The sequence below is a fragment of the Pseudoxanthomonas sp. LjRoot127 genome, assembly GCF_964253495.1.
In the GTDB taxonomy this organism is placed as follows: Bacteria; Pseudomonadota; Gammaproteobacteria; order Xanthomonadales; family Xanthomonadaceae; genus Pseudoxanthomonas_A.
Genome location: NZ_CAXUQR020000001.1, coordinates 3426390 through 3483924 on the forward strand (window position 1 = coordinate 3426390; position 57535 = coordinate 3483924).

The window sequence follows — 57535 nt, forward strand, 5'->3', positions numbered from 1 at the left end:
ATCGACATCGACATCAACCCGGCCGACCTGAAGACCGACGTGTACCGCTCGTCCGGCGCAGGTGGCCAGCACGTAAACAAGACCGAATCGGCCGTGCGCATCACTCACGTGCCGACCGGGATAGTCGTGGCCTGCCAGACCGGCCGCAGCCAGCACCAGAACCGCGACAACGCGATGAAGATGCTGGCCGCCAAGCTGTACGAACTCGAGATCCAGAAGCGCAACGCCGAGCGCGATGCGGTGGAGGCGACCAAGTCCGACATCGGCTGGGGCAGCCAGATCCGCAACTACGTGCTGGACCAGAGCCGCATCAAGGACCTGCGCACCGGCGTGGAACGCTCGGATACCCAGAAGGTGCTGGATGGCGACCTGGACGAGTTCGTCGAGGCCAGCCTGAAATCCGGCCTGGAAGCAGGGTCGAAACGCATCGACGCTTGATCCGCGAGCGCACCCGCCTTTTGCAGGAGCGGCCCATGGCCGCGATGCTTTGAACGATAATCCTGCAAGAGCATCGCGGCCATGTGCCGCTCCTACATCGCCTTCTTCGATTTCCTACACCATGACCGATCAGACCCCAGCCACGCAGCCCGCCGTCGACGAGAACAGCCTCATCGCCGAGCGCCGCGCCAAACTGACGGCGCTGCGCGGGCAGGGCATCGCGTTTCCCAACGACTTCCGCCGCAGCGACTATGCGGGCGACCTGCAGACGCAGTACGAGGATGCCGAACTGTGGACCGGCGAGGCGCTGGAAGGCAGTGGTCGGCGCGTGAAGCTGGCCGGGCGCCTGATGGCCAAGCGCGTGATGGGCAAGGCCAGCTTCGTGCAGATCCAGGACGAGTCGGGGCGCATCCAGCTGTTCCTGCAGGCCAACACGCTGGGTGAGACGTACGATGCCTTCAAGGGCTGGGACGTCGGCGACATCGTCGGTGTGGAAGGTGGGCTGACCCGCACCCGGACCGGCGAACTGTCGGTGAAAGCCGACGCCTTCCGCCTGCTGACGAAATCGCTGCGCCCCCTGCCGGACAAGTGGCATGGCCTGTCCGACGTGGAGCAGCGCTACCGCCAGCGCTACGTGGACCTGATCGTCACGCCGGAAGCGCGCGACGTGTTCATCAAGCGCTCGCGGATCATCCGCGCGATCCGCGAATGGCTGGATACGCGGCGTTTCCTGGAAGTCGAAACGCCGATGATGCATTACATCCCCGGCGGCGCCGCGGCCAAGCCGTTCACCACGCACCACAACGCGCTGGACCTGGACCTTTATCTGCGCGTAGCGCCGGAGCTGTACCTGAAGCGCCTGGTCGTCGGCGGGCTGGAGCGCGTCTACGAGATCAACCGCAATTTCCGCAACGAGGGTGTAAGCACGCGGCACAACCCCGAGTTCACGATGCTCGAGTTGTACGAGGCGTACGCCACTTATACCGAGATCATGGACCTGACCGAGGGCGTCATCCGCGATGTGGCGCACGAGGTGCTGGGTACCGGCCAGGTGGCCTGGGACGGCCAGGACATCGACCTGGAGCCGGCATTCCGCCGCTGGCGCATGGACGAAGCCGTCCGCCACCACAATCCCGAGATCACGGCGGCGGACTGCACCGATCGCGACGCGCTGGCGCGCCACTGCGAACGGCTGAAGATCCACGTCAAGCCGTCGTATGGCTGGGGCAAGCTGTTGCTGGAGATCTTCGAGAAGACCGTGGAGCACACGCTCGTCCAGCCGACCTTCATCACTGACCATCCGGTCGAGGTTTCGCCGCTGGCTCGCGCCAACGACGACCAGCCGGGCTACACCGACCGCTTCGAACTGTTCATCAACGGCAAGGAAATCGCCAACGGCTTCTCCGAATTGAACGACCCGGAAGACCAGGCGGCCCGGTTCATGGCCCAGGTCCAGGCCAAGGAGGGCGGCGACGACGAAGCCATGCACTTCGACGCCGATTACATCCGTGCGCTGGAAGTCGGCCTGCCGCCCACCGGTGGGCTCGGCATCGGCATCGACCGGCTGGTGATGCTGCTGACGGGTTCGGACTCGATCCGGGACGTGCTGCTTTTCCCTTACATGCGCCCCGAAAGCAACGGCTGAACAGGCGCGCCTGTTCCGCCGCGAGTGACGCTATGGGGCAGAAAGGGAACCTGGCGGGATGACGCGACGGGTCCATGACGCAGGCACGGCTGTCCTGCGGCGCTGCGTTTCGGCATCCGCTCCTGCCGGGGCGGGGTGCAAGGACCCCAATCTGTGACGGAGGTCAATGTGTGGAGGCCGGACAGGCCGCTGGGGCGGCTGGCACGCTTCCTGCGTCGATTGACGCGCAGGACGGTCAATTTTCCGTCGTCCGCGCCGATAGAGATCAGGGGAGGGGGCCCCGCGATTGGCATCGGTTCCCTTCGTGGATCACGGACCCGACCCGGGACCGTACCGCCGAACAGGACTTCCGCCATGTTGGATGCGAGTGCCGCCGCCGCCGGAGTATCCTTGCCCGACAGCCACATGCTGTGGCCACAAGGGGCAGGTAACGCTTTGAACATCGTCATCGTCGACGATCAGACGTCCGCGCGCACCATGCTGCGCCATGTCATCGAGGACATCGCGTCCGAGTTGGCCGTCCATGATTTCGGCGATCCGCTGGCCGCACTGGAATGGTGCGAGAAGAACCGGACCGACCTGCTGCTGCTGGACTACCGCATGCCGGGCATGGATGGGCTGGAATTCGCGCGCCGCTTCCGCCGGCTGCCGATGCATCGTGACATCGCGATCATCCTGATCACGGTGGTCGGCGACGAGCCGATCCGCCAGGCCGCCCTCGAGGCGGGCGTCATCGATTTCCTCGTCAAGCCGGTGCGCCCGCGCGAGCTGCGTGCCCGCTGCCGCAACCTGCTGCAGCTCCGCCAGCAGTCCGAGAACGTGAAGCAGCGTGCCCTGTCGCTGGAGCAGCGCCTGCTGTCCAGCATGCACGAGGTCGAGGAGCGCGAGCGCGAGACGCTCTCGCGGCTGGCCCGCGCCATCGAGTACCGCGACAGCGGCACCAGCGCCTACCTGGAACGCATGGCCCACGTGGCCGGCCTGATCGCCGAGCAACTGGGGCTGCCCGAAGACGAGGTGCGCACCATCGAAATGGCGGCGCCGCTGCACGACATGGGCAAGATCGCGATCCCGGATTCGGTCCTGATGAAAGCCGGACCGCTGACGGCCGACGAAACCGATGTCATGCGCCGCCACCCGAAGATCGGCCACCAGCTGCTGTCGGGCAGCCAGAACCGCTTCATCCAGACCGGCGCGCTGATCGCGCTGCGCCACCACGAGCGCTACGACGGCAGCGGTTATCCCGATGGCCTCGTGGGCGAGCAGATCCCGTTGGAAGCGAGGATAGTGGCGGTTGCGGACGTCTTTGATGCCCTGATTTCGCCGCGTCCGTACAAGAAGGCCTGGGACAAGGATGCGGCCTTGGCCTACCTGTACGCCCAGCGTGGCCGCCTGTTCGATCCGGCCTGCGTCGACGCGCTGATTCGCGGGCGGGCGCGGCTCGACGACATTTGCGAACGTTACTCGACGGTGCAGAGCCGTCCAGGGATGGAGTGAGCCATGACGAATCCCCTTGCCTGGATCAAATCCCGACTGGCGCATCGCGGCGACAGTGAGCACGGCCAAGCGCTGATCCGGGTCGCGCTGATCACCATCATCCTCGTCTACGCGTTGCTGCCTTCCTCGCGCGCCGCGTTGCCTGCGGACGAGTACACCATCGTCCTGACCATCATCACCTCGGGCCTGGTCAATGGCCTGGGCATCTTCGCGTGGTTGCTGGTGCAGCCTGGCAAATCGCACGCGCGCCGTGCGCTGGGCATGATCGCCGACTACGGCCTGCTGGCGGCGGCGATGAACGGCATGGGCGAGCCCCTGTCGTGGGCCTACGTGGTCCTGATGTGGATCACCGTCGGCAACGGACTGCGCTACGGCAACCGCTATCTGGTCGTCGCCGTGGCGATGGCGAGCACCGCCTTCGGGGCGGTGGTGCTGATGAACGACTATTGGCGCAGCAACCTGACGCTGGGCGTCGGCCTGGTGCTGGGCCTGATCGCCGTGCCGATGTACCTGTCCGGCCTGCTGCGCGACCTGACGCGCGCCACCGACGAAGCGCGCCGCGCGAACGAAGCGAAGAGCCGGTTCCTGGCCAACATGAGCCACGAGTTCCGCACGCCACTCAATGGTCTCGCCGGCATGTCCGAACTGCTGGCGACCACGCGTCTGGATGCCGAACAGCGCGAGTGCCTGTCCACGATCCAGGCATCGACCCGGACGCTGCTGGGACTAGTCGAGGACGTGCTGGACATCTCCGCGATCGAAGCGGGCAAGGTCAAGCTCAACGTCGTGGAGTTCTCGCCACGCGAACTGGTCGAGAGCATCGGCCTGATCCTCATGCCGCAGGCCCGTGGAAAGCAGGTCCGCTACGAAGGCGTGGTGGACGATGCCATCCCGCTCAAGCTGCGCGGCGATGCGGGCCACCTGCGCCAGGTGCTGCTGAATCTGGCCGGCAACGCGGTGAAGTTCACCGACGACGGCGAGGTCCGGCTGGTGGTCGCGCCCACGCTGGTCGAGGGCAGCCGCATCCGCCTGCGCTTCACTGTCACCGATACCGGCATCGGCGTGCCGGTCGCGCTGCGCGAGCGACTGTTCGAGGCATTCGAGCAGGCCGATGGCAGCCTGTCCCGCCGCTACGGCGGCACCGGTCTGGGCACGACGATCGCCAAGGGCCTGACCGAGGCCATGGGCGGCACGATCGGCTTCGAAAGCCACGAGCAGCGCGGCAGCTGCTTCTGGGTGGAACTGCCGTTCGAGGCCGTGGCCGAGCGCGTCATGGTGCCGGCCGTTCATGGCCACGCCGAGTGGCTGCAGGAAGAGCCCGAAACCGCCAGCGCCGAGAACATCATCGCCTTCTCGGATCCGTTCCTGCGCCATCGTGCGCGCGTGCGCAGCATGCAGATCCTGGTCGCCGACGACCACGAGGCCAATCGCATGGTCGTGCAGCGCCTGCTGCAGAAAGCGGGTCACCGCATCACCTGCGTCAACGGCGGCGAAGAAGTACTCGATGCGCTGGAATCGGCGACCTACGACGCGGTCATCTGCGACCTGCACATGCCCGGACTGAGCGGCCTGGACCTGTTGAAGCAGCTGCGCGTGATGGAGGCGGGCAGCGGCAGCCGTACGCCCGTGCTCATCCTCAGCGCGGATGTCACGCCCGAATCGATCCAGCGTTGCGAGCAGGCCGGAGCGCGCGCCTTCCTTGCCAAGCCGGTCGTCGCCACGCGCCTGCTGGACGCGCTGGCGGACATCGCGACCTCGGGCCGGGTTGCGGCCACCGCCGTCCCGGCGGCGCCTGCGCGTGCGGAAGTGTCGGACGGCGTGCTGGATGTCAGCGTGCTGGACGAACTGACCGCGCTCGGCATGGGCGATGCGTTCGAACGCGAATTCATCGAGCAATGCCTCAACGATGCGGACGGGTGCATCGGCGCGATGGCGCATGCGATGGAGCGCGGCGATGGGGAACACCTGCGCGAGCACGCTCACGCCCTGAAGGGTGTTGCCAGCAACCTGGGCCTGGTCAAGCTCGCGGCGGCCGCCGGCGAAATGATGAGCCTGGCCGACTGGCAGATCACCCGCGAGTGGCGTCATCGCCTGGCAGCGCTGAATTCGCACCTGAGCCACGGTCGCGCGGCGCTCGATGCGCGGCAGCGCGTGCGGGGCGCGGGCCTGGACAAGGGCAACGAACACTCGTCGTCCTGACGCGGGGCCATTGCCGCGATCGACGCGGTGGCGATACGGTGGCGCGGGCGGACGCGGTCCGGATGGATCGCTGGCGAGTACGGATGACCCGGACTCGCCCTTGAAGGCGCACGGCGCGCTCCAACCCCCTGATTTTCCCCTGTCGTTACTGCGTTGCCGCAGTCATGCGGGTGTTCAGGCCGCGCGGATCGACCGCTTTTCCTGCGCGCGGACGATGCGTTCCATCATCTTCAGCGACTTGTCGCCCAGCGTCAGCGCGGTATCGACCCACACCTCGGTGATGCCCATCAGTTCGTCGTAGCCGACCGGCTGGGCGAGGTTGCGGCAGGCGTTCAACGCCAGGTGCGCATGGGGCGAGCGACGCTGCTTGTCGATGATGGTCTGCACGGCGGAAGCGCCCTGGCCCTTCGGTACCAGCACGTCGACCACGCCAAGCTTGTAGAGCTCATCGCTGGTGTAGATGTTGCCTTCCAGGATGATCTTCTCGGCGACCTGCGGCGAGACCCGCTTGCACAGGAAGGAGTACGCGCCCATGCCCGGGAACAGACCGAACAGCACTTCCGGCAGGCCCATGTCGACGCCTTCCTCGGCCACGATGGTGTGGCACGACAGCGCGATCTCGAGGCCGCCGCCCAGCGCATCCCCCTGGATCAGGGCGATGGTGCGTACGTCGCCGCCCAGACCGGTGTTGAGATGGTGGACGCCGTCGATGCAACGGCGCGCATAGCTCAGCAGGCGATCACGGTTGTTCTCGCGGATCAGCTGCGAGAACAGTTCCAGATCGCCGCCGAGATTGAATGCCGTGGCGTCGGAGGCGACCACGAGGTGACGCAACTTGCCCGGCTGGCGCTGCGATTCGCGCAGGGTGATCGAATTCATGAAGCTCAGCACGTCGTCGAGCATCTGGCTGCGGAAGCACGGGCGCACGCCCGGTGCCACGTCCGAATGCATGTACATCCAGTGGGCGTCACCGCTGGGTTCGGACTCGACACGGATGGTCGGGAAAGAACGGGTGCGCTGCAGTTTTTCGACGTTGTTCATGGAGAGCTCCTTGGAGGGTTGCTTGCCCGCGCGGCAGGGGAGGCGGGTGACGGATTAATGTGACGCAGGTGGCATCACGCGCCGATCCTACACCTGAACGAATAATTAAAATCCGGTGCACAAGCGCGCTTGTGGCAACTTGGGGCCGTCCCCCCGCGATCAGTCTCGATATTTGTGACGAATGTCTAGAATCGGACCCTAAAGTCCTGAACCAAAAGAAAAAGGCCGGCGCAGGGCCGGCCTTTTTCAACACCCTGAACAGGGCGTCACGCGCTTTTCGCGGGCTCGCGGAGCTCCTTGCGGAGGATCTTGCCGACGTTGGTTTTCGGCAGCTCCGTGCGGAACTCGATGTGCCGGGGCTGCTTGTAGCCCGTGAGGTTGTCGCGGCAGAACGCCTTCACCTGTTCCGCCGTGAGCGACGGGTCCTTCTTCACGATGAACACCTTCACGGCTTCGCCCGACTTCTCGTCCGGCACGCCGATCGCGGCGACCTCGAGCACGCCGTCGAGGCCTGCGATCACGTCTTCCACTTCGTTCGGATACACGTTGAAGCCGGAGACCAGGATCATGTCCTTCTTGCGGTCGACGATGTAGAAGAAGCCGTTCTCGTCCATCTTCGCCATGTCGCCGGTGTGCAGCCAGCCGTCGGCGTCCATCACGTTCGCGGTTTCCTCGGGCCGTTGCCAGTAGCCCTTCATGACCTGCGGACCCTTGATGCAGAGTTCGCCCACCTCGCCAACGGGAACGACGTTGCCGTCGTCGTCCTTGAGGCAGGCATCGGTCGACGGCACCGGCAGGCCGATGGCGCCGTTGTAATCGTGCAGGTCCATGGGATTGATGCACGCCGCGGGCGAGGTCTCGGTCAGGCCATAGGCTTCGACCAGCGTCACGCCCGTGACCTTCTTCCACTTTTCCGCAACGGCACGCTGCACGGCCATGCCGCCGCCCAGGGTCATCTTCAGGTTGGAGAAATCGACCTCGTCGAAGCCCGGCGTATTCAGCAGGCCGTTGAACAGCGTGTTGACGCCCGTGATCGCGGTGAAGCGCGTGGCCTTCAGCTCCTTCACGAAGCCGGGCATGTCGCGCGGATTGGTGATCAGGTGGTTCAGGCCGCCAAGCTTCATGAAGACCAGGCAGTTCGCCGTCAGCGCGAAGATGTGGTACAGCGGCAACGCGGTGATGATGACTTCGTTGCCGTAGTCGAGGCCGGTGCCGACCCAGACGCCCGCCTGCTGCATGTTCGCCACCAGGTTGCGGTGCGTCAGCATGGCGCCCTTGGCCACGCCGGTGGTGCCGCCGGTGTACTGCAGGAAGGCGATGTCGCCGGAATCGATGTCGATGTCGGGCAACGTATGTAGCTGGCCGAGCGTCAGCGTGTCCTTGAAGCGAACGGTGCCGGGAATGTCGTAGTCGGGCACCATCTTCTTCACGTACTTCAGCACGAAGTTGACGATGGCGCCCTTGGGGAAGCCGATCAGGTCGCCCAGCGCAGTCGTGACCACCTGTTTGACCTGCGTGCCGGCCAGCGCTTCCTGCGCGGTCTTGCCGAAGTTGTCCACGACCAGCAGCACGCTGGCGCCGGAATCGACCAGCTGGTGCTTCAGCTCGCGCGGGGTGTACATCGGGTTGACGTTCACCACCGTCAGGCCGGCGCGCAGCACGCCGAAGATGGCGATGGGGTACTGCAGGCAGTTCGGCATCATGATGGCGACGCGGTCGCCTTTCTTGAGCTTCAGTTCGCCAAGCAGGTACGCCGCGAACTGGCGGCTGAGCTTGTCGATCTCGCCATACGTCAGGGTCTTGCCGAAGTTGCGGAACGCGGGACGGTCGCGGTACTTGCTGATCGCCTCATCGAAGACGGACACGATGGAGCGGTACTGCTCCAGGTCCACCTGCTGCGGCACGCCTTGCGGATAACTCTTGAACCACGGACGTTCCTGACTCATCGTTCTGCTCCCTCCCCAGGGTCTACGGGCTGCCTCGCGGCATGCATGTGGGCGAGCGCCGAAAGGGGCGCCTGCCGGGAGCATACCGTTCCGGATGGAAAAGGCGAAGGTTTCGATGGCGAAGATCGGGCAGGCTTTCATCGCGGCGGCGGCGCTCGTGCTGGCGACGCTGGTGGCGTGCAGCGCGGAAACACCCGAGGCCCAGCTGCGGCACCGCGTGGGAGGCATGCAGGCGGCCGTCGAAGAGAAACGCGTCGGCGATTTCATGGATGGCGTCAGCGACGATTTCACCGGGCCGGCCGGCATGGATCGTGCTGCGTTGCACAACCTGGTGCGTGCACGCACGTTCGCGAACGCACGCGTGGGGACGACGACCGGTCCCCTGGACGTGCGGGTCGATGGAGACAATGCGACGGTGTCGTTCCAGGTGCTGCTAACCGGCAGTACGGGCCGGCTCCTTCCGGAACAGGCGCAGACCTACGATGTCACCACCGCATGGCGTCGGGAACAAGGCGACTGGCGGATCTACCACGCGCGCTGGAACGCGCCCCGCTGACCGCGCGCTATTTCGCCGGCGACAGCTTTCCGGCACTCCACCGGTAGCGCAGCGTCCTGGGAACGGTCGGGCAGCAGCGCGCGTCGTTGGGTCCGGGCCACTTCGTCTTCAGTTCGACGGTGCCGTTGCGCACCACCATGCCTTCCACGCTGCCCAATGGTTCGTCGGTCTCGCCCGCGGGCACGTAATGCGGCCCTTTGCGTGCCAGCACCGTGACGCCGTGATGCCAGTAGGTGGGGCCCAGCATCGTCCACAGCACGACGACTTCCGGCTCGCCGTCACCGTCCAGGTCGGCCACGGCGACATCGCCCGCTTCATAAGCTTCCTGCGGGCCCGCGCTGGCCTGCCGGGTGGCAAGGAACTGCTCGGCGATGCGCCTGGCCTGATCGGTGTCGGGCGCTGCAGCGCGGGCGTGGGCACAGAAGGCGAGGACGAGGAGCAGGCTGGTGGAACGCAGGACAGGAACTCCCATGGCGGCGTCTCGGACGACCTTCGACGAAGGCCTTCAAGGGGCATAACGCACCAGGCGCAGCCGACCGGCAAGCGTTCCTCGCACGCCGTGCCCGGTCTTGCCACGACCCGGGGGAGCCGTGATGATCGGCGTATCAAAACGGGGAAACCGCTCATGTCGATTCGCTGGAAACTCCTGGCGTGCCTGTGGCTGGCCGCTGGAAATGCCTTCGCGCAGGATGCGCTGCCGTACCAGACGCCGCCGGCCGAGATACTGCAGCTCGCCGACGTGCAGCGACCGCCCACCGTCGCGACGGACAGCCGCAAGCAGCACCTGGTGCTGTTCTACCGCGACACGTTCAAGTCGCTGGCAGAACTGTCCGACGAGGAGCTCCGTCTCGGTGGCCTGCGCGTCAATCCACGCACCAACATCGCCAGCACCACCACCTACTTCACCAACCTGAAGGTGCAGGATCTGCAGCGCGGTGGCGCGCAGCAGGTGACGGGTTTGCCTGCGGCGCCGCGCCTGGCGAATTTCACTTGGTCGCCCGACGAACGCCGGCTGGCGTTCACGCACACCACGCGAACCGGCGTGGAAGCGTGGGTGATGGAACTGGCCACTGCGCAGGCCACCCGCCTGACCGAGGCGCGGGTCAACGGCAACGTGGGCAATCCGCTGACCTGGTTCCGCGACAACCAGGCCTTGCTGGTACGCATGTTGCCGGCGCAACGCCCCGCGCTGCTCGATACGGCGCGTTCCGTTCCGACCGGGCCGACGGTGTCGGTGAGCGATGGCAGCAAGGCACAGAACCGCACCTACCAGGACCTGCTGAAGAATCCGTCGGACGAAAACAATTTCGCCGTGCTCGCCACGTCCGAACTGCACCGCGTCCCGCTGAAGGGGCGCGCGACGCTCTGGCGTGCCGCGGCAATGCATACCGGCGAATCGTTCTCGCCGGATGGCCGGTACGTCCTGCTGCGCACCCTGCAGAAGCCGTTTTCCTACCTTGTGCCCTATGGTCGCTTCCCGTACCGCGCCGACGTGGTGGAAACCACCGGCAAGCCGGTGACGACCGTCGTCGAAGCCCCACTCGCTGAAAACCTGCCGAAGGGTTTCATGGCCGTGCGCGCGGGTCGTCGCGATGTCGAATGGCGTGCGGACCAGCCCGCCACGCTGGTCTGGGCCGAAGCGCTGGACAAGGGCGATCCGGCGAACGACGTGCCCTTCCGCGATGAAGCCTTCGCCTGGCAGGCACCGTTCACTTCGCCGCCGCAGTCGCTCTTCAAGACCGTCGACCGCGTCCAGGGCATCCTGTGGGGCGACGACACGCATGCGATCGTCACCGATTACTGGTGGAACACGCGCCATACGCGGACCTACGTGCTGGATCCGTCGAAGCCGGGCGCGCCGCTGCGCGAACTTGTGAGCCGCAGTTACCAGGACCAGTACAGCGATCCGGGGCAGTTCGAGACGCGGAAGAACAGCGCGGGTGAAACCGTGCTCGACCTGGACAATGGCCAGGCGTACCTTATCGGCGACGGCTTCACGCCCGAGGGGCAGTTCCCCTTCATCGATCGGATGGAACTGGCCACTGGCAAGAAGGAACGCCTGTACACGTCGCGTCTCGAAGGCCAGAAGGAAAGCATCCAGGCGCTGCTGGATCCCGCGCAGGGCACGGCGCTGGTACGCATCGAATCGCCGACCGAGTTCCCGAACTACTACGTGCGCCACCTGAAGCAGCGGATCGCACCGGTGCCGGTGACGCAGTTCGAGAATCCCTTCAAGGCCCTGCAGGGCGTGTACAAGGAAGTCCTGACGTACAAGCGCGCCGACGGGCTGCCGCTCACGGGCACGCTGTACCTGCCGGCCGGCTACGACCGAACGGCCAAGCGCGAGAAGCTGCCGCTGGTGATGTGGGCGTATCCCACCGAGTACAAGGACCGAGACAGTGCGGGCCAGAACACCACGAACCCGAACGAGTTCATCTTCCCGAGCTATGGCTCGCCCGTGTACTGGGTCGCGCGCGGTTATGCGGTGCTGGACGACGCGGCGTTCCCGATCGTGGGCGAGGGCAAGGACGAGCCGAACGACACGTTCATCAAGCAGCTGGTGGCCAACGCCAAAGCCGCGATCGACGCCGTCGACGGACTCGGGTACATCGATCGTTCGCGTGTGGCCGTGGGTGGCCATTCGTACGGCGCGTTCATGACCGCCAACCTGCTGACGCACTCGGACCTGTTCGCCGCCGGCATCGCGCGCAGCGGCGCCTACAACCGCACGCTGACGCCGTTCGGCTTCCAGCAGGAAGAGCGCAACTACTGGGAGGCGCCCGGTGTCTACAACGACATGTCGCCCTTCATGCACGTGGAGAAGATGAAGACGCCGCTGCTGCTGGTGCACGGCGAGGCCGACAACAACTCCGGCACGTTCACCATGCAGAGCGAGCGTTACTTCAATGCGCTCAAGGGCTTCGGTGCACCGGCACGCCTCGTGCTGCTGCCGAAGGAGAGCCACGGCTATGCGGCGAAGGAATCGGTCCTGCACCTGCTGTGGGAACAGGACCAGTGGCTGGAGCGGTACGTGAAGAACAAGGGGCAGGCGGCCGGCACAGCACCGGCTGCGGCTCGCTGAAACACGACTGCCTGCACGAAAAAGACCGCCTCAGGGCGGCCTTTTTCTTTTCCCGCTACCAGCACTCAGCCGGCCTTGCGCGCCGCCAGCTGGCGCAGCACGTAGTGCAGCAGCCCACCATGGCGGAAGTACTCCACTTCCTTCGGCGTGAGCAGCAGGACCTTGGCCTGGAACTCGACTTTCTTGCCGTCGGACTTGCGCGCGGTGACCGTGGCGGTTTTCGCAACGCCGTCCTGCAGGCCCGTGACGTCGAATGTTTCCGAGCCGTCAAGGCCCAGCGACTGGGCGTTCTGGCCATCGACGAACTGCAGCGGCAGCACGCCCATACCGACCAGGTTGGAGCGGTGGATGCGTTCGAAGCTCTCCGCGATCACCGCCTTCACGCCCAGCAGGTTGGTGCCCTTTGCCGCCCAGTCGCGCGAGGAGCCCGTGCCGTACTCCTTGCCCGCGATCACCACCAGCGGGACGCTATCGGCCCTGTACTTCATCGCCGCGTCGTAGATCGACAGCTTCTCGGGCGATCCGTTGCCGAAGTACAGCGTGTTGCCGCCTTCCTCGCCACCGAACATCAGGTTCTTGATCCGGATGTTGGCGAAGGTGCCGCGCACCATCACGTCGTCGTTGCCGCGGCGGCTGCCGTAGCTGTTGAAATCGACCGGTTGTACGCCACGCGAGATCAGGAAGCGCCCCGCAGGCGAATCCTTCTTGATGTTGCCGGCCGGCGAGATGTGGTCGGTGGTGATCGAGTCGCCGAACAGGCCGAGCACGCGCGCGCCATGGACGTCGTCGATGCTGCCGATGTCCATCGTCATGCCGTCGAAGTAGGGCGGATTCTTGATGTACGTCGAGTCGCCGTCCCACGCGTACAGGTCGCCGTCGGGCGAGGCGATGGTGTTCCAGCGCATATCGCCCTTGAACACATCGGCATAGTTCTTGGCGAACATCTCCGGGCCGATTGTGGCGGCGATGAAGTCGCCGATCTCCTTGTTGCTGGGCCAGATGTCCTTCAGGAAAACCGGTTGGCCGTCGCTGCCGGTACCGAGCGGTTCCGACGTCAGGTCGATGTTGGTGGTGCCGGCGATGGCGTACGCCACGACCAGGGGCGGGCTGGCCAGGTAGTTCATCTTCACTTCGGGATGCACGCGGCCTTCGAAGTTGCGGTTGCCCGACAGCACCGAGGCGACGACCAGATCATCGGCAGCGATCGCGGCCGACACGTCGTCCGGCAGCGGGCCGGAGTTGCCGATACAGGTGGTGCAGCCGTATCCGACCACATAGAAGCCGAGCTTTTCCAGATCGTCGAGGACGCCTGCCTTCTCGAGATAGTCGGTGACCACGCGCGAGCCCGGCCCGAGCGAGGTCTTGACCCACGGCTGCGCCTTCAGGCCTTTCGCCGCGGCGTTGCGCGCGAGCAGGCCCGCGCCCAGCATCACCGCCGGGTTCGAGGTGTTGGTGCACGAGGTGATCGCCGCGATCACCACGTCGCCATCGCGCAACTTCACCGCCGCGCCGCTGTGCGGCGAGGATTCGTGCGCGGCTTCGCTAGCCCCCACGGCCGTACCGCCGCCGCCTTCGTTCTTGAGCCGGTCTTCCTGCACCAGGTCGATGCGCTTGCGGCGCGCATCGGCGAACGGCACCAGGTTGTCGCGGAAGTTCTGCTTCACGTCCTGCAGCAGCACGCGGTCCTGCGGGCGTTTGGGGCCGGCCAGCGACGGCTTCACATCGCCCATGTCCAGCTGCAGCGTGGCGCTGTACTCGGCATGCGGGCTGTCCGGCGCATGCCACAGGCCCTGCGCCTTGGCGTAGGCCTCGACCAGCGCGATCTGTGCTTCGCTGCGACCGGACAGGCGCAGGTAGTTCAACGACTCGTGATCGATCGGGAAGATGCCGCAGGTGGCGCCATACTCGGGCGCCATGTTGCCGATGGTGGCGCGGTCGGCGAGCGGCAGGTGCTGCAGGCCGTCGCCGTAGAACTCGACGAACTTGCCCACCACGCCCAGCTTGCGCAGCATCTGGGTGACGGTCAGCACCAGGTCGGTGGCGGTCGCGCCTTCCGGCAGCTTGCCGGTCAGCTTGAAGCCCACGACCTGCGGAATCAGCATCGATGACGGTTGGCCCAGCATCGCGGCCTCGGCCTCGATGCCGCCCACGCCCCAGCCCAGCACACCGATGCCGTTGATCATCGTGGTGTGGCTGTCGGTGCCGAAGACGGTGTCGGGATAGGCGATGGCTTGGCCGTCCTTCTCCCCGGTCATGACCACGCGGGCGAGGTTTTCCAGGTTCACCTGGTGGACGATGCCGGTGTTCGGCGGCACCACCTTGAAATTGTCGAACGCCTTCTGGCCCCAGCGCAGGAAGCCGTAGCGCTCCTTGTTGCGTTCGAATTCGATCTTGCCGTTGAGGTCCAGCGCATCGGCGCTGCCGAACACATCGACCTGCACGGAGTGGTCGATGACCAGCTCGGAGGGGATCAGCGGATTGATCTGGTCCGGGCTGCCGCCGAGTTTCACCACGGCATCGCGCATGGCGGCAAGGTCGACGACGCAGGGCACGCCGGTGAAGTCCTGCAGCACCACGCGCGCGGGCATGAAGGCGATTTCGGTGTCCGGTTCCTTGGCGGCCTCCCAGGCAGCGACGGCCTGGACATGCTCCGGCAGCACGGTGACCCCGTCCTCGCAGCGCAGCAGGTTCTCGAGCAGGATCTTCAGGGAATAGGGCAGGCGGGCGAAGCCGCCCGCCGGGTCCAGCCGCTCGGCCAGCGCGGGCAGGCTGTAATACGTGTAGGACGTGCCGTTGACGTCCAGGGAACGTCGGGTGGCGAAGGAATCACTCATCGCGGAGGCTCCTGTAGCTGGGAGAGGGTGAGGTGACCAGACAGCATAAGCTGGCGGCCCTGCATGTCTTGTAGAGGCCTGCCCGGATTATCCGCCATGTATGAGACGGGCATGATTCGACCAAGGGTGCAGTCTGGTGGGGGATGACAGGCGCTCCGGGCTAGGGTATGCCAACTGAAGTATGTATAATTCTTCCATACTCAAGAGGGGCCGCTGATGGAAGCCACCGTTGCAGAACGCGGCCAGATCACCCTGCCGAAGGCCGTGCGCGATGCGCTGGGCCTGACCAAGGGCAGCGTGCTGAAGGTCGAGTTGGAGGGTAGCCGCATCGTGTTGCGGAAGAGCGTCGACGACGCGATTTCGCGCGTGCGTGGCAAGTTCGCCCTCGACGCCGACAGCCCGACGGGCGCCGTCAGCGAATGATCGCCGTCGACGCGCCCGTCCTGATCGAACTGCTGACCGATGGTCCGCGCGCGGACGCCGTCGAGGCGGGTCTGCGCCAGAGTCTCGGCAGCGGGCGTGTCGTCGTCTGCGATGCCGCGCTGGCGCAGCTGTGCGCCTCGCTGCGCAATGGTGCGGATGCCCTGGGCGCGCTCGAGGAAATGGGCGTGCATTTCAATGCCGTCGAAGCCAAGTCCGCCGTGCGTGCAGGCGAGATGCAGCGTCGTCACCGCCAGCGCGAAGGCGACGCCCGGCCCATCGCCGATTTCCTGGTCGGCGCGCACGCGCTGCTGCAGTGCGATGGCCTCATCACCTTCGACACCGCGTTCCATCGCGACTACTTCAAGGGCCTGAAACTGATCGTGCCCGCGAACGAATAAGCGTCACTCTGTTTTCCCATTCCACCGCATCACCGAACGACCGGAGCCACCCATGTTGGAAGCCTATCGCCACCACGTAGCCGAGCGCGCCGCGCTGGGCATCCCGCCGCTGCCGCTGTCGGCCCAGCAGACGGCCGAGGTCATCGAACTGCTGAAGAATCCGCCGGCCGGTGAAGAGGACTTCCTGGTCGAGCTGATCACGCATCGCGTGCCCGCCGGCGTCGACGATGCCGCCAAGGTGAAAGCGTCCTACCTGGCCGCCGTCGCGTTCGGTACCGAGAAGACCCCGCTGATCACGCCCGCGCGCGCTACGGAGCTGCTGGGCACGATGCTGGGAGGCTACAACATCCACCCGCTGATCGAGCTGCTCGACAACGCCGAGCTGGGCGCGACCGCCGCCGAAGGCCTGAAGCACACGCTGCTGATGTTCGACAGCTTCCACGACGTGCAGGAGAAGGCCGAGCAGGGCAATGCCCATGCGCAGGCCGTGCTGCAGAGCTGGGCCGACGCCGAATGGTTCACCAGCAAGCCGGAAGTGCCGCAGAGCCTGACCGTCACCGTCTTCAAGGTGCCGGGCGAGACCAACACCGACGACCTGTCGCCGGCGCCGGACGCCACCACGCGGCCGGACATCCCGCTGCACGCGTTGGCGATGCTGAAGAACAAGCGCCCCGACGCGCCGTTCTTGCCGGAAGAAGACGGCAAGCGCGGCCCGATCCAGGAAATCCTGTCGCTGAAGGACAAGGGCAATCTGGTCGCCTACGTCGGCGACGTGGTCGGCACCGGCTCTTCGCGCAAGTCGGCGACCAACAGCGTGCTGTGGTTCACCGGCGAGGACATCCCGTTCATCCCGAACAAGCGCTTTGGTGGCGTCTGCCTGGGCAGCAAGATCGCCCCGATCTTCTACAACACCATGGAAGACGCCGGCGCGCTGCCGATCGAACTCGACGTCTCGCAGATGAATCACGGCGACGTGGTCGAGCTGCGGCCGTACGATGGCAAGGCACTGAAGAACGGTGAAGTGATCGCCGAGTTCCAGGTGAAGTCCGACGTGCTGTTCGACGAAGTGCGCGCCGGTGGCCGCATCCCGCTGATCATCGGCCGCGGCCTGACCGCGAAGGCGCGCGAAGCGCTGAAGCTGCCGGCGACGGACCTGTTCCGCCAGCCGCAGCAGCCGGCCGACAGCGGCAAGGGCTTCTCGCTCGCGCAGAAGATGGTCGGACGCGCCTGTGGCCTGCCGGAAGGCCAGGGCGTGCGCCCGGGTGCCTACTGCGAGCCGAAAATGACGTCGGTGGGTTCGCAGGACACCACCGGCCCGATGACCCGCGACGAGCTGAAGGACCTGGCCTGCCTGGGCTTCTCGGCGGATCTGGTGATGCAGTCGTTCTGCCACACCGCGGCGTATCCGAAGCCGGTCGACGTGAAGACGCACCACACGCTGCCGGAATTCATCTCCACCCGTGGCGGCATCTCGCTGCGTCCCGGTGATGGCGTGATCCACAGCTGGCTCAACCGCATGCTGCTGCCCGACACCGTCGGCACCGGCGGCGACTCGCACACGCGCTTCCCGGTGGGCATTTCGTTCCCGGCCGGTTCCGGGCTGGTCGCGTTCGCCGCAGCCACCGGCGTGATGCCGCTGGACATGCCGGAATCGGTGCTGGTCCGTTTCAAGGGCGAGCTGCAGCCGGGCGTGACGCTGCGCGACCTGGTCAACGCGATCCCGTACTACGCCATCAAGTCCGGGTTGCTGACCGTGGCCAAGGCGGGCAAGAAGAACATCTTCTCCGGCCGCATCCTCGAGATCGAAGGCCTGCCGGACCTGAAGGTGGAGCAGGCATTCGAACTGTCCGACGCCTCGGCCGAACGTTCCGCCGCCGGTTGCACCGTGCGCCTGAACAAGGAGCCGATCATCGAGTACCTCACCAGCAACATCACGCTGCTGAAGTGGATGATCGCCGAAGGCTACGCCGATGCCCGTTCGCTGGCCCGTCGCATCGCGAAGATGGAAGCGTGGCTCGCCGACCCGCAGTTGCTGGAGCCGGATGCAGATGCCGAGTACGCGGCGATCATCGACATTGATCTCGCCGACGTGCACGAGCCGCTGCTGGCCTGCCCGAACGACCCGGACGACGTGAAGACGCTGTCGGACGTCGCGGGTACCGTGATCGACGAAGTGTTCATCGGTTCGTGCATGACCAACATCGGCCACTTCCGTGCCGCCGCCAAGCTGCTGGAAGGCAAGCGCGACATCCCGACCCGCCTGTGGGTCGCGCCGCCGACCAAGATGGACGCCTCGGAACTGACCAAGGAAGGCGTCTACGGTACGTTCGGCACCGCGGGTGCGCGCATGGAAATGCCCGGCTGTTCGCTGTGCATGGGCAACCAGGCGCAGGTGCGCGAGGGTGCGACGGTGTTCTCCACCTCGACCCGCAACTTCCCGAACCGCCTGGGCCGCAATTCCAACGTGTTCCTGGGGTCGGCCGAGCTGGCCGCGATCTGCTCGCGCCTGGGCAAGATCCCGACCAAGGCCGAGTACATGGCCGACATCGGCGTGATCAACGAGAAGGGCGCCGAGATCTATCGCTACATGAACTTCGACCAGATCGAGGAGTACCAGGACGTGGCGAAGACCGTGGCCGCCTGATCCTGGGCGGCTGCAGGGAGTCGAAGGCCCGGCCCAGCGCCGGGCCTTTTTTTTGGCGGCGCCGTCCGGTTGATGTCACATATAACGTTATTCGCGGAAACAAGGCACGTGCGGCGTCGGCTGCACCACGCAAGAAGGGGAGTCGAGTTGGCGCAGGCACGTATTCAGGGCATCCGCGTGGCGGGCGTCAGTACCTGCGTGCCAGCACGCCGGATCGACAACCTGGCCGAGGGCGAGCGCTATGGCGCGGACGAAGTGCGCAAGGTGGTGTCCATGGCCGGCGTGCGCCAGCGCCATGTGGTCGACGAGGGAACGACCGCGGCCGACCTTTGCCGTGACGCCGCCGAGCGGCTGCTGAAGCGACTGGGGTGGGAGCGCGACAGCGTCACCGGGCTCGTGTTCGTCACGCAGTCGCCGGACTACTTCCTGCCCTCGACCGCGTGCGTCCTGCATGCATGGCTCGGTTTGTCCGACCGCTGTGCCGCCTTCGACGTGGGGCTGGGGTGTTCCGGCTATCCCTACGGGCTGTACGTGGCTTCGAGCATGCTGCGGGCGGGGGGACACCAGCGCATCCTGATGCTGCATGGCGAGACACCCAGCCGCTTCACCGATCCGGCAGACCACGCCACCACGCTGCTGTTCGGCGACGCCGGGTCGGCAACGGCGCTGGAGACGGGCGACGACGAGGCTGCGTTCTGCCTGCATACCGATGGCGCCGGCCGCGAGGGGCTGATCATCCGCGGCGGGGCCTTCCGCGACCGGCATCCCGCCGACCCACGCCATCTGGCGCTGGAAATGGACGGCGCTGCCATCTTCAATTTCACCATCAAGCGCGTGCCGCCATTGGTGGCGGACACGCTGGCGCTGGCGGGGAAATCCGTGGACGACGTGGACCAGTACGTCTTCCACCAGTCCAACCGCTTCATCATGAAGCACCTCGCCAAGAAGTGCGGTCTTCCCGAGGCGCGGGTGCCCATGACGATCGAGGACACCGCCAACTGCGGCGGCCCCTCGGTCGCCGTCACGCTGACGCGCATGCTGGACAGCGCGCACGACCGTACGGTGATGCTGCTGGGCTACGGCGTCGGGCTGTCGTGGGGATCGGCGTTGCTGCCCATCCGCGCCGGAACGCCGCTGCTGCATGGCGAGCTGGCTGCGCTGGAGGCGTCGGCATGAACGCCCCGCGCATGAGCGAACAGGAGGTCCTGGCGATGATGGCCGAGGCGTTCTCCGAAACCTCGCCGCTCACGCCGTCGATGCGGCGCGAGGACATCGATGGCTGGGATTCGATGGGGGCGCTGATGTTGATGGCGGAACTGGACGAACGCTTCGGCCTGCACCTGGATGCCGAGGAATCGCGTGCCATGCAGGTGGTGTCGGACCTGTTCGCCTACCTGCGCCGCCATGGAGTGATGGATGACTGAGGGCAGGGCGGCGCGCCCCACGCTTCCGCCACTGGCGACCACCACGCGCATGTTCGCGCGCAGCCTGGGCTGGTCGCCGGAACAGCTGACCGCCACGTTCCGGCCCGCCACGTTCGACGATCTTCCGGCACTGCTGGCGTTCCGGCAGCGCAAGGGGTGGGACGACGACGCCTACCTGCGCTGGCGTTACGGACTGGACACCGGCGGCAGGGACGGGCCGGGCACGCTCTGGCTGCTGCGCGACGACACCGGCGTACTGGCCGTGATCGGCCGCGAGGCACAGCGCATCCACCATGCGGGCCGCACGCTCGATGGCCAGTTGCTGATGGACATCCAACTGCGACCCGACCTGGAAGGCGGGGGCGGGGGCGTCTGGCTCAACCAGATGATGATGGCGAAGGCAGACGTGACACTGGCGATCGGCGCCAATGCGCATTCGATCGGCCTGGTGAAGCGCATGTTCGCCGCCCTGCCGCAGCGCAGTTACCGCGTACTCCCGCTGGACAGCGCCGAGATGCTGCGGCAGCACGGACTGGGCACGTTCGCCGTGCGCGTTGGCGCGCCGGTGCTGGATGCCGGCTGGTCGCTGGTGCATCGCGCCGCGCAGCGCAGGTCGCGGTCCGGTATCGATGTGGTCGAGGTGGCGCAGGTGCCGACGGCGGACATCGAGGCGCTTCGCGCGGTGTTGCCTCCGCAGGTTGCGTGCGTGATGCCGTCGCCGGAGCACCTGCAGTGGCGGCTGTTCGACAACCCGCGTGCGCGCTACGACCTGATGGTCGCTTACCGGGCAGGCGTGTGCGTCGGCTACATGGCGGTGCGGAACGTGGCGGCGGATGGAACGGGCAAGGCCGGGCTGCACCTGCTCGACTGGAAGACCGCGGCCGCCGGCGCTGATGCCGCACTGATGACCCTGCTGCAGGCCGCCGTTGCGCGTGCGCGCAAGGAGCGCTGCAGCCGGGTCTTCACTACGGTGCTCGACGAACAGGCCGCGCCGCTGCTGAAACGTTTGGGCTTTCTCGGCCGCGAGTCGCCTTCGCTGGTCGCGGGCGTGCATTCGGCGGTTCCGCTGCCCGGCAACGGCGGGCACGGACGCTGGCAGATCACCGACCTGAGCTTCGACAGCGATGGCATCTACTGACGGGCCCTGCCGGGTGCTCACGGAGGACCCCGCATGTGCGGGCTAGCCGGCATGGCGCTGCCGGCAGGCGCCCCTCCGCCGTCGGCCGCCGTGCTGGAGGCCATGATCGGCACGCTGCACCACCGGGGTCCGGATGGCAGCCGGTGTCGCGTCGACGGCAGCGTGGGGCTCGCGCACGCCCGGTTGTCGATCATCGACCTGGACGGCGGCTGGCAGCCGATGGCCGATGCGGAAGGCAGCCTGCAACTCGTGTTCAACGGCGAGATCTTCAACCACGTCGAACTTCGCAGGGAACTGGAGCGGCAAGGACACGTGTTCGCCACCCGGTCCGATACCGAAGTGATCCTGCACCTGTACGCGCGCTACGGAGATGACTTCGTCGATCATCTGAACGGACAGTTCGCGGTCGCGCTGCACGACATGCGGCGCCAGCGCCTCGTACTGGCGCGCGACCGCATCGGCATCCGTCCCCTGTACTACCACTGCGACGGACATCGCCTGGCGTTCGCGTCGGAAATCAAGGCGTTGCGGGCCGCCGGTCTGCCGTTGTCGCTGGATGTGGCGGCACTGGGCGACGTGTTCGGCTTCTGGTGCCCGCTCGGCGAGCGCACGACGTTCGACGGCGTCCGCCAACTGCCTCCGGGCCACCGGATGGTGGTCGACCTGCGCGTCGACCGCCTGGCGCCGAGGATCACGCCGTACTGGGCGTGGCAACCGCAGACGCCGACCGTCGATGCGGCCGGCGAAGACGCCTGCGCCGAGGAGCTGCACGCCCTGCTGGTCGACGCGGTAAGGCTGCAACTGCGTTCGGACGTGCCGGTGGGCGCTTACCTCAGCGGTGGACTCGACTCCTCCGCGATCGCGTCGCTCGCGCTGCGCCACGCCGGCGCCGACCTGCGCACGTTCTCGCTGGCCTTTGAAGACGCCGAGTTCGACGAGCGCCCGTTCCAGCGATTGATGGCACAGGCGCTGGGCACGCGGCACAGCGAGATCACCGTGAGCCAGGCCGACATCGCCACGGCGTTCCGCGACGCGGTCTGGCATGCGGAAATGCCGCTGGTGCGCACGGCGCCCGTCCCGATGCTGCTGCTGGCGGGGCATGTCCGCGACCACGGTTACAAGGTGGTGCTGACGGGCGAGGGCGCCGACGAGGTCTTCGCAGGCTACGACCTGTTCAAGGAGGCGCAGGCCCGTCGCTTCATGGCGCGGGGTCCCGGGAGCCGCTGGCGGGGACGGATCCTGGAACGTCTCTATCCTTACCTCGCGCATTCGCCGGCACGCTCCGCAGGATTCGCTGCGCACTTCTTCGCCGAGGGCGGCGACCCCGCATCGCCGGGGTTCGCGCATGCGGCGCGTCTGCGCAGTACGCGGCGCGTGCTGCGCTTCCTGCATCCGGACCTTCGCGCGCAGGTCGACGCCGTCGATCCGCTCGCCGCGCTGGCAGCCCAGCTGTCGCCAATGGACGGTTGGGCGGGCCTGGACCGCGACCAGTACGTCGAAGCCAGCACACTGTTGCCGGGCTATCTACTGGCCGCCCAAGGCGACCGCATGGCCATGGCGCGTTCCATCGAAGGCCGGTATCCGTTGCTCGACCATCGCGTGATCGAGTTCGCCAACCGCATGCCGCCCACATTCAAGCTGCGCGGCTTGCGCGAGAAACGGCTGCTGAAGCGCGCGATGGCGAACGAGCTGCCGTCAGCCATCACCCAACGGCACAAGCAGCCGTATCGTGCGCCGGACAGCCAGTGCTTCTTCGCCGACGGACAGCTGCGCCCCTGGGTCGCCGACATGCTGGCGCCGGACCGTCTGGCCGCGAGCGGCCTGTTCGATGTGCGCGCGATCGGGCATCTGGTCGAGAAGTGCCGGGCGGGACGCGCCATCGGCTACCCCGACAACATGGCGTTCGTCGGCGTGCTGTCGCTGCTGGTGCTGCAGGAACGTTTCCTGCAGACAGCCGGACCCGGCGCGTGAAGCGGCTGCACACGATGTTCGACGACACGGTGCGGCGCGTGCCGCATCGCGTGGCGCTCGTATGCGGCGATCACCGGCTGGACTACGCCGGGCTCGATGCGCTCAGCCGGCGCGTGGCGGTCCGCTTGCGGGCACTTGGCGTCGTGCCCGGCGACCGGGTGGGCGTGCTGCTCGACAACAGCGTGGAGATGGTGGCGTCCCTCTGGGCGTTACTGCGTGCGGGCGCCGTCTGCATGCCCTTCAACCCGCAGACCAAGGCCGACAAGCTCGCGGGCATGATGGCCGGCACGCGCGCCAGGCTGCTGATCGCACAGCCCTCGCTGGCTTCCGTATGGCGTGCCGCACGCGCGGGATCCACGGGCGCGTGGCATGTGCTGACGATCGACGCCGCCTGGCACGGGCAGGCGGACGAGCACCCGTGGCCGGAAAGCGACGCGCCGAGCGACGACGGCGTGCCGGATGCGGAGACGGACGATGACACGCTCGCCTTCATCATCCACACGTCGGGCACGACCGGAGCACCGAAAGGCGTGATGCTGAGCCATCGCAATCTCGCCAGCGTCATGCAGACGGTAGCCTCGTACCTGGCGCTGCGGCAGGACGACGTGATTTTCAGCGCGCTGCCCCTGAGCTTCAGCTACGGACTGGGCCAGTGCCTGTTGTCGGCGCGGGTCGGCGCCACGCTGGTGCTGGACCGCTCGTTCGCGTTTCCCGCCAAGTCGCTGGAGATCCTGGCGCGGGAGCGGGCCACGGTGTTTCCCGCCGTCCCCACCATGTACGCGATGCTGGCCGGCATGGATGACCTCTCGCCATGGGACCTGTCGTCGCTGCGGCTGCTGACCAGCGCTTCCGCCCCGCTGTCGCCCGTCTTGCAGCAGCGAACGGCGGCGCGCTTTCCGGGCGCGGACCTGGTGGTCATGTACGGACAGACCGAATGCACGCGCATCAGTTACCTGCCAGCCGCCGAGCGCGAACGGCGACCCGACAGCATCGGGCGCGGCATGGCGGGGCAGACCTGCTGGCTGATCGATGACGCCGGCCGGCGCGTTCCGTGGGGCGGCACCGGCGAACTGGTCGTTCAGGGCGAACACGTGACGCAAGGCTACTGGGGTGCGCCCGCGCTGACCGCGGAGAAATTCATCGAGGGCGCCGATGGGCAGGGCCGCGCGTTCCGCACGGGCGACCTGTTCCGCAGCGACGAAGACGGCTGGCTTTACTTCGTGGCGCGCAAGGACGACATCATCAAGACGCGCGGCGAGAAGGTCAGTCCCGTCGAGGTGGAAGCGGCCATCGCGCGCCTGCCTGCCGTCCGCGAATGCCTGGTGTCCGGCGTCCCCGACGACCTGCTGGGCCAGGCACTCAAAGCCTGGATCGTCCTGCAGCCGGGCGCGACGCTGTCGGAACGCGACGTCATCCGGCACTGCCTGGCCCACCTGGAAAGCCACATGGCGCCGCGCCACGTGGCCTTCCTCGACGACTTGCCACGTACTGACAATGGCAAACCTACACGTAAAGGACTTCCCTGATGGCGACAGCCGCCGCTTCCCCCGCTTCCACCCACGATGCCGCGACGATCAAGGCGACGGTGCGCCGCTACATCGACGACTACTTCCTGATGGGCGCGGACGGGACCTATGCCGACGATGCATCGTTCATGGATGCGCAGATGCTGGACTCCACCGGATTCCTTGAACTGGTGCAGTTCGTCGAGGACACCTATGCGATCAAGGTGGAAGACGCCGAGATGATGCCCGAGAACCTCGACTCGCTGGACGCCGTCGCGGCCTACGTGCTGCGCAAGGTCGCGGCATGAGCGTGCTGGGTCCCGCGGTACTGGCGATGGACCTGGAGGCGGAAGCCGAGAGGATCGCCGACTGGATGCGCGACGCTGTCCGTGGCATGCGCAGGCGCGGCCTGGTGGTGGCCATGTCCGGCGGCATCGACAGCTCCGTCTGTGCGGCGCTGGCCGTGCGGGCGGTAGGGGCGGACCGCGTCTTCGGCCTGCTGTTGCCGGAACGCGATTCCAGCTCGCGCTCCACGGAACTGGGGCGCCAGCTTGCCACGCACCTGGGAATCCAGGCGGACATGCACGACATAGCGCCCGCGCTGCAGGCGATAGGTTGCTATGCGGAACAGGAAGCCGCCATCCGCGAGGTATTCCCGGCCTATGGGGCGGGCTGGAAGAACAAGATCGTGCTGCAGGGTGGCTTGGACGGCGGCATCAACTTCTACCGGTTGATCGTGGAGTCCCCGCAGGGCGAGCGCCACGAAGCGCGCCTGCCGACCGGCCCCTACCTCCGCATCGTCGCCGCCACCAACCACAAGCAGCGGCTGCGCAAGACGATGGAATACTTCCATGCCGACCGCCTGAACTACGCGGTGGTGGGCACGCCGAACCGGCTGGAATACGACCAGGGTTTCTTCGTCAAGAACGGCGACGGTTCCGCCGACCTGAAGCCGATCGCGCACCTGTTCAAGACGCAGGTCTACGCGATGGCGCGTCACCTCGGCCTGCCGGACGCGATCTGCTCCACCACGCCGACCACCGACACCTACAGCCTGCCGCAGGGCCAGGACGAGTTCTACTTCGCGCTTCCGTACGCGCAGATGGACCTGGCGTTGTGGGCGTTCGAGCACGGGGTCCCTGCGGCAAACCTGGCGCCGGCCCTGGGCGTGGACGAACCCGCGGCAGCGGCGGTCTATCGCGACATCGTGGCGAAGCGCCGACAGGCAGCCTATCTGCATGCAGCGCCATTGCGCATGCCGGAAAGGACAGGCTAGGGCAGCCAGTCGTCCACGGCCTCGAGCATCTGCCGGCGGCCGAGGACGAAATCCCACATCGAGCCGCCGAGCTGGCGCCACAGCACGGCCGAACGCACGGCGGCGAGCAGGATCGCGCGGATCTCCGCCACCACGCCCGGCTGCCCCAGGTAATGGGGATTGCCCTGGACCATCACGCGCGGACGCAGGTGGCTGATGGTGTCGGCATACAGGGCACCGAGCGAGGACAACACGTCGGGGTGGGTGCTGCCCTGTTGCTCCGCGCGCGGCGCGATGTCCGCCAGGCCACGGGTGACGGCATGCACAGTGTCGTCCTCGCGGACGAAGCGTCGCTCCAGTTGCAGTACCGACATCGCCAGGCGGGAGAGGCCGTCGTCCTGCGCCTCCTTGGCCAAGTAGCCGCGCAGCACGCGCAGGCCCGGCGTGATGTCGCCCACGCGGCCGTAGACCGCCAGCGGCGTCGCCGCGTCGATGCGGAACACGCTGTCCACCGCTGCCTGCACGGCCGAGCCTTCGGACTGGCCGGTCTCGGCGATACGGCGGACCTGGTGGAGGGCCTGCGCCAGGCCGGCAAGGGCCAGCACGCGGTCTGAATATCGATTGCTCAAGCTGCTTGCTCCGCGAGTTTCGTTTCAAGGGGGGCGTCGGTGCGCGCGATCACGGCGCCTCCCAGGCATTCATCGCCAGCGTAGAGGACCAGCGACTGTCCCGGCGTGACGGCGCGCTGCGGCCGCAGGAACCGTACCGCAACGCTGCCGTCGTCCAGTACGTCCACTTCGCAGGCTTCATCCGGTTGGCGGTAGCGCGTCTGCGCCGTGCAGGTGAAGCGTCTGCCGGAGGGAGCGCCTGCCACCCAGTGGGCGGTTTCCGTCCACAGCCGTGAAGACATCAGGTGTGGACTTTGCGTGTCCTGGTCGACGTACAGCACGTTGCCGGCGACATCCTTGCCCACGACGTACCAAGGTGCCTGTGGGCGGCCGCGCACGCCGCCGATCTGCAGTCCTTCGCGTTGCCCCAGAGTGAAATAGAAGACGCCCGGATGCTCGCCGATCACTTGGCCCGAGGGGTCGCGCATTTCGCCTTTCTTCGCCGGCAGGTAACGCCCGAGGAACTCGCGGAAGTCGCGCTCGCCGATGAAGCAGATGCCGGTGGAATCCTTCTTGTCGTGCGTCTGCAGCCCGGCCTCGCGTGCGATGCGGCGCAGGTCGGCCTTGTGCAGCCCACCGATCGGGAACAGCGTGGCCGCCAACTGCGCCTGGCCCAGCTGGTGCAGGAAGTAGCTCTGGTCCTTGCCGCGGTCGACACCGCGCAGCAGGCGCCAGCGCCCATCATGCTCGTCGATGCGCGCATAGTGGCCCGTGGCGATCTTCTCGGCGCCCAGGTCGCGGGCCGCGTCGAGGAAATGCTTGAACTTCACTTCGCGATTGCACAGCACATCGGGGTTCGGGGTGCGGCCGGCGGCGTATTCGGCGAGGAAGTGCTCGAACACGCCCTTCCAGTATTCGCCCGAGAAGTCGCGGAAGTGGAAGGGGATGCCGAGGCGGCCGCAGACGGCCACGGCGTCGCGCCGGTCGTCTTCCGCGCGGCAGTCACCGCTGCCGTCGTCGGCCCAATTCTGCATGAACAGGCCCGCCACGGGCTCGCCCTGCTGGACCAGCTGCAAGGCGGCGACGGAAGAATCCACGCCGCCGGACACGCCGACGATGACGCGGGGCGCTTTCATGCGATCTGCTGCAGTGTCGACAGGGGGGAGCGGCGACCGGCCAGGAAGTCCTGCACGACCTGCCACACCAGCGGGCTGCGATGGCGGTGCGACTGCGACTGCAGTTCGGAGGGCGTCAGCCACAGCGCCTGCACGATGCCGTCGTCGAGCGGACGATCCGGCAGGTGGCGCACCGGATCGGCGGCGAATGCGAAGCGCAGGTAATGGCGTCCGGTCTCGGCCTTCCATTGATAGGCCCCGATGAAGGCAGTCGGCGCGATTTCCCAGCCCGTCTCTTCCAGCGTCTCGCGGCGGGCCGCTTCCAGCAGGCTTTCATCCGGCTCCAGGTGCCCGGCCGGCTGGTTGAAGACCACGCGCCCCTGCGCGCGCTCTTCCACCATCAGCAGCTTGCCGTCGCGGACCACCACGGTGGCCACGGTGACATCCGGCTGCCAGAAGCGTCCCTCCCGGTAGCTCACTTACAGCTCGTCCTTGTCGCCGGAGAGTTCGATCTCCTGGTTGTCCGCGGTCTCGGACGCGATATCCATAGCGGATTCCAGCGTGGCCGCGTCGACACTGTCCGGCAGCTTGATGACGAAATAGAGCACGTCACCGGAGATCTCCCAGCTGCCCAGTTTCTTGCCACGGCTGTCCGCCAGCAGCGCGAGCGCCTTGGCGCCGTCGATCCCGTCGGCCGCTACCCGACCCGCCGGCGAGAAGACCTCCCGCACGCTCATGCCGTTGATCTGCTCGGTCCGGCCGGACACGAACACCAACTGCGTGCGATTCTCCTGCTTGTAGGAATACGTCACCTTGTAGTCGCCGTCCGCGTCGACCTCGAACTGGATGCCCCGCGCCTTCAACCGGGCATCCACCGATGCATCGGCCGCCAGGGCGGGGGCGGCAGCGGCGGCGCACAACAGCAGGGCGGCAGGCAGTCGGGACAGCGTGGGCTTCATGGCGGGCTCGTTGGATAAGGATGTCGCATTGTGGCCGGGGTCACGCATGGCGTCCATGCGGTGGGCGGCGGCGGGCGCCTATAATCGCCGCATGCCCCACAAGAACGAAAACGAGCGCGACCACGGCCTGATGGTCGATACCAGCCGGCCCGAAGTCGCGCCGCCGCCGCAGTACCAGGTCCTGTTGCTCAATGACGACTACACCCCGATGGATTTCGTGGTGACGGTCCTCCAGCAGTTCTTCGCCATGGACCTGGAGAAAGCCACCCAGGTGATGCTGCACGTACACACCCGCGGCCGCGGCGTCTGCGGGGTGTACACCCGCGAGGTCGCCGAATCCAAGGTGGCCCAGGTCAACGAGTTTTCCCGTATGAACCAGCATCCCCTGCTGTGTACGATGGAGAAGTCCTGACGGGGACCGGTGCGGGCATGCCGGGTCGGATCCGGTGTGGGGGCACCGCCGCGCGGGACAAGGCAACGATCCCTGAACACTGAAATCCGGTAGGGTGATGGAAAACCGCCCGCCAAGCCGCATATTGTCGGCATAGGCCCCGGAGGCAACCATGTTCAGCAAAGATCTCGAGCAGACCATCGGCCAGTGCTACAAGCGCGCCCGTGAAGCTCGGCACGAATTCATGACCGTCGAGCACCTGCTGCTCGCGCTCCTCGAAAACCCCTCGGCACAGGCCGTCCTGAAGGCGACCGGTGCGGATGCCAACCGCCTGCGCGCCGACCTCGAGCAGGCCATCGAAGCCTCGGTCTCGCGGCTGGCCGAGGACGACGGCCGCGATACCCAGCCGACGCTGGGCTTCCAGCGCGTGCTGCAGCGCGCCGTGTACCACGTGCAGTCCTCCGGCAAGAAGGAGGTCACCGGCGCCAACGTGCTGGTGGCGATCTTCGGCGAGAAGGACTCGCACGCGGTCTACTTCCTCAACCAGCAGGATGTCACCCGGCTGGACATCGTCAACTACCTGTCCCACGGGATCGCCAAGCAGGGTGAGGAGAACGATGCGGGCGGGTCCTCGGACGGCGAGGGCAAGGCGGAAGGCGCGGAGGGCGAGGGCAAGGGCGATGCCCTGACCGAGTTCGCCAGCAACCTGAACGAGATGGCCCGGCAGGGCCGGATCGATCCGCTGGTCGGTCGTGGCGACGAGATCGAGCGGACCATCCAGGTGCTGTGCCGCCGCCGCAAGAACAATCCGCTCTACGTCGGCGAGGCCGGCGTGGGCAAGACCGCGCTGGCCGAGGGCCTGGCCAAGCGCATCGTCGAAGGCGAGGTGCCCGACGTGCTGCTGGATGCCGTCATCTACTCGCTGGACCTCGGCGCGCTGGTAGCGGGCACCAAGTACCGCGGCGACTTCGAGAAACGCCTGAAGGGCGTTCTGGCTTCGATCAAGAAGATTCCCGGTGCCATCCTGTTCGTCGACGAGATCCACACCATCATCGGTGCCGGATCGGCCAGCGGCGGCACGATGGATGCCTCGAACCTGATCAAGCCGGCGCTGGCATCGGGCGAACTGCGTTGCATCGGCTCCACCACGTTCCAGGAGTATCGCGGCATCTTCGAAAAGGATCGTGCGCTTGCGCGCCGTTTCCAGAAGATCGACATCGTCGAGCCGACCGTGGGCGAGACCTACGAAATCCTGCAGGGCCTCAAGCCCAAGTACGAAGCGCACCACGGCGTGACCTACGCCGACGATGCGCTGCAGGCGGCGGTGGACCTGTCGGTGAAGCACATCGGCGACCGCCTGCTGCCCGACAAGGCCATCGACGTCATCGACGAGGCCGGCGCACGCCAGCGCCTGTTGCCCATGGAGACGCGCAAGGAGCTGATCGACGTCGAGGAGATCGAAACGATCGTCGCCAAGATGGCGCGGATCCCGGCCAAGCAGGTGTCTTCGTCCGACAAGGACGTGCTGCAGCACCTGGAGCGCAACCTGAAGATGGTGATCTTCGGGCAGGATCCCGCCATCGAGACCCTGGCATCGTCCATCAAGCTTGCGCGCAGCGGCCTGGCGAACCCGGAAAAGCCGATCGGCAACTTCCTGTTCGCCGGCCCCACCGGCGTGGGCAAGACCGAAGTGACCAAGCAGCTCGCCCTTCAGCTGGGCATCGAGCTGGTCCGCTTCGACATGTCCGAGTACATGGAACCGCATTCGGTCAGCCGCCTGATCGGCGCGCCTCCGGGTTATGTGGGCTTCGACCAGGGTGGCTTGCTCACCGAGAAGATCGTCAAGACCCCGCACTGCGTGCTGCTGCTGGACGAGGTGGAGAAAGCCCATCCCGACATCTTCAACATCCTGCTGCAGGTCATGGACCGCGGCGTGCTGACGGATACCAACGGCCGGGAGGCGAACTTCAAGAACGTCATCCTGGTGATGACGACCAACGCGGGGGCTGCGCAGGCCTCGCGCCGGACGATCGGCTTCATGCAGCAGGACCACTCCACCGATGCGATGGAAGTGATCCGCCGCAGCTTCACGCCGGAGTTCCGCAACCGCCTGGACGCCATCGTGCAGTTCCAGGGCCTGGGTTTCGACCACATCCTGCGCGTGGTGGACAAGTTCATCATCGAGCTGGAGATGCTGCTGCAGGAAAAGCACGTCAGCCTGTCGGCCACGCCCGCGGCCCGCGACTGGCTGGCCCAGCACGGCTTCGATCCGCTGATGGGTGCGCGACCCATGTCGCGCCTGATCCAGGACAAGGTGAAGCGGCCCCTGGCGGACGAACTGCTGTTCGGCAAGCTGGTGGATGGTGGCCGCGTCAGCATCGACGTGCGCGACGGCGACCTGGTAGTGGATGCGCAGGCGGAGCCGGAGCGCTTGCTGCCGGCCACGGTGTCGTAAGCAGAAGCCCACCGGCGCAACGAAAAGGCGGCCATGCGGCCGCCTTTTCCGTTCTCATCGGCCGCGTCAGCGCGAGGCGCGCTTCTTGCGCGTGGCGAATTCCTCTGCCGTCACGGCTTCAACGGCGCCGACCCGGCACGTGTCGCGCGTGGTCTTCACGCGCGTGCCGGCGCCGCAAAGGCGATTGGGCTGGCCGTCGGTGCTGATCTCCACGCGCGAGGTCATCGTGATCGAGTCGCAGGTGCGCTGGAACGAGACGCGGTAGTGATCGTCGCCATTGCGCAGGAAGAACTGCTGACCTCCGCCCGCGCGCACGATTTCCTGATCGCTGCCCAGGTCCACGCAGTCGGTGATGGCCTCGCCGGCGGAAGCGGCAAGGGCGGCAAAGGGGGCGATCGCGACGGCCAGTGCGGCCAGCAGGGGGAGGGGGCGACGGGAGTTCATGGCGGCTCTCTTGTGGTCAGCGCCCGGAGCGGGCGCCAGGCATGCTGAGGCCGCCGGGCCGCGGGGGAATCTGCCTGAAGTCGCCATGACGACCGACCCCGTGCCCTTCGTCATGGGAACATACTGACGTCCAGAACGAGAAAAGCGGCCTGAGGCCGCTTTTCAATCAATCACTTATGCGATTTACTTCATGCGATAAGTGATACGACCCTTGGTGAGATCGTACGGGGTCATTTCGACCTTCACCTTGTCGCCGGTCAGGATGCGGATGTAGTTCTTGCGCATGCGGCCGGAGATGTGGGCAATGATTTCGTGCCCGTTCTCCAGCTTGACCCGGAACATGGTGTTGGGCAGCGTCTCGGCGACGGTGCCCTCGAATTCAATGGAATCGTCTTTCGACATGTAAGCCTATGCTGTGCCGCGAGGGATGGCGGGTGCCATGAAGCCGCGCATTGTACGCCAGCCGTGCCTCCGGTGCAAAAATTCCGTTATGGCGCCGAGACTTGCGACAGCGAGACGGCGTCCACTACGCCAAACCGGTCGGTCCAGGCGCCTTCCGGCGCGGACAGGTCGACGAGGCGGGCGACCTGGCCCAGGAAATCCTCGCGCGGCATGAGCGCCCCGCCCAGCGATTGCAGGTGGTCGTTCTCCACTTGCGCGTCGATCAGCGGCCAACCCCACGCCCGCAAGCGGGTGGCCAGCGCGGCCAGCGCGACTTTCGAACCGCCGGAGCGTCCACTGAACATGCTCTCGCCGAAAAACATCCTGCCGATCGCGACGCCGTAGATGCCCCCCACCAGCGCATCCCCCTCGAATACTTCGACCGAGTGCGCGTCGCCCTGCCGATGCAGGTCGATATAGGCCTGGCGCATGCCGGACGTGATCCACGTGCCCTGTTGGCCGGGCCGCGGCGAGCGGGCGCAGGCGGTGATGACCTGTTCGAAACAGGTATCCGCTCGGACCTCCCACGCGCAGCGCTTCAGTCCACGGCGAAAGCGCGTGGACAGTCGCACCTGGTCGGTAGGGAAGACCATGCGGGGATCCGGCGACCACCACAGCGGCGGCTGACCCGCGGAGAACCAAGGGAAAATGCCGTGGCGGTAGGCGTTGAGCAGGCGTGGCCGGGACAGGTCGCCGCCGATGGCGAGCAGTCCGTCCGGGTCGCGCATCGCGCTGCCCGCGGGCGGGAACGGGGCGTGGGGATCGGAAGGCAGGACGAACGGCCTCTGTCGCATGCGGGGATTGTAGGCGTCATCCCGCTACCGGTGCCGCGGAACTCACGCGCGATGCTTGAATGGCGTGTGCGTTGTCAGGGTATGGGCGTAACGGCGCACCGCGACAGCTTCCTCGGCACACCAGCGGGACAGCGCCGCGGAGAAGTCGGAGTGGGCGATCCAGTGCCGCGAGTGCACCAGCGTCGGCAGGAATCCGCGTGCGAGCTTGTGCTCTCCCTGCGCGCCGGGCTCGAACACCATCAGGCCTTCGCGCAGGCAGTAGTCGATGCCCTGGTAGTAGCAGGTTTCGAAATGCAGGCCGGGCAGATGGGACGCCGCGCCCCAGTAGCGACCGTACAGCGTGTCGCCGCCCCGCAGGCACAGCGCGCCCGCGATGATCCTGCCCTCATGCTCGGCGAAGAACATCACCACCTGCCGCGGCATGCTGCGCGCAAGGTGCCGCAGGAAGTCGAGCGTCAGCGCCGGCGAGTTGCCGTAGTCATGGAAGGTCTGCAGGTAGAAGCCGAACATGGCCTCCAGATCGGCATCGCTGGCCTCGTCCCCGTGCACGGTGCGGAACGTCGCGCCGGTGCGCAGGATCTTCGCCCGCTCCTGGCGGATGTTCTTGCGGTGCTTGTGGTCGAACTCGGCGAGGAAGCCGTCGAAGTCACGCCAGTGGCCCGGATTCCGCCAGTGGTACTGCACGTCGATCCGGGGCAACCACGAGGCGGGAAATGCCGCATCCTCGCCGGATGTCGGGAAGTTGACATGGGCCGACGACAGGCCCAGCCGGCGCGTTTCCTGCTGTATCGCCGTCAGTAGCGCCTGACGCGCAGGGTCATCGCGCGCGAGCAGGCGCGGACCGGTAACCGGCGAATACGGTACGCCCCCCAGCCACTTCGGGTAGTAGTCCAGTCCGTGCTGCGCATAGGCGTGGGCCCACGCGTGGTCGAACACGAACTCGCCATGCGAGTTGTCCTTCAGGTAGCCGGGTACGGCGGCGACCAGACGCTCTTCGTCCCAGAGCGTCGCATGATGCGGCGACCACCCCCAGTCTTCGCGCAGGCAGCCGTGCGCTTCCAGGCCCTGCAGGAACGCGTGGGCAACGAAGGGGTTGCGTCCGTCGTGCAGGGCATCCCAGGCCGGCGGCGGCACGTCGGCGAGAGAGGGAAGGAAGCGGACGTCGGCCATCGGCACCCAGACTACGGACGCAGGTCGAGCAGGTCGATGGTGGGCGAATTGAAGAGCCGCATCGGCAGGCCGATCTCACCCGTCCCCACCGTGGTGTAAACCCGCACGCGCCCTTCCGGCGTGGCCAGGTACTGCTCGCCCCGATCGAATCCATACCGGCTGGGAATGACGTGCCGGTAGATCCAGGGAAGGCGGATCTGGCCGCCATGCGTATGGCCCGCCAGTACCAGCGCGGTCTGCCGCGGGTCCAGTCGGATCGCACTGTCCGGATTGTGGGTGAGTACCAGGGTGGGGAAGGCCGATGGCACGCCCGACAGGAAAGCCGGATCGTCCCGGTCGGCCCAGCGATCCCCCAGTCCGGCCAATCGGAAGCCGCCCAGCATTACCGACGTGCCTTCGATCACCGTGACGCCATGTCCGGCCAGGGCGGCGCGCAATTCCGTATCGATGTCGGGCCCCGGTGCCTGCTGGTCATGGTTGCCCAGCACCGCGTAGGCCGGCCGTCGCAGCCCGGCGAGTGGCGCGAACATGGCCTGCAGCGAAGCGCCGTCGGGTTCGTAGGTGAAGTCGCCCGCGATCACGACGGCATCGGCCTGCAACGTATTGATGCGGTCGACCAGGCGCCGCAGGTACGCCGCGTCCTTGTAAACGCCCAGGTGGATGTCACTGATCAGCACGAGCCGCAGCGGGGCGCCGGTTCCGTCAAGCACGGTCTGCTGTACCCGGATGCGCTGCGGCTCGACGAAACGTGCCCATGCGAACAGCAGGCAAACTGCAAGCAGTAGTACGAGCCATCCGCGGCCGTGTCGATGGCGCAGCCGCCACAGCAGCCACGCCATGACGGGCCAGACGAGCCAGCTGCCGTAGAACAGGCATTGCTTGATCAGCAGCTTGTCCATCCTTGGAGGCCGCCCGCGTCGGTGTCAGGCGTCCTTGTCGAGGAAGCGCTCGGCATCCAGCGCCGCCATGCACCCGAAGCCGGCCGAGGTAATGGCCTGGCGATAGTGCTGGTCGGTCACGTCGCCTGCCGCGAACACCCCGGGGATGGTCGTGGCCGTGGCATTGCCTTCGATGCCCGAGCGGATCTTCAGGTAGCCGTTGCTCATGTCCAACTGGCCTTCGAACAACCCGGTGTTCGGCGTGTGGCCGATGGCCACGAAGAAGCCGTGCACGTCGATGTCGCGCGTGCTGCCGTCCTGTACGGACTTCACGCGGATGCCGGTAACGCCGGCCTCGTTGCCCAAGACCTCGTCGACCGTGTGGTGCCACACCGGCTCGATCTTGCCGGCCTGGATCTTGGCGAACAGCTTGTCCTGCATGATCTTCTCGGCGCGCAGCGTGTCCCGGCGATGCACCAGATAGACCTTGCGGGCGATGTTGGACAGGTACAGCGCCTCCTCCACGGCCGTGTTGCCGCCACCGATCACGGCCACGTCCTGGTCGCGGTAGAAGAATCCGTCGCAGGTGGCGCAGGCGGATACGCCGCGGCCCTTGAAGGCTTCTTCCGAGGGCAGGCCCAGGTACTTCGCGGTCGCACCGGTGGCGATGATCAGCGCGTCGGCGGTGTATTCGCCGCTGTCGCCGATCAACTTGAACGGGCGCTTGGACAGGTCGGCCGTGTGGACGTGGTCGAAGATCACTTCGGTCTCGAAGCGCTCCGCATGCGCCTGCATGCGCGCCATCAGGTCCGGGCCCATCAGGCCGTGCGCATCACCGGGCCAGTTGTCGACCTCCGTCGTGGTCATCAGCTGGCCGCCCTGTTGCAGGCCGGTCACCACGACCGGCTTCAGATTGGCGCGGGCGGCGTAGACGGCAGCGGTCCAGCCGGCGGGGCCGGAGCCCAGGATCAACAGGCGGCAGTGCTTCGAAGTGCTCATGTATACTCGCGAAAAAGGATGATCGGGCAGGCAACGACGCGCTATCGCATCGTCCGCAGGCACATAGAGTGGCGTTGCGTATCCGGCGAATCAAGGCGCGCAGATGGAAAGCGGTGATGCAGGCCGGCGCCCGGACAGGTCAATCGAAGACGCTGCGCGACCGCGCGGCGTTTTTGCTATCCGGTCTTCGGACGGACAGGCCCGAAGCTTGACCGGCGCGCTGTCGCATCGCACACGATTCGTTTAGTATCAATCACTAACAGAAATTTCCTAAGGTCTGGTCCAAAGGTGGCGAAGCAGCTCCCGGACAACGGCAAATCCAAGGGCGGCAATGCGGCCGCGCGCAAGCAGGCCCCGTCGCCGAATCCGCGCAGGCAACGCCTGTGGCGCGACCTGGCGCTCATCGCGATCGCGCCGCTGCTGCTCTACCTGCTGGCCAGCCTCTTCACCTTCTCGCCGCAGGACCAGAGCTGGTCGCAGTCCGGCAGCATCACCGCGCCGGTGCACAACATGGGCGGGCTTGCCGGCGCCTATCTGTCGGCCTTGCTGCTGTCGCTGTTCGGGTATGTGGCGTTCGTGCTGCCTTTCATCCTGGGGGCGATCGCGTGGATCGCGCTGTTCGGCATGGATACCGATGGAGACGGGCAGGCGGACCTGGGGCCGGCATTGCGCCTGATCGGCATGGTCGCCTTCCTGATCTCGGCGACTGGACTGTTGTTCATGCGCGGCGTCCCGGCCGAATCGCTCACCGACGGTGCCGGCGGCATCCTTGGCACGCTGGTCGGCAAGTCGCTGCTGAAGCTGTTCGGCGGCCTCGGCGGCAACCTGTTCCTGCTGGTGCTGTTCCTGACTTCGGTGACGCTCGCCACCGGCCTGTCCTGGTTCGCGGTGATGGAGCGCATCGGCAAGTACGTGCTGATGCTGCCCGACCTGTTCCGCCGTGGCGGGCAGCAGGCGAACGAGTGGCAGCAGACCCGCGCCATGCGGGAAGAGCGCGAGATCGTGCGCAAGATCGACGCCGTCGCCCGCGCCAAGCGCGAGCCGGTCAAGATCGAGCCCCCCGCGCCAGCCGTGGTGGAAAAGAGCGAACGCGCCAAGCGCGAACAGCAGATCCCGTTGTTCCACGGTGCCGGCGGAGACGAATCCGGCCTGCCGCCGCTGTCCCTGCTGGACGATCCCAAGCCGCAGACCAAGGGATATTCGGAAGAAACGCTGGAGACCCTTTCGCGGCAGATCGAATTCAAGCTCAAGGACTTCCGCATCGATGTGCAGGTGGTCGGCGCCTATCCGGGACCGGTCATCACGCGCTTCGAGATGGAGCCCGCGCCCGGCGTGAAGGTCAGCCAGATCAGCTCGCTGGACAAGGACATCGCGCGCGGCCTCTCGGTGAAGTCGGTGCGCGTGGTGGACGTGATCCCGGGCAAGTCGGTGATCGGCCTGGAAATCCCCAACACCAGTCGCGAGATGATCTTCCTGTCCGAACTGTTGCGCTCGAAGGAGTACGACAAGTCCGGCAGCGTGCTGACGCTCGCGCTGGGCAAGGACATCGCCGGCCGGCCCACCGTGGCCGACCTGGCGCGCATGCCGCACCTGCTGGTCGCCGGCACCACCGGTTCGGGCAAGTCGGTGGCGGTCAACGCGATGGTGCTGAGCCTGCTGTACAAGGCCTCGCCGAAAGACCTGCGCATGCTGATGATCGACCCGAAGATGCTGGAGCTCAGCGTCTACCAGGGCATCCCGCACCTGCTGGCCCCGGTGGTCACGGACATGAAGGAGGCCGCCAACGGCCTGCGCTGGTGCGTGGCGGAGATGGAGCGCCGCTACAAGCTGATGAGCGCGGTGGGCGTGCGCAACCTGGCCGGCTTCAACAAGAAGGTCAAGGACGCGATGGACGCGGGCCAGCCGTTGATGGACCCGTTGTTCAAGCCGAATCCCGACCTGGCCGAAGCGCCGCGCCCCCTCGAACCGATGCCCTTCATCGTCATCTTCATCGACGAATTCGCCGACATGATGATGATCGTCGGCAAGAAGGTCGAGGAACTGATCGCACGCCTGGCGCAGAAGGCGCGTGCCGCCGGCATCCACCTTATCCTGGCCACCCAGCGCCCGTCGGTGGACGTCATCACCGGCCTGATCAAGGCCAACATTCCCACCCGCATCGCGTTCCAGGTCAGCTCGAAGATCGACTCGCGCACGATCCTGGACCAGTCGGGCGCCGAGACGCTGCTGGGCCACGGCGACATGCTCTACCTGCCGCCGGGCACGGCGATGCCGGAACGTATCCACGGTGCCTTCGTGAGCGATGAGGAAGTGCATCGCGTCGTCGAGCATCTCAAGGCCAGCGGCACCGCGGACTACATCGAAGGCGTGCTGGAGGAAGTCCAGACCATGGGCGATGGCATCGTCGTCGGTCCGACCGGCCTGCCGGAGTCCGGCGGCGGTGGCGGCGACGAGTCCGATCCGCTGTACGACGAGGCGGTGAAGATCGTCACCGAGAGCCGCCGGGCCTCGATATCGGGGGTACAGCGCCGCCTGAAGATCGGCTACAACCGCGCCGCGCGCCTGATCGAAGCGATGGAGGCGGCAGGTGTCGTCACGCCGCCCGAGCACAATGGCGACCGCCAGGTCCTGGCACCGCCGCCACCGCGCTAACTGAACGGCTGGATTTCCGTCGAGTGCAGTCATCAGCCTGTTCAGTTTCGTCCCGGCACACTCCCGCCAACACCTTCCCACCGGAACGCACCATGCTCCGCACTGCCCGCATCGCTGTCCTCGCCACTGCCTTGCTCGCCAACAGCGCCTTCGCCGGCGCACGCGACGAGTTGAAGACGTTCACCACGGGACTGAAGGGCCTGGATGGCCAGTTCACGCAGAAGGTCTATGACGGCGGCGGCAAGTTGAAGGAGACCTCGAATGGCCGAGTCGCGCTGTCCGCGCCGCGCCTGTTCCGTTGGGAGTACAACAAGCCGTACGAGCAACTGATCGTGGCCGACGGCAAGAAGGTGTGGGTCTACGACCCCGACCTGCAGCAGGCCACCGTCCGCGAGCAGGGGGTTGAAGAAGAGAACAGCCCGCTCGCTGCACTGATCGACCCCGGCAAGCTCGACCAGCAGTTCAAGGTGGCGGAGGGCGCGGGGCAGGGTGGCGTGCAATGGCTGACGCTGACGCCCAGGCAGGAAGGCGATGCCAGCTTCCAGACGGCGCGCCTGGCGTTCACGAACGGCACGCTGGTGAAGATGGAAGTGAAGGACGCGGTGGGCCAGCGCACCGAGATCAGCTTCTCGGGATGGAAGCGAAATCCGGCGTTTTCCGCCGGCACGTTCAAGTACGCGCCAGCCAAGGGTGTCGACGTGGTCGGTGGACCCTGACACGCACGCGTCAACGAGCCTGACGGGCCACGACGTTACAATGACGCGTGGCCAGGACACGCACCCCTCTCGAACCCCAGGTCGACCTGCTGAGCGCAGACACTGACGCGCTGCGTCCGCTGGCCGAGCGGATGCGTCCGCGTACGCTGGACGAAATGGTCGGGCAGCGCCGTCTGCTGGCGCCGGGCAGCGCCCTCCGTCGCGCGGTGGAATCCGGCCATGTGCATTCGATGATCCTGTGGGGGCCGCCCGGTTGCGGCAAGACCACGCTGTCGTTGCTGCTGGCACGCTATGCCGACGCGGAATTCAAGGCGATCTCGGCCGTGCTGTCGGGTCTTCCCGAGGTTCGGCAGGTGCTGGCCGAAGCGGCCCAGCGATTCGCCGGCGGGCGTCGCACCGTGTTGTTCGTGGACGAGGTGCATCGCTTCAACAAGGCGCAGCAGGATGCGTTTCTGCCGCACATCGAGCGCGGCACGATCATCTTCGTCGGGGCGACCACGGAAAATCCGTCGTTCGAACTCAACTCGGCCCTGCTGTCGCGGTGTCGCGTGCACGTGATGGAAGCGGTGTCGCCGGAGGACATCCGGCAGGCACTGCAACTGGCCCTGGCGGATGGCGAGCGCGGGCTTGGCGATCTGGGGCTTCATGTCGACGCTGAAGCGCTGCTCGAGATCGCGACGGCCGCGGACGGCGACGTCCGGCGAGGACTCACGCTGCTGGAGATCGCCGCGGAACTGGCGGCCGACGAAGGCGGGCTCATCACACCGCAGACGCTGGTGCAGGTACTGGCGGACCGCACGCGCCGCTTCGACAAGGGTGGGGAGCAGTTCTACGACCAGATCTCCGCCTTGCACAAGTCGGTGCGCAGTTCCAATCCCGACGGAGCGGTGTACTGGCTCGCGCGCATGCTGGATGGAGGCTGCGATCCCGCCTATCTCGCGCGCCGCATGACGCGGATGGCCGTGGAAGACATCGGACTGGCGGATCCCCGCGCGCTGCAGATGGCGATCGATGCGTGGGACACGTATGAGCGTCTCGGAAGCCCCGAGGGGGACCTCGCCCTGGCGCAATTGGTTATCTACCTCGCCAGCACCGCGAAATCGAATGCGGGCTACATGGCATTCAACGCGGCGAAAGCCGATGTGCGCGAGTACGGCACGCAGGAGGTACCGATGCACCTGCGCAACGCGCCGACCAAGCTGATGAAGTCGCTCGGTTACGGTACCGGGTACCAGTACGACCACGATGCCGAAGGCGGCATCGCGTTGGACCAGACCGCCTTCCCCGACGCCATGGGCGAGCGGACGTACTATGCGCCGGTCGAGCGCGGGCTCGAGATCAAGTTGAAGGAGAAACTCGATCGCTTGCGCGAGGCCCGCCGACAGGCCCGGACGCGGGCCGGTCGCGACGACTGAATTCCAAGACAGGACACGACGCATGCCGGTACACGCCTGGATCTGGTGGCAACAGCTCGCGCTGGTGATGGCGGGTGGAGCCCTTGGCGCGGCGGCGCGCTTCTGGCTCGGCGGCGTCCTGCTGCGCCAGCTGGGGACCGGATTCCCGTGGGGCACGTTCGCGGTGAACATGATCGGCTCGTTCGCCGCCGGTTTCCTGGCCATGTGGCTGGAAGCGCGTGGTCCTTCGGCGATCTACTGGCGCGCATTCCTGATGGTCGGCGTGCTGGGCGCGTTGACCACGTACTCGGCGCTGATGGTCGAATGCCTGCTGTTCGCGCGTTCGGACCGGCAGGGCAGTGCGCTCGGGTATCTCGCCCTCACGCTGGTCGCCGGCCTGCTGCTGGTATGGCTGGGTGCACGCGTCGCGGGCGCGGTTCGCGCGCCGGCCTGGTAAGGCGCACAACGTCGTCCGGATCTCTTGCCGGACATCCATGTTCGACCTGTCACAGCGCCGCGACTGAGCGGACGAACGGTCCCTGCTCGAACATATTTTTAACCTTGTGCCGGGTTGCGGATAACGATTGCCGTGCAACCGTGACCCGCGTCGCTTTTTAGGGGCTTCCCCTGGGTCCCGGAGCGGCCACAAGGAGACTGGACATGTGCATTCGCAAGACACTGATCGCATCGGCGGTATTGCTGGCGCTCGGCACGACGGGACAGGCATTCGCGCAACAGACCAACACCGAGAACGGCCGGGGAGACGACATCCTGGTCAACCTCGCGGTGGACATGAGCAACAACAGCACCAACACGGACAACAGCGACAACTCCGACAATTCCGACAACTCCGACAATTCGGACCACAGCGACAACAGCACGCATGACGGCGACAACCGCAACAATCGCGGCCGCGCCAGTGCGGAGGGCTACGGTTCCACCGCGGCCAACAACGGCAGCACCGCCACTTCCTCATTCTCCAATTCCTTCAACCACAGCAAGGCTGTGGCCGAAACGCGCCTTGAAGGCAGCGTGTCCGGCGTGACCGTGCACGACATCGGCAACGTCGCCAAGAACTGGGGCAATGCCAATGGCGGCAGCGGCGGACGTGGCGGCGCCGGCTATGGTGGAAACGGCTACGGCGGCGAAGCTGGCGGCGGTTCCGGCAGCGGCGGCGACGGTGGCAATGGCGGCAGTGGCGGCGACGGAGGAAGCGGCGGCAGCGCCAGCATTGGCGATGCGACGGCCGGCGATTCGTCCAATGGCAGCGCGTCCATCGGCGACGCGACGGCCGGCGATGGCGGCCGTGGCGGTAACGCCAACGACATCCGTGGCGCGAACGGCGGCGATGGACGCGGCTGGGGCGGCGACAGCGATGCGACCGCCGGAAACGGACGCGGTCGGGGCGGCGATGCGGGTGGCTGGGGCGGCGATGGCGACGGTGCAACGGGCGCATCGGGCGGCGATGCAGGCAGCGCCAGCGGCGACACGGGTTCGATCGCGGACGCCTCCGGTGGCGACGCAGGAGCGGGCAGCGGGAATGTCCGCGAGCGTGGTGGCGGCGACGGCACCAGCGGCGACGGAACAGCAACGGGCGGCGCCGGCACCTCGGGGAATGCGACCTCGACCGGCGGCGCCAGCACTGCGACGGCCGGTGCCGGTACATCCGGTGACGCGACCGGGACCGGTGGCGACGGCATGGGCACCGGAGGTGCCGGCTCCGGCACGGGTGGCGACGCCACCGCCAGCGGCGGGGCCGGTTCGGGCATGGGTGGCACGGGCGGCACGCTGACCGCGACCGCCGGCGACGGTGGCGATGGCGGGGATGCCAGCAACGGCGATGCGAGCAACGGCAGCGCGTCCTCCACGGCCAGCAACGGCGATGCCACCGCCGGCAACGGTGCCAGTGGCGCGGTCGGTGCGACCGGTGGTGCGGGCGGCGTCGGCAACGGCGGTGACGGCAACGGCGGTGACGGCAACGGCGGCGTCGGCAACGGCGCGACCGGCGGTGCAGGCGGCGCAGGCGGCTCCGTCGCGGTCGACGCGGGTGCGTTCGACATGTCGAACAACATGACCAGCGTCGGGCAGTCGGCGGCCGGCATCATGGTGGCGGCACAGAACAGCGGCATGGCCTCGCTGATCCAGCAGGGCATCACCGTCCAAGCCAACCTCACCGTAGGCCCATAAGCGTTCCGTCGGTGTCCTGGCGATGCCGGGACACGCCGCGCGGACGCAAGGCGCCCCGCCGCTTCACGCGGGGCGCCCCATCGCCGCGCGGTGGACGCATGGCAAGGGAGACTGACCATGCATACGCACTACCAGACAGGGCTGCGCATCGCGGCCTGCGGATGGGTGTTCGCTGTCGGCGGCGCGTGGGCGGATGACAACGCCGTCGCGACCGTTCCACCCGTTGCGCCCGTCATCGACGTCGTGCCTGTGGAGGTGCCGCAGGTGGCGGTCAGCGGACTCGGGCGTGCCGTCGCGATCGATCGCCTGTCCGGTCTGCGGGGCGGCGATGCGACGCAGGTGGACAACCTGATCGACGTGGAAGGCTCCGTCGACGGCAACACGGCGCACCACGTCACCAGTGGCTCGAACAGCATTGCCGACGGCGCCTTCGGCAACGCCAGCGGCATCAACACGGTCATCCAGAACACCGGCAGCAACGTGCTCATCCAGAACGCGATGATCGTGACCGTCGATTTCACGGGCGGTCCGTAATGAAACGCGGCTCGCGGCGCGCGCACTGGCTGGCGCACGTCGCGCTGGCGTGCGCGTTTGCGACCCTCGGCGGCGCTTCCGCTGCCACCAGCGACCTGCGCGTGCCAGGCGGCGCCTATACCGTCCGCCTGACCAGCCTGAAGGAAGCCCGCTTCAAGACCACATTGCCGCAGCAGTACGACTTCAGCTGCGGCTCTGCGGCGACCGCGACGCTGCTGACGCACCAGTACGGTCATCCGGTCAGCGAGGTGGATGTATTCGTGCAGATGTACAACAACGGCGACCAGGCGCGCATCCGGAAGGAAGGGTTTTCGTTGCTGGACATGCGGCGCTACCTGCGTTCGAAAGGATACGAGGCGGACGGCTTCGAGCTGCCGCTGGACAAGCTGCAGCAGGAGAACGTGCCGGCGATCGTCTTGCTCAATGACCGCGGTTATCGGCATTTCGTGGTGGTGAAGGGCTTGCGCAACGGGCGCGTCCTGCTCGGCGATCCGGCGCGCGGAACGCGCGCGATGCCGCGTTCGCGCTTCGAAGCCCTGTGGGACAACCGGGTGATGTTCGTCGTGCACAACCAGCGCGAGCGCGCCCGCTTCAACCAGGCCAGCGACTGGAAGACCGCACCTCCGGCGCCGCTCGACATGGGAATCCAGCGCGATGGCCTGCGCAACGTTACCGTGCCGCGGCGCGGTCCGGGAGACATCTGACATGGACGCCAATCGTGTATGCGCATACCGCATCGCGATGATGCTGGCACTGCTGCTGGCGCCCCTGGGCGCGCGCGGGCAGGGCGGCGACCTTGGCGTCGAATGGCAACCGGTCGATCCCGGTCGCCTCGACCGGATGCGCGGCGGTTTCCAGATGCCGTCCGGCATGATGCTGTCGTTCGGCATCGAGCGCGTCGTGTACCTCAACGGCGAGCTCACCGCACGCATCGCCGTGCACGTACCCGACGTGGCGCGCCTTACGCCCGAACAGGCGCAGGCGCTGGCCGACTTCAACCGCGGTCTCGTCGTGCAGGTCGGCGATGGCAACCGCTTCGATCCCGTGAGTGCCGCCGGCGGCCTGGTCATCCAGAACACACTCGACGACCAGGACATCCGGACCGTCACCCGCATCGATGTCGGCGTGGACACCCTCGGCGCCTACCAGAGCCTCAATGCCGGCGATGCGCTGAACGACGCGCTGATCCGCGCACCCGGCGGTCCGTGAGCGACCACGCAATCCCGACCACCCAGCAAGACAAGGGGAACATCATGAAAGGGACGTCTCTGATCGAAGTCGCACCGCTGGCCTTGGCCGTGGGGCTGGGTGTGCAGGCCGGGCAGGCGAGGGCGCAGGATGTTCCGTTGCCTGCCACGCCGCCGCCGATTCCCGCACAGCCGTACGAGATCACGGCCGATGCGCGACTGGATGCGCTGCAGCGGCAGCTCAACGAGCAGAACCAGCGCCTGCAGCAGATGCGCGAACTGATGCACGCGCAGGAACAGCAGATCTTCAGCCTGCAGAACGCGCTGAATGAAGAAATCCTCGCCAATGCCCGAGCACGCGGGGCTCCCGCGCCCGTCATCGTCCCCTCGCTCAACCAGGCGCCGACGTTCCGCGACGCACCGGCCCCGACGCTGACCTACATCGTGGGACCATCGCCCGCGACGCCGCACGCCGGCGCGCAAGCGCAGTCCTCGTCGCCCCGGGCGGGCGACAGCCCGGCACCGGAGCGCGTGGGGCAGGCACCGGAAAGCGACTCGCGGCCACCCGAGGTCGCGCAGATCTTCGACCAGCCCGGCGTGCTGACGCCCAAGGGAAAGCTGGTGGTGGAGCCGGCCATCCAGTACGGGTACTCGGCGAACGACCGGGTCGCCCTGGTCGGCTACACGATCATCCCGGCGATCCTCATCGGCCTGATCGACGTGCGCCAGGTGAAGACGACCACCGCCGTCGCCACGCTGACCGGTCGCTACGGTGTCAGCCGACGCATGGAAGTCGAAGCCAAGCTGCCCTACGTCTACATCCACAGCGACACCGTCAGCCGCGAGATCTTCACCGGCTCCGCCCAGGACCGCGTCTTCAACGCGCGCGGCAGCGGCATGGGCGACGTGGAAGTCACCGGCCGTTACCAGCTCAACCGCGGGGGAGCCGACAAGCCGTTCTACATCGCGTGGCTGCGCTACAAGAGCCGAACCGGGCGGGACCTGTTCGACGTCACCACCGATTGCGTCACGCGCTGCGTGGCCAACACCACCGGCACCGGTCTGCCGCTGGACCTGCCCACCGGCAGCGGGTTCAATGCGCTGCAGCCGGGCATCACGTGGCTGTATCCCTCCGACCCGGTCGTCTTCTTCGGCAGCCTCAGCTACCTCCACAACTTCAAGCGGAGCAACGTATCGCGCCGGGTACTGGGCGGGCAGACCGAACTCCTCGGCGACATCGAGGCCGGCGACATCCTCGGCTTCAACCTGGGGATGGGCCTGGCATTGAACGAAAAGGCGGCCATCAGCATCGGCTACGACACCAGCATCGTCGGCAAGACGAAGCAGGATGGCGAGGACGTCGCCGGCGCCGTGCGCACCACGCTCGGCACGTTGCTGCTGGGCGCTACCTATCGTTTCAGCGACAGGATGTCGCTCAATGTGGCGCTCGGTGTCGGGGTTACCCGCGACACGCCGGACATGACATTCACCGCACGCCTGCCGATCAACTTCTGATCCGACGTGTCAGGCCGGGCGGCCCTGCCACCACAGCCAGACCGCCGCCGCCAGCATCAGCCACTCGGTCACCGCCAGGGCGAGCGTCGCGGTCTCCACCGGCCACCAGCGCATCAGCGCGGCACTGCGATACAGCACGATCGGAAGATACAGCGCCATCGCCAGGATCAGCCCGGTGCGCATCTGCTGCGTCCAGGCGAACCAGGCGAACAGGAACGCCAGCCCGAGCTGCAGGCCGCCGTAGATGGTCAGGTATTCGGTCTGTCCGGAGCGCGTCAGCGACGCATAGCCGATGGCCGTCGCGGTCCGCGCCGGTGCCAGCGTGCACCACGCGGCGAATACCAGGTAGATGATCGCGTTGAGGTACAGATAGGCGGCAGCCACGGGACGTCTCCGGCGGGATGGACCGCCATCTCGCATGGCGGCAAGTGATGGCAGGGTGAACGCGGCGAAGTCCGACGACACCGTGCGGCATGCCCCGATGGTTTCGCGCGGCCATGCACGCGAGCCTGCAGGCTCCACCGCCAGGAGAGCCCGCCATGCATCGTTCTTCATCGTGTGTTTTCCGCCTCGTGCTGGCCTGCGTGCTCGTCGCCGTGGGCAGTTCCACCTGGGGCAGCGACCCCGTCCACAAATGCCGCGGCAAGGATGGCCAGTCGCATTACCAGTCCGCGCCATGCCCGTCGACGCACCACACCGAGTGGGTGCGCGACTACCCGCCGGACCCCGCACGGCCCGTCGGTCCCGTCGTTGCCACGACGCCCATGCCGGCGCAGGCGGGTGCGGGGACGAAGCGCGCGCCGGCCAGGCAACGCCGGCAAAGTTGAGGGTCGGCAGGGATTCGTGAGAAATACAGCCGAATCCGCTTTAAGTTTTTGATGTTGCGTGCTTTTCTTCTTCACACGCCGCTGAGGCCACGAAGTGGCCTATTAGCACTTCGCGTCGAAACTGAATAGACAGAGTCCGCTACCCTCTCGGCTCGGCGATCTGCGTCCAGTGGGGCTCCAAAACGATCTCGGTGAATTGGAGAGGCGCGACCTTACGTTCCAGGTCGAGCGTGTAGTCTCCGAACCGATTGATGTGGCTGGTCCGATACGGCGACAAGCCGCCCAGAACCTCGGGATTCAACTCCATCCCCTCCTCCTGCAGGCTGGCCAACGTGCGTGTCATCTGGTCTACGTTGTGCAGGATGATCATATTGGCCACGAGCTGGTTGTACTTCACGACCTTTCGCTGCTCATGAAGCACGTTCTCGGCAATGATCCCTTCTCCGCCGAAGAAAACCCATTTGACGAAGCCATTGAACTCTTCGCTTTTGTTGGTGGCCGCCTGGATAGTCCGACGCATGTCCACGTCATCGATGTAGCGCAGCAAGAACAGCGTGCGAATGACCTTCCCAAGCTCCCGGAAGGCGAAGTACAACTTGTTCTTCCGGCTGTAGGTTCCCAGCCGGCGAAGGATCGTCGAAGCGGTGATCTTGCCCAACTTGATCGACACCGTGACCCGCAGCATGTCGTGCAGATGCGTTTCGATCAGGCCCCAGTCGATGCTGTCGCCGAACAGCGCCTGGATGTTCTTGTACGGGCGACCCGCCTCCGCGCGGAAGAAGGTCAGATCCTTGATGTTGCGAATACGTGGCATCAACTGAATGCCCAACAGGTAGGACAAACCAAAGACCGGATAACTCTGGGCCTGGGTATCCCCATGCACGATTTCAGGCTGGATATCAGACGTGTTGGCCAGCAATCCGTCCAGAATGTAGATCGCTTCGTGCACACCGCACGGAATGAAGTGACTGAACAGCGCCACGTACTTGTCAGAGACGTGGTAGTAGCCGATGCCGCCATAACCACCGTAGCGGATGTGGTACTCCGAGAGCAGGTTCTGCTCGTACATGCTCCACTTGGTGCCATCGGCCGACGCACTCTTGCCCGAGCCCCAGTAGCCAGGCAGATCGAACTTGTTGAACGTATTGATCACCTGCACGATCGCCTTGTCCAACGTGTCTTCAGTGACGTACTTGAGGTTAAGCCAGGAAATCTGGCGCCGACTGAAGCCCTTGATTGAGCGCGCAGTCTGGGTCGGGCCCAGGTTGCACCCGTAGCAGAACAGCGTAGTGATCACCCGGCGCATGAGATCGTCCACGCGCGCATTGGTGCCCGCAATCGGCCGGAAATGACGGTGCAGCTTGAGCCATTGAGCCGCATCGATCAGCACGTCTACGATACTCATCGCCGGCAGCCTCTCGGTGATAAGAGCATCGACCGTGGCAATGGCGCTGGAGATCTCAGGCCGTTGCAGCTTCCGGAGCACCAGGCGCCCATCCACCACATCGGCGTGGACGTTCTCCGGAAAACGTGCATCCACCGTGTCGGCCAGTGAGCTCAGCTCTTGCTGCAAATGGCGCACGAACTCGCTGGCCTCGGTGGCCAGACCAGATACCTCACCGTAGGCCTCCAGTTCCTGGGCGAATGTGGCCTCATCCACCAGTTGCTCTCGGTAATCGTCGTAGCGCTCCCCGTGGGGAATGAACAGATCACCGGATTTGAGTTCGTCTTTGATCTGGGCCAGCACAGCTAGCTCAAAGTACTTGCGATGCACCCAGCCCGGCCCCAGCGAGTCCGCTTTGCGGCCGAAGACGTGCCTGCGCCAGTTGACTGACAACCAGCCCAGATCCTTTTCAACATCCAGACCGATCGAGCTGGCCTCAATCATGTCCCGCCGCTGACCGCGGAGCGACAGCAGAGCAGCGATCATGCGTTCCATGCCCGCGTCCTGGCTGGTGGAGCGCAGTTGCATGATCTCCAGGCAGTTGAACAGCAACGGGCGGACAACGCTGTAAGGCTGGATCAGGAATGGCAGGTAGTTGCGGCCTGCGTACGCCATATGTTCATCGCATTCGGCCAGCAGTGTGGAAATGTCCGCCACCAGACTCAGTCCGATGGCATCCACACGCTGTGTGTCCGTTCCGTCGATCTGATAAGCCTGCAGGATCTCCTTGAGCTGCGCGATAAGCGTATCAGCACGCTTGCCGTGCTCTACTTGGTAGGCCAACAGTCTTTGCTGGGCCGTGTTCTCCAGGTTCTGCATCAGCCGGATGTACAGGTCGGCCGCATCGTCCAATGTCTTGGCGTACTGGGACCGAATGAAGATCGTCGCCAAGGCATAGCGCTTGGCCGGCTTGAGTTCGGCCAGTTCGCTGGCATCGAGCGCACGCGCCATGGCGCGGAACTGCTTCAGCTTCGGAACCGGAATATCCACGGCCGGCAACTGCTGGGCCAGATGTTGCAGGCGTTGGATATGTTGCAGATAAAAGCGCACTTCCTTATTGGTGGGCCGTTTGGGCTCGCGCTTTAGCGCATTCCAGCCGGTATATGTGGCATTGGCCGGTGCGGCCAACAGTTCCTTGATCAAGCTCTTGGCTGGCGCGGTCAAGGCCTCATTGATGCTGCGGTAATACTGCTCATGCACCTGCTCGCGGGCCTGAACCGCAATCTTCTCCAGCGTACTGAAGCCCGGCAGCTCAAAGCGATGGTGAACCAGCTCCTCCAGCAGCACGTTGATGATGTCGGCGATGACATGCTTGGTTTGAGCGGCGGCCTGGGCCACCGTTGCCAGCCATTCCCTCCCGCTGACATCCAGCGGACGAACGCGCAGGAACTTTCGCAGGCGCGCCATATGGGCGCGTTTAGCGCCGGAGACGTCGTAGCGATTCAAGTCTCGGATGGATAGCGCCCGGCGCAGCCCGGCTGCCTGGGCAATATGTTCCCGAATCCGTTCTGGGACATCGGCTAGGATCACGAAGTAGCCCAGCCGCTGGAACATCTTCAGGTGAATGAGCACAGCCAACTGAGTGGTTGGCTGGGTCGCCATGCTACGTGCGAGGCGCACTTCGCCGCCGCTGGGCGTGTAAATCTCGTCCAGTTCCTTGGCCGTGGGATCAGGTTTCAGGCGCGGATACGCGGTCTCGTGCAGCGTCGCCATGCAGTGCCCTGGTCAGGGTTGAGGTCAATCCCAGTGACGCCCGTCCTCGGCGCGCACGGAGGCTTCCAGAAAGCAGTGGTGGTTATCGGCAACGCGATGCATCTCATCCAGCAGCATGGCCATCCTCTCGTCCATGTCCGCGGCGTCGACCACCGGCATCGTGAGTCGGTACTCGCTTCCCTCGGCATCAAGCCGATGGGCTTGAAACGGGGATAGGCACATCGCCTCAATGCGTGCCCGAGCGCGGCCAGCGCCCCTGCCTCGGGGCGTAAACGGGCTCACTAGCAGGCGCAGCGTCAGGCTCACGGTCGCGGCCGGCGCTGGCAGCGCCGCCGAGGCGAGCGCGGGGGGCGGCGCGGCCTGGAGGCCGGCTTCAACGCGTTGGCGGGCGAACGGATCGCGGCCCTGGATGTAACGCATGGCCGAGTGCACGTCTCGCCATCCGACGTACTCCATCAGGGCTTTCACGTCCCAGCCGTTGTCATTGGCCCAGCCCGCAAAGCCCCGGCGAAGGGAATGGCTGCTGTAGCCTCCCACGGCCTCCAGACCTGCGGACTGAAACAGGTCGCGCAGCAAGGGGATCAGGCTGTTCGGATGCAACCCTTGGCTGCCGACGTTGCCCCATTGATCGACACGCCGGAACAGCGGGCCTTGAGTTAGCGCGGCTGCCTGCACCCAGGCCTGCGTGGCACTGACCGCGCACAAGCGCGACAGAGCGGGCACCTTGTACGTATTGCCTGCCGACTGTCTGTCGCCCTTGCTGCGCGGCAGGAAGCAGATCATTCCCTGCTCGGGTACCAGTTCCAAGTACTCAATCTGCAGCCGGATCAACTCATCGCCGCGGAATCCTCGCCAAAAGCCCAGTAACACCAGCGCCTTGTCGCGCATGGCACGCAAGGCATACGCGTGGTCGGCGCGCTCCTGGGCCGCCAGCGTGGCTTGGTCCAGCCACCCGACTACTTGGGTCAGCTGGGCCAGCTGCAACGGCGTGGCCTGCTTTTCGATTCGGGGGTGTAGCGTCTGAATGCCCTTGAGGACCTTGCGTACCAGCGGCGTACGCGTGGGATCGACGAACCCGTGCTCGGCGTGCCAATGCGCCAGTGCTGCCAGTCGTTGCTTCAGCGTGTTGATTGCTGCCTTGGGGGCCTGCTCGGCCAGATAGCGGGCCACGCTATCGGGCGTCGCCGGCAGATGGCCACCCCATTCGACCTCGAAGTGGCGCAGCGCCGAGGCATAGCTGCGCTGCGTGTTCTGACGCGTGGCCGCTTCGAGGTAGCGGTCCACATCGCTCACGCCTGGCAGCACTCCGCCGACGCGCAACCGGCCGGTTGTCGCAGCGTAGAGAGGATCGTGCACTCGGCACGTTGTCCGCCATGGCAACTGGCGATCACCCGCTCCAGTTCCCGGGCCATCCTGCGCAGATCCTCCATCCGGGCCTGGATATCAGCCAAATGACTGCGTGCCAGCCGATCTACGTCCATGCAGGACATCTGGTCGTCCCCGGACAACTGCAGCAGGCTGCGGATCTCTTCCAGACTGAAACCCAGATCCCGGCCGCGGGTAATGAAGCGCAAACGCTCGATATCGGCAGGCTCGTAAACGCGATACCCGCTGCCGGTGCGACCAGGTTGGGGTAACAGGCCGATCCGCTCGTAATAGCGGATGGTTTCCAGATGGCACCCACTGGCCTCGGCGGCCTGACTGATCTTCATGTGGCGACTTGACTCTGTAGTAGCTACGGACTTTACCTTGCCCCCTGTCCAGCCGCCAGCCTCCCGCCCGCGCGCCTCTACCCGTGTCCGGAGCTCTCCATGTTGCGCTCACGCCTGATCCGGTATGCCGCGTATCCCGCCCTGATGGGCGCGGTTCTGGCCGGCACGGCCGCAGTATTGGCCGATGGCCTGCCGGCTTGGCCAACCTTGGCGATCCTGGCGACCGCGGGCATTGCCATGGTGGCGCTGCTGGAGTGGCTGCAGCCCTACGAGCCGTCATGGCGCCATAGCCAAGGCGACCTCAAAGCCGACTTGATGCATGGCGCCGTCAACTTTGGCCTGCTGGCCGGCACCGCCTATGGATTGCATGCCTTTCGCGGCCTGCTGCCCGCCGGCAGCCTATGGCCGACCCAGTGGCCCCTGATCGGGCAGATGCTGCTGGCGGGGCTGGTGATCGACTTGGGCCTGTATGCCATGCACCGCTTCAGTCATCGGGTGCGATGGGCATGGAAACTGCACGCTATCCACCACAGCGCTGAGCGCTTGTATTGGCTCAATGGAGAACGTCGTCACCCGTTGAGTGCACTGCTGATGGCCGGCCCGGGCTTGGGGTTGACTGTCGCCTTGGGTGCGCCGCCGCTGGTGATCAGTGCGTGGCTGACACTGATGAGTGTTCAACTGGCTTTCCAACACGCCAACTTGGACTACCGCGTTGGCCCGCTACGTCGCTGGCTAGGCGTGGCCGAAGTACATCGGTGGCATCACAAGCGTGACTATGAAGATGCCCAGGTCAACTTCGGCGAGTTCTTCATGATCTGGGATCGTCTGTGCGGCACCTTCCTTGATCGCCCTGAAACGCTGCGCGCCGGCGAGGTCGGGTTGCGCGAGGAAACGATGCCTGCCAGCTATTGGGCGCAGATGTGCTGGCCGTTTAACGAGGCTCCAGATCAACGGGATACGGCCTTTGCGCAATATCTTTGGCAAGGCGATCAAGCGCTACAACAAGGCGATCTCACGACGGCCTACAAACGGTACGAATTGGCCCACGTGCTCTCGCAGCACCGCACGCGCTTGCACGTGCGTAGTCATTGGGCGTTCGCAAGATGGGCGTGGCAAGCCCACGACATGCGCGAAATGGCTGGACAACTGCTGCGCCTGATGGCCGCTGCGACTCTGACATGGGTGTGGATGCCTAAAGGCAATACCGGTGGCGCTCGGGTAAACGCCTTGCGCACGATGCCGATTCCTTCAGAACTGCGTAATTACATGGAGAACACCCGATGAGTGACTGTGGCTGCCATCACGAGGCCAAGAACGCCCAGGAGCGACGTGTACTGTGGATTGCCTTGGTCCTCAACGCGGCCATGGCCGTCATTGGTGGCATCGCCGGCTGGATTGCCCATTCCACAGGTCTGCTGGCTGACGCGCTGGATATGCTGTCTGATGCCACCGCGTACGCCATTGGATTGGTGGCCATCGGACGCACGGCCCGCTTCAAGGCCAATGCCGCTTGGCTCAGTGGCAGCATTCTGCTGGTGCTGGGTATTGGCGTGCTGGTGGAGGTCGGACGACGGGTACTACAGGGCGCCGAACCACTCAGCGGATGGATGATCGGCACCGCGCTGCTATCGCTTGTAGTCAACGTCATCGTGTTGCGCATGCTCTCGCCGCTGAAGTCCGGGGAGGTCCATCTGCGAGCAACGTGGCTGTTTACCCGAGCCGACGTGGTGGCCAACATCGGCGTCATTCTTGCGGGCGTACTGGTGTGGTGGCTGGCCAATCCCTATCCCGACTATGTGATTGGCACCCTTATCGGTTTGTACGTGATCAAGGAAGCCATCGAGATCCTGCGTGACGCACGTCGGGCCAGCACGCAAGTGGGCAAGCCGACCGCGTGAAGATGCGTGTGCGAGCTCTGCCCGCGTTCCGCTGGCTGCTGGCGCTGAGCCTGGCACTGGGTGCCATATGGCACCCGGTGCTTACGGCGGTGGGCGAAATGCACGAGGCAGCCCATACGTGGTCCGGCGCTCACGCAGTGCTGATGACGTCCCACGCGGCCGCTGATGAGAGCGCCTTGGGCAAATCGCTCCATCAGTTGCATCAACTCGCGCATTGCTGCGCGCACGCAGTCGCCGCTCCGGCGATGACTTGGGCGCCACCTCCTGCTCCGCAGCAGCAGGCCGTAGAGCCACACGCGGTGGAGACGGTGCCCACAGGGCCATTGGTCGATCCGTTCCGACCGCCTATTGCGGGCCAAGCGCTGGCGTAGGCCAGTCCTTAACCCTTGGTCTGAACTTCTGGAGTGTTGCTATGCAAGTGCGACGTGCGGCGCTGGCCGCTTGGTTGCTGCTGGGTGCAGGGATACCTGCCTGGGCGGTCGACCCCATGACATTGGACGACGCATTCGACCGCGTTGCCCAAGCCCATCCAGACCTGCGCCTGGTGCAGGCACGTACCGCGGTACTGGCGGCCGAGCACGAGGGCGCCAATCAGCGCCCGCCTTGGACATTGGGTGCCGAGGTGGAGAATGCCCTGGGTACCGGAGATGCGAGAGGCTTGGACAGCGCCGAGTTCACCGTGAGTCTGAGCTCGGTGCTGGAGCGAGGCGGGAAACTGGATGCGCGCAGGGCCCTGGCGCAGAGCCGCATCGATGCGCTGGCTGTTCAGCGGGAAGCTCGTCGGCTGGATCTGTTGGCTGAAACGGCGCGGCGCTATCTGGCATTGGTTGCAGCGGACAAGGCCGCCAAGATTGCCCAAGTCGATATCCAACAGCGCCAGCGTACCGTGGCCGCTGCTCGTCAACGTGTGCAGGCCGGCGCCTCACCCGAGTCGGTGCTGTTGACTGCACAGGCTGCCTTGGCAAGAGCCGAGCTGGCCCAAGCAAGGGCCTCCCAGCAAGCCAGCGCTGCACGCCAGCATCTGGCCGCCCTCTGGGGGGAGCGTGAACCCGTGTCGGCGCCGGTCGCTGGCAACCCGCTCGCACTACCGGCGATCGGTTCTCTGGAAACCCTTTCCTCAGAACTGCAGCGTTCTCCCGAGCTGGCCCAGTTTGTCGACGAGCGGCGCATTGCCGAAGCACGTTTGAATCTGGCTCGCACAGCAGGCACGTCGGATCTGGCTTGGCAAGTCGGCGTGCGTCGGATGCAGGACACAAGCGACACCGCGCTCGTGGGGGGCATCTCGCTGCCTTTGGGTGCTCGAAGCCGGGCGCAACCAGAGATTCGTGCCGCTGAGGCGGAGTTGGAAGTGCTTTCGATCGAACGTGAGGCGCAGGGAATGGCGTTGTATTCCACCCTGGTCGAAGCCCACGGCCGTTACACCGTCGCCCGTGACGAAGTGGCCCGTCTTCAAGACGATGTGCTGCCCAAGCTGACCAAGGCTGAGCAAGCGGCCGAGCGTGCATATCGCGCTGGGGCCATCAGCTATCTGGAATGGGCGCAGCTGCAGTCCGAAAGGACCGCAGCTCTGCAGCAACAACTGGACGTCGCGCTCGATGCGCAACGTGCCCTCATCGAAATCCAACGGCTCACCGGCCAGGCCATGGTTGCCTCTGCCGCTGCCGCCACCTCCGGAGAGTTGACCCCATGAGCCGTTTCCCCTGGATCGCGCTGGCCCTGACATTGGCCCTGACGGCTTGTAGTGGCCCGGCACCCAATGCCCGTGGCGAGGCCGAAGAAGGCCATGAGGCCGAAGAACAAGGCGAGCACGAAGAACGGCCCCAACAGACCACGATCGAGGCCCAAACGGCACAGTCCGCCGGCATCCGCGCCGCCCGCGTGGGTCCTGGCCAGATCGCCGATGAGCATGAAGTCCAAGGGCTGCTTACGCCGGTCGAAGGTCGCATCGCCCTGGTGACTGCACGTTTCCCCGGTCCTGTGCGTGCCGTTCGCGTAGGCGTGGGCGACCAGGTCAAGGCAGGACAGGTGCTCGCGACGGTGGAGAGCAACTTGAGCCTGACGACCTATTCCGTTACCGCCCCCATAAGCGGCGTGGTGATGGCGCGGACCGCCTCGGTCGGCACGTCTGCCGCCGAAGGCGCGCCCTTGTTCGAGATCGCAGATCTGTCCACCTTGTGGGTAGATCTGCATATCTTCGGACGGGACGCCGGGCACATCGAAGCTGGTGTGCCGGTGACCGTGAGCCGATTGAGTGATAGCGTTTCCGAGCAGACGACCTTGGAACGCGTGCTGCCCGGCACCGCCACGGCCAGCCAAAGCACGATCGCACGCGCGAGCTTGCGCAATGCCGATGGACGCTGGCGGCCAGGTTCCGCCGTTAAAGCACGCATTACCGTTGATCGCGCAGAAGCGGATCTGGTAGTCCCCGTGACCGCGCTGCAGACCGCCGAAGATCGGGACGTGGTGTACGTGCAACAGGGCGAGGTCTATCACACGCGCCCGGTGAAGCTAGGCCGACGCGACGCCGAACGGGTGGAAGTCTTAGAAGGCCTGAAGGCCGGTGAGCAGGTGGTGGTGGCCCAGAGCTTCCTGGTCAAGGCCGACATCGAGAAGTCCACCGTCGAAGAAGAAGAGTGAGGCCCGCCATGCTCGAACGCCTCATCCATTTTTCCATTCGCCATCGCTGGCTGATGCTGGTACTGACCGCAGCGCTTATTGCGCTCGGCGTGTGGAGCTATCGTCAGCTGTCCATTGACGCCACGCCTGACATCACCAACGTCCAGGTCCAGATCAACACCCAGGCGCCAGGTTACTCGCCGCTGGAAGCCGAGCAACGGGTGACATTCCCCATTGAAACGGCGATGGCCGGCTTGCCCCAGTTGGACTACAGCCGCTCGTTGTCTCGCTATGGGTTATCGCAGGTGACGGTCGTCTTCAAGGATGGGACGGACCTGTACTTCGCGCGCCAGCAGGTCGCCGAGCGCCTGCAGCAAATCACGTCTCAGCTTCCTGAGGGGCTAGATCCTGAGATGGGGCCGATCTCTACCGGTCTAGGTGAGATCTTCATGTACACGGTGGAAGCCGAGCCCGATGCCCGCAAGCCCGATGGCTCCCCGTACACGGCCACGGACCTGCGGACGCTGCAGGATTGGGTGATCCGCCCGCAACTGCGCACCACGCCTGGGGTGACCGAGGTCAACACCATCGGTGGCTTTGAACGGCAGATCCACATCACTCCCGATCCAGCGCAACTGGTAGCCCTGGGATTCACGCTCCAAGACGTTGTTGGCGCGGTGATGCGCAACAACCAGAACGTGGGAGCCGGCTACATCGAGCGCAACGGGCAGCAGTTCCTGGTGCGCGTACCGGGCCAGCTACGGGATGTGGACGCGGTCGGCAGCATCGTGCTGGATCGTCGTGATGGCGTCCCGATCCGCGTGCGCGATGTCGCCACCGTTGGCGAAGGCAAGGAGCTGCGCACCGGCGCGGCCACGCAGAACGGGCATGAG

51 protein-coding genes (2 of these 51 only partly in view) are annotated in these 57535 nt (G+C 66.0%); 33 read left to right on the top strand and 18 right to left on the bottom strand.

The genetic code is table 11. The annotated features are described in order from the left end of the window. The 4 genes from prfB to ACSQ19_RS16140 all read left to right on the top strand — a co-directional run. Positions 1-438, top strand: a protein-coding gene (prfB, locus tag ACSQ19_RS16125) for a peptide chain release factor 2 (protein WP_296282936.1) (it extends 688 nt beyond the left edge of the window). Within the gene, positions 1-438 belong to an annotated coding region that runs on past the window's edge; the region does not span the whole gene. A gap of 121 nt (positions 439-559) precedes the next feature. Next, positions 560-2083: a lysine--tRNA ligase gene (gene lysS, locus ACSQ19_RS16130; RefSeq protein ID WP_435998384.1), complete on the top strand. Its 1524-nt coding sequence runs from the start codon at positions 560-562 to the stop codon at positions 2081-2083. Between the two features lie 405 nt (positions 2084-2488). Continuing rightward, positions 2489-3577: a response regulator gene (locus tag ACSQ19_RS16135; RefSeq protein WP_299342656.1), complete on the top strand. Its 1089-nt coding sequence runs from the start codon at positions 2489-2491 to the stop codon at positions 3575-3577. Positions 3578-3580: 3 nt separating this feature from the next. Continuing rightward, complete coding sequence (locus tag ACSQ19_RS16140; protein WP_435998386.1) at positions 3581-5776, top strand: ATP-binding protein; 2196 nt, start codon at positions 3581-3583, stop codon at positions 5774-5776. Between the two features lie 174 nt (positions 5777-5950). On the opposite strand, the gene ACSQ19_RS16145 is transcribed toward ACSQ19_RS16140, so the two are convergent. After that, positions 5951-6817, bottom strand: coding sequence for a crotonase/enoyl-CoA hydratase family protein (locus ACSQ19_RS16145; protein ID WP_296282939.1), 867 nt, complete (start codon positions 6815-6817; stop codon positions 5951-5953). A 266-nt stretch (positions 6818-7083) separates the two neighbouring features. Beyond that, on the bottom strand, positions 7084-8763 hold the full coding sequence (locus ACSQ19_RS16150; RefSeq protein ID WP_435998389.1) for a long-chain fatty acid--CoA ligase: 1680 nt from the start codon (positions 8761-8763) through the stop codon (positions 7084-7086). A gap of 94 nt (positions 8764-8857) precedes the next feature. Here ACSQ19_RS16150 and ACSQ19_RS16155 point away from each other — a divergent pair, with 94 nt between their 5' ends. Then, on the top strand, positions 8858-9319 hold the full coding sequence (locus ACSQ19_RS16155; protein WP_435998391.1) for a nuclear transport factor 2 family protein: 462 nt from the start codon (positions 8858-8860) through the stop codon (positions 9317-9319). Positions 9320-9326: 7 nt separating this feature from the next. Here ACSQ19_RS16155 and ACSQ19_RS16160 read toward each other — a convergent pair whose 3' ends face one another. Then, positions 9327-9791, bottom strand: coding sequence for a hypothetical protein (locus tag ACSQ19_RS16160; protein WP_435998393.1), 465 nt, complete (start codon positions 9789-9791; stop codon positions 9327-9329). Between the two features lie 153 nt (positions 9792-9944). On the opposite strand from ACSQ19_RS16160, the gene ACSQ19_RS16165 reads away from it, so the two are divergent. After that, positions 9945-12401, top strand: coding sequence for a S9 family peptidase (locus tag ACSQ19_RS16165; RefSeq protein WP_435998395.1), 2457 nt, complete (start codon positions 9945-9947; stop codon positions 12399-12401). Between the two features lie 65 nt (positions 12402-12466). Here ACSQ19_RS16165 and acnA read toward each other — a convergent pair whose 3' ends face one another. Beyond that, on the bottom strand, positions 12467-15235 hold the full coding sequence (gene acnA, locus ACSQ19_RS16170; RefSeq protein WP_435998397.1) for an aconitate hydratase AcnA: 2769 nt from the start codon (positions 15233-15235) through the stop codon (positions 12467-12469). A gap of 216 nt (positions 15236-15451) precedes the next feature. Between acnA and ACSQ19_RS16175 the strand changes: the two genes are divergently transcribed. From ACSQ19_RS16175 to nadE, 10 genes are all read left to right on the top strand, one after another. Next, positions 15452-15658, top strand: coding sequence for an AbrB/MazE/SpoVT family DNA-binding domain-containing protein (locus tag ACSQ19_RS16175; protein WP_296282945.1), 207 nt, complete (start codon positions 15452-15454; stop codon positions 15656-15658). Next, positions 15655-16056, top strand: a complete 402-nt coding sequence (locus ACSQ19_RS16180; protein ID WP_299342519.1) for a type II toxin-antitoxin system VapC family toxin — start codon at positions 15655-15657, stop codon at positions 16054-16056. Before ACSQ19_RS16175 ends, ACSQ19_RS16180 begins: the two co-directional genes overlap by 4 nt. A gap of 52 nt (positions 16057-16108) precedes the next feature. Continuing rightward, entirely contained in the window at positions 16109-18700 is a 2592-nt protein-coding gene (acnB, locus tag ACSQ19_RS16185) for a bifunctional aconitate hydratase 2/2-methylisocitrate dehydratase (RefSeq protein ID WP_435998400.1), read from the top strand. Positions 18701-18847: 147 nt separating this feature from the next. Beyond that, on the top strand, positions 18848-19876 hold the full coding sequence (locus ACSQ19_RS16190) for a ketoacyl-ACP synthase III (protein WP_435998402.1): 1029 nt from the start codon (positions 18848-18850) through the stop codon (positions 19874-19876). Next, on the top strand, positions 19873-20124 hold the full coding sequence (locus ACSQ19_RS16195) for an acyl carrier protein (RefSeq protein ID WP_296282949.1): 252 nt from the start codon (positions 19873-19875) through the stop codon (positions 20122-20124). Before ACSQ19_RS16190 ends, ACSQ19_RS16195 begins: the two co-directional genes overlap by 4 nt. Next, a complete protein-coding gene (locus ACSQ19_RS16200) occupies positions 20117-21262 on the top strand; it encodes a hypothetical protein (protein WP_435998405.1) in 1146 nt (381 codons plus the stop codon). The genes ACSQ19_RS16195 and ACSQ19_RS16200 overlap by 8 nt, the downstream gene beginning before the upstream one ends. Before the next feature lie 33 nt (positions 21263-21295). After that, a complete protein-coding gene (gene asnB, locus ACSQ19_RS16205; protein ID WP_435998407.1) occupies positions 21296-23233 on the top strand; it encodes an asparagine synthase (glutamine-hydrolyzing) in 1938 nt (645 codons plus the stop codon). Continuing rightward, a complete protein-coding gene (locus ACSQ19_RS16210) occupies positions 23230-24759 on the top strand; it encodes a class I adenylate-forming enzyme family protein (protein ID WP_435998409.1) in 1530 nt (509 codons plus the stop codon). Before asnB ends, ACSQ19_RS16210 begins: the two co-directional genes overlap by 4 nt. Further along, positions 24759-25046, top strand: a complete 288-nt coding sequence (locus ACSQ19_RS16215; RefSeq protein ID WP_435998411.1) for an acyl carrier protein — start codon at positions 24759-24761, stop codon at positions 25044-25046. Before ACSQ19_RS16210 ends, ACSQ19_RS16215 begins: the two co-directional genes overlap by 1 nt. Further along, positions 25043-26014, top strand: coding sequence for an NAD(+) synthase (gene nadE / locus ACSQ19_RS16220; RefSeq protein WP_435998413.1), 972 nt, complete (start codon positions 25043-25045; stop codon positions 26012-26014). The genes ACSQ19_RS16215 and nadE overlap by 4 nt, the downstream gene beginning before the upstream one ends. Here the strand turns inward: nadE and hflD are convergent. Genes hflD through ACSQ19_RS16240 form a run of 4 tightly spaced genes read right to left on the bottom strand, consistent with a single transcriptional unit; the run spans position 26011 to position 28675 of the window. Next, positions 26011-26622: a high frequency lysogenization protein HflD gene (gene hflD / locus ACSQ19_RS16225; RefSeq protein WP_299342531.1), complete on the bottom strand. Its 612-nt coding sequence runs from the start codon at positions 26620-26622 to the stop codon at positions 26011-26013. The genes nadE and hflD overlap by 4 nt on opposite strands. Further along, positions 26619-27737: a tRNA 2-thiouridine(34) synthase MnmA gene (gene mnmA / locus ACSQ19_RS16230; protein WP_435998416.1), complete on the bottom strand. Its 1119-nt coding sequence runs from the start codon at positions 27735-27737 to the stop codon at positions 26619-26621. The genes hflD and mnmA overlap by 4 nt, the downstream gene beginning before the upstream one ends. Beyond that, a complete protein-coding gene (locus ACSQ19_RS16235) occupies positions 27734-28195 on the bottom strand; it encodes an NUDIX hydrolase (RefSeq protein ID WP_435998418.1) in 462 nt (153 codons plus the stop codon). Before ACSQ19_RS16235 ends, mnmA begins: the two co-directional genes overlap by 4 nt. After that, on the bottom strand, positions 28196-28675 hold the full coding sequence (locus ACSQ19_RS16240) for a hypothetical protein (RefSeq protein WP_435998420.1): 480 nt from the start codon (positions 28673-28675) through the stop codon (positions 28196-28198). A 91-nt stretch (positions 28676-28766) separates the two neighbouring features. Between ACSQ19_RS16240 and clpS the strand changes: the two genes are divergently transcribed. Next, positions 28767-29087 carry an ATP-dependent Clp protease adapter ClpS gene (gene clpS, locus ACSQ19_RS16245; RefSeq protein WP_296281785.1) on the top strand — a complete coding sequence of 107 codons (321 nt, stop codon included), beginning with the start codon at positions 28767-28769 and terminating at the stop codon, positions 29085-29087. 151 nt (positions 29088-29238) lie between these two features. Continuing rightward, positions 29239-31521 carry an ATP-dependent Clp protease ATP-binding subunit ClpA gene (gene clpA / locus ACSQ19_RS16250; RefSeq protein WP_296281783.1) on the top strand — a complete coding sequence of 761 codons (2283 nt, stop codon included), beginning with the start codon at positions 29239-29241 and terminating at the stop codon, positions 31519-31521. 66 nt (positions 31522-31587) lie between these two features. Here clpA and ACSQ19_RS16255 read toward each other — a convergent pair whose 3' ends face one another. The 6 genes from ACSQ19_RS16255 to trxB all read right to left on the bottom strand — a co-directional run bounded on the left by ACSQ19_RS16255 (position 31588) and on the right by trxB (position 36247). Continuing rightward, complete coding sequence (locus ACSQ19_RS16255) at positions 31588-31965, bottom strand: hypothetical protein (protein ID WP_296281781.1); 378 nt, start codon at positions 31963-31965, stop codon at positions 31588-31590. Positions 31966-32148: 183 nt separating this feature from the next. Next, positions 32149-32367, bottom strand: a complete 219-nt coding sequence (gene infA / locus ACSQ19_RS16260) for a translation initiation factor IF-1 (protein ID WP_055943174.1) — start codon at positions 32365-32367, stop codon at positions 32149-32151. Positions 32368-32453: 86 nt separating this feature from the next. After that, on the bottom strand, positions 32454-33200 hold the full coding sequence (gene aat / locus ACSQ19_RS16265; protein ID WP_435998425.1) for a leucyl/phenylalanyl-tRNA--protein transferase: 747 nt from the start codon (positions 33198-33200) through the stop codon (positions 32454-32456). 42 nt (positions 33201-33242) lie between these two features. Beyond that, the gene (locus tag ACSQ19_RS16270; RefSeq protein ID WP_435998427.1) at positions 33243-34370 is read right to left on the bottom strand and encodes a GNAT family N-acetyltransferase; all 1128 of its coding nucleotides are present in this window, start codon (positions 34368-34370) and stop codon (positions 33243-33245) included. Positions 34371-34381: 11 nt separating this feature from the next. Next, complete coding sequence (locus ACSQ19_RS16275; protein WP_435998429.1) at positions 34382-35269, bottom strand: metallophosphoesterase; 888 nt, start codon at positions 35267-35269, stop codon at positions 34382-34384. A gap of 24 nt (positions 35270-35293) precedes the next feature. Continuing rightward, positions 35294-36247, bottom strand: a complete 954-nt coding sequence (trxB, locus tag ACSQ19_RS16280; protein WP_435998431.1) for a thioredoxin-disulfide reductase — start codon at positions 36245-36247, stop codon at positions 35294-35296. A 288-nt stretch (positions 36248-36535) separates the two neighbouring features. Between trxB and ACSQ19_RS16285 the strand changes: the two genes are divergently transcribed. The 9 genes from ACSQ19_RS16285 (at position 36536) to ACSQ19_RS16325 (ending at position 46432) form a co-directional block, all read left to right on the top strand. Next, entirely contained in the window at positions 36536-38899 is a 2364-nt protein-coding gene (locus tag ACSQ19_RS16285) for a DNA translocase FtsK (RefSeq protein ID WP_435998433.1), read from the top strand. A gap of 92 nt (positions 38900-38991) precedes the next feature. Further along, a complete protein-coding gene (lolA, locus tag ACSQ19_RS16290; RefSeq protein WP_296281756.1) occupies positions 38992-39615 on the top strand; it encodes an outer membrane lipoprotein chaperone LolA in 624 nt (207 codons plus the stop codon). Between the two features lie 47 nt (positions 39616-39662). Then, the gene (locus ACSQ19_RS16295) at positions 39663-41030 is read left to right on the top strand and encodes a replication-associated recombination protein A (protein WP_435998436.1); all 1368 of its coding nucleotides are present in this window, start codon (positions 39663-39665) and stop codon (positions 41028-41030) included. Positions 41031-41052: 22 nt separating this feature from the next. After that, entirely contained in the window at positions 41053-41466 is a 414-nt protein-coding gene (gene crcB / locus ACSQ19_RS16300) for a fluoride efflux transporter CrcB (protein ID WP_435998438.1), read from the top strand. Positions 41467-41669: 203 nt separating this feature from the next. Beyond that, entirely contained in the window at positions 41670-43196 is a 1527-nt protein-coding gene (locus tag ACSQ19_RS16305) for a hypothetical protein (protein WP_435998440.1), read from the top strand. Positions 43197-43313: 117 nt separating this feature from the next. After that, complete coding sequence (locus ACSQ19_RS16310; protein WP_435998442.1) at positions 43314-43730, top strand: hypothetical protein; 417 nt, start codon at positions 43314-43316, stop codon at positions 43728-43730. Further along, entirely contained in the window at positions 43730-44434 is a 705-nt protein-coding gene (locus ACSQ19_RS16315; RefSeq protein ID WP_296281746.1) for a C39 family peptidase, read from the top strand. The genes ACSQ19_RS16310 and ACSQ19_RS16315 overlap by 1 nt, the downstream gene beginning before the upstream one ends. A 1-nt stretch (position 44435) precedes the next feature. Further along, complete coding sequence (locus tag ACSQ19_RS16320) at positions 44436-44939, top strand: hypothetical protein (RefSeq protein ID WP_435998444.1); 504 nt, start codon at positions 44436-44438, stop codon at positions 44937-44939. Between the two features lie 44 nt (positions 44940-44983). After that, a complete protein-coding gene (locus ACSQ19_RS16325; RefSeq protein WP_435998446.1) occupies positions 44984-46432 on the top strand; it encodes an acetate kinase in 1449 nt (482 codons plus the stop codon). A 9-nt stretch (positions 46433-46441) separates the two neighbouring features. Here ACSQ19_RS16325 and ACSQ19_RS16330 read toward each other — a convergent pair whose 3' ends face one another. Further along, positions 46442-46816 (bottom strand): DUF4345 domain-containing protein, encoded by a 375-nt coding sequence (locus tag ACSQ19_RS16330; RefSeq protein WP_436001006.1) that lies wholly within the window; start codon positions 46814-46816, stop codon positions 46442-46444. 155 nt (positions 46817-46971) lie between these two features. Here ACSQ19_RS16330 and ACSQ19_RS16335 point away from each other — a divergent pair, with 155 nt between their 5' ends. Next, on the top strand, positions 46972-47259 hold the full coding sequence (locus tag ACSQ19_RS16335) for a hypothetical protein (protein ID WP_436001131.1): 288 nt from the start codon (positions 46972-46974) through the stop codon (positions 47257-47259). A 139-nt stretch (positions 47260-47398) separates the two neighbouring features. Here ACSQ19_RS16335 and ACSQ19_RS16340 read toward each other — a convergent pair whose 3' ends face one another. From ACSQ19_RS16340 to ACSQ19_RS16350, 3 genes are read right to left on the bottom strand one after another with little or no spacing between them, the layout of a single operon-like run. Next, the gene (locus tag ACSQ19_RS16340; RefSeq protein ID WP_435998448.1) at positions 47399-50416 is read right to left on the bottom strand and encodes a Tn3 family transposase; all 3018 of its coding nucleotides are present in this window, start codon (positions 50414-50416) and stop codon (positions 47399-47401) included. 24 nt (positions 50417-50440) lie between these two features. Next, entirely contained in the window at positions 50441-51709 is a 1269-nt protein-coding gene (locus ACSQ19_RS16345) for a site-specific integrase (protein ID WP_046932193.1), read from the bottom strand. Then, positions 51706-52128, bottom strand: coding sequence for a MerR family transcriptional regulator (locus tag ACSQ19_RS16350; RefSeq protein ID WP_046932166.1), 423 nt, complete (start codon positions 52126-52128; stop codon positions 51706-51708). Before ACSQ19_RS16350 ends, ACSQ19_RS16345 begins: the two co-directional genes overlap by 4 nt. A gap of 99 nt (positions 52129-52227) precedes the next feature. Here ACSQ19_RS16350 and ACSQ19_RS16355 point away from each other — a divergent pair, with 99 nt between their 5' ends. The 5 genes from ACSQ19_RS16355 to ACSQ19_RS16375 all read left to right on the top strand — a co-directional run. Beyond that, positions 52228-53412 (top strand): DUF3703 domain-containing protein, encoded by a 1185-nt coding sequence (locus tag ACSQ19_RS16355; RefSeq protein WP_127170488.1) that lies wholly within the window; start codon positions 52228-52230, stop codon positions 53410-53412. Beyond that, positions 53409-54026 carry a cation diffusion facilitator family transporter gene (locus ACSQ19_RS16360; RefSeq protein ID WP_046932167.1) on the top strand — a complete coding sequence of 206 codons (618 nt, stop codon included), beginning with the start codon at positions 53409-53411 and terminating at the stop codon, positions 54024-54026. The genes ACSQ19_RS16355 and ACSQ19_RS16360 overlap by 4 nt, the downstream gene beginning before the upstream one ends. 412 nt (positions 54027-54438) lie before the next feature. Further along, positions 54439-55716, top strand: coding sequence for a TolC family protein (locus ACSQ19_RS16365; RefSeq protein WP_056878741.1), 1278 nt, complete (start codon positions 54439-54441; stop codon positions 55714-55716). Continuing rightward, complete coding sequence (locus ACSQ19_RS16370) at positions 55713-56663, top strand: efflux RND transporter periplasmic adaptor subunit (protein WP_327482748.1); 951 nt, start codon at positions 55713-55715, stop codon at positions 56661-56663. Before ACSQ19_RS16365 ends, ACSQ19_RS16370 begins: the two co-directional genes overlap by 4 nt. Before the next feature lie 8 nt (positions 56664-56671). Further along, positions 56672-57535: the beginning of an efflux RND transporter permease subunit gene (locus tag ACSQ19_RS16375; protein WP_046935219.1), read on the top strand. It continues 2325 nt past the right edge of the window; the window shows 864 of its 3189 coding nt (coding positions 1-864); the start codon lies at positions 56672-56674; its stop codon lies beyond the right edge, outside the window.

Coding starts and splice junctions, on each gene's coding strand:
- lysS (WP_435998384.1), top strand. CDS start 560: ATGACCGATCAGACCCCAGCCACGCAGCCCGCCGTCGACGAGAACAGC.
- ACSQ19_RS16135 (WP_299342656.1), top strand. CDS start 2,489: ATGCTGTGGCCACAAGGGGCAGGTAACGCTTTGAACATCGTCATCGTC.
- ACSQ19_RS16140 (WP_435998386.1), top strand. CDS start 3,581: ATGACGAATCCCCTTGCCTGGATCAAATCCCGACTGGCGCATCGCGGC.
- ACSQ19_RS16145 (WP_296282939.1), bottom strand. CDS start 6,817: ATGAACAACGTCGAAAAACTGCAGCGCACCCGTTCTTTCCCGACCATC.
- ACSQ19_RS16150 (WP_435998389.1), bottom strand. CDS start 8,763: ATGAGTCAGGAACGTCCGTGGTTCAAGAGTTATCCGCAAGGCGTGCCG.
- ACSQ19_RS16155 (WP_435998391.1), top strand. CDS start 8,858: ATGGAAAAGGCGAAGGTTTCGATGGCGAAGATCGGGCAGGCTTTCATC.
- ACSQ19_RS16160 (WP_435998393.1), bottom strand. CDS start 9,791: ATGGGAGTTCCTGTCCTGCGTTCCACCAGCCTGCTCCTCGTCCTCGCC.
- ACSQ19_RS16165 (WP_435998395.1), top strand. CDS start 9,945: ATGTCGATTCGCTGGAAACTCCTGGCGTGCCTGTGGCTGGCCGCTGGA.
- acnA (WP_435998397.1), bottom strand. CDS start 15,235: ATGAGTGATTCCTTCGCCACCCGACGTTCCCTGGACGTCAACGGCACG.
- ACSQ19_RS16175 (WP_296282945.1), top strand. CDS start 15,452: ATGGAAGCCACCGTTGCAGAACGCGGCCAGATCACCCTGCCGAAGGCC.
- ACSQ19_RS16180 (WP_299342519.1), top strand. CDS start 15,655: ATGATCGCCGTCGACGCGCCCGTCCTGATCGAACTGCTGACCGATGGT.
- acnB (WP_435998400.1), top strand. CDS start 16,109: ATGTTGGAAGCCTATCGCCACCACGTAGCCGAGCGCGCCGCGCTGGGC.
- ACSQ19_RS16195 (WP_296282949.1), top strand. CDS start 19,873: ATGAACGCCCCGCGCATGAGCGAACAGGAGGTCCTGGCGATGATGGCC.
- ACSQ19_RS16200 (WP_435998405.1), top strand. CDS start 20,117: ATGACTGAGGGCAGGGCGGCGCGCCCCACGCTTCCGCCACTGGCGACC.
- asnB (WP_435998407.1), top strand. CDS start 21,296: ATGTGCGGGCTAGCCGGCATGGCGCTGCCGGCAGGCGCCCCTCCGCCG.
- ACSQ19_RS16215 (WP_435998411.1), top strand. CDS start 24,759: ATGGCGACAGCCGCCGCTTCCCCCGCTTCCACCCACGATGCCGCGACG.
- nadE (WP_435998413.1), top strand. CDS start 25,043: ATGAGCGTGCTGGGTCCCGCGGTACTGGCGATGGACCTGGAGGCGGAA.
- mnmA (WP_435998416.1), bottom strand. CDS start 27,737: ATGAAAGCGCCCCGCGTCATCGTCGGCGTGTCCGGCGGCGTGGATTCT.
- ACSQ19_RS16240 (WP_435998420.1), bottom strand. CDS start 28,675: ATGAAGCCCACGCTGTCCCGACTGCCTGCCGCCCTGCTGTTGTGCGCC.
- clpS (WP_296281785.1), top strand. CDS start 28,767: ATGCCCCACAAGAACGAAAACGAGCGCGACCACGGCCTGATGGTCGAT.
- clpA (WP_296281783.1), top strand. CDS start 29,239: ATGTTCAGCAAAGATCTCGAGCAGACCATCGGCCAGTGCTACAAGCGC.
- ACSQ19_RS16255 (WP_296281781.1), bottom strand. CDS start 31,965: ATGAACTCCCGTCGCCCCCTCCCCCTGCTGGCCGCACTGGCCGTCGCG.
- infA (WP_055943174.1), bottom strand. CDS start 32,367: ATGTCGAAAGACGATTCCATTGAATTCGAGGGCACCGTCGCCGAGACG.
- aat (WP_435998425.1), bottom strand. CDS start 33,200: ATGCGACAGAGGCCGTTCGTCCTGCCTTCCGATCCCCACGCCCCGTTC.
- ACSQ19_RS16270 (WP_435998427.1), bottom strand. CDS start 34,370: ATGGCCGACGTCCGCTTCCTTCCCTCTCTCGCCGACGTGCCGCCGCCG.
- ACSQ19_RS16275 (WP_435998429.1), bottom strand. CDS start 35,269: ATGGACAAGCTGCTGATCAAGCAATGCCTGTTCTACGGCAGCTGGCTC.
- trxB (WP_435998431.1), bottom strand. CDS start 36,247: ATGAGCACTTCGAAGCACTGCCGCCTGTTGATCCTGGGCTCCGGCCCC.
- lolA (WP_296281756.1), top strand. CDS start 38,992: ATGCTCCGCACTGCCCGCATCGCTGTCCTCGCCACTGCCTTGCTCGCC.
- crcB (WP_435998438.1), top strand. CDS start 41,053: ATGCCGGTACACGCCTGGATCTGGTGGCAACAGCTCGCGCTGGTGATG.
- ACSQ19_RS16305 (WP_435998440.1), top strand. CDS start 41,670: ATGTGCATTCGCAAGACACTGATCGCATCGGCGGTATTGCTGGCGCTC.
- ACSQ19_RS16310 (WP_435998442.1), top strand. CDS start 43,314: ATGCATACGCACTACCAGACAGGGCTGCGCATCGCGGCCTGCGGATGG.
- ACSQ19_RS16315 (WP_296281746.1), top strand. CDS start 43,730: ATGAAACGCGGCTCGCGGCGCGCGCACTGGCTGGCGCACGTCGCGCTG.
- ACSQ19_RS16320 (WP_435998444.1), top strand. CDS start 44,436: ATGGACGCCAATCGTGTATGCGCATACCGCATCGCGATGATGCTGGCA.
- ACSQ19_RS16325 (WP_435998446.1), top strand. CDS start 44,984: ATGAAAGGGACGTCTCTGATCGAAGTCGCACCGCTGGCCTTGGCCGTG.
- ACSQ19_RS16335 (WP_436001131.1), top strand. CDS start 46,972: ATGCATCGTTCTTCATCGTGTGTTTTCCGCCTCGTGCTGGCCTGCGTG.
- ACSQ19_RS16340 (WP_435998448.1), bottom strand. CDS start 50,416: ATGGCGACGCTGCACGAGACCGCGTATCCGCGCCTGAAACCTGATCCC.
- ACSQ19_RS16350 (WP_046932166.1), bottom strand. CDS start 52,128: ATGAAGATCAGTCAGGCCGCCGAGGCCAGTGGGTGCCATCTGGAAACC.
- ACSQ19_RS16355 (WP_127170488.1), top strand. CDS start 52,228: ATGTTGCGCTCACGCCTGATCCGGTATGCCGCGTATCCCGCCCTGATG.
- ACSQ19_RS16360 (WP_046932167.1), top strand. CDS start 53,409: ATGAGTGACTGTGGCTGCCATCACGAGGCCAAGAACGCCCAGGAGCGA.
- ACSQ19_RS16365 (WP_056878741.1), top strand. CDS start 54,439: ATGCAAGTGCGACGTGCGGCGCTGGCCGCTTGGTTGCTGCTGGGTGCA.
- ACSQ19_RS16370 (WP_327482748.1), top strand. CDS start 55,713: ATGAGCCGTTTCCCCTGGATCGCGCTGGCCCTGACATTGGCCCTGACG.